We start from the raw sequence: 57,671 nt of genomic DNA, 5'->3' as shown, positions 1-57,671 counted from the left end.
GGAAGCGATCCGGACGGAAGGGGATGCGGCGCTGCTGCGATACACGGAGCAGCTGGACCGCGTCCAGCTTGATGCGTCGTCGCTGCGCGTGACGCAAGAGGAGATTCAGGCGGCGTATGATAGAGTCGACGCCGCGTTCCTCACGGCGATCCGAGAGGCAGCCGTGAACATTCGGGTATTCCACGAGAAGCAGATGCGTAACTCGTGGATGGATCTGCAGCCGGACGGTACGATGCTCGGGCAGATTCTCCGGCCGCTGAAGCGGGTCGGCGTCTACGTGCCCGGAGGCAAAGCGGCCTACCCGTCGTCCGTGCTGATGAACGTGATTCCGGCACAGGTTGCCGGCGTGCCGGAGATTGTCATGGTAACGCCGCCGTCGACAGGCGGCAAGGAAGGTATCGACCCGTATATTCTCGTCGCCGCTGCGGAAGCCGGCGTGAAGGAGATGTACCGGGTCGGAGGCGCGCAGGCGATTGCCGCGCTGGCCTACGGCACGGCAACGATTGCGCCGGTCGATAAGATCTGCGGACCGGGCAACATTTACGTTGCGCTGGCGAAGCGCTCCGTGTTTGGCGCGGTTGATATCGACAGCATTGCCGGACCAAGCGAAATCGTCGTTCTGGCGGATGAAGGCGCCAATGCTTCGTACATCGCGGCCGACCTGCTGTCGCAGGCGGAGCATGACGAGATGGCGTCCGCGATTCTCGTGACGCCGTCGGGGACGCTGGCAGCAGCGGTGGCTGCTGAAGTGGAGCGCCAGCTTGCTACATTGCCGCGGGAAGCGATCGCGCGTGCTTCCATCGACAGCTACGGGGCTATACTGCTCGTTGAGTCTATCGAAGCGGGTATCGCTGTCGTAAACAAGCTGGCACCTGAGCATCTTGAAGTATTGACGGCTGATCCGATGAGCCTGCTTGGCCTTATCGAGAATGCCGGAGCGATTTTCCTCGGACCATACAGCTCGGAGCCGGTTGGTGATTATTTTGCCGGACCTAACCATATTATCCCGACGAACGGGACCGCGCGCTTCTCCTCGCCGGTGAACGTGGACGACTTCCTGAAGAAGTCGAGCCTGATCTACTATAGCAAGGAAGCGCTGCTGAAGAACGGCAATAGCATTATGACGCTTGCCCGCCATGAAGGGCTGGAGGCGCATGCCCGCGCAATCCAGATCCGTCTGGAGCAGGAAGGCAAGCAATAGAGAACAGAACGAACTATTTATTATAGAAAGAAGGAATTATAAGTGGCTGATACACAACGGAAAGCTGAAATTGCACGCAAAACAAACGAAACGGATATTAAGCTTAGCTTTGCAGTAGACGGTACGGGCGAAGCAAAGCTCGAGACGGATGTTCCGTTCCTGAACCATATGCTTGACCTATTCACTAAGCATGGCCAATTCGACCTGACCGTTGAAGCGCGCGGCGACATCGACATTGACGATCACCACACCGTTGAGGATATCGGGATCTGCCTCGGTCAAACCTTGCGCGAAGCGCTTGGCGACAAACGCGGCATTAAGCGTTATGCGAGCGTATTTGTACCGATGGATGAAGCGCTGGCTCAAGTTATTATCGATGTCAGCAACCGCCCGCATTTCGAATACCGCGCGGAATATCCATCGGCGCAAGTCGGCAGCTTCTCGACGGAGCTGGTGCATGAATTCCTGTGGAAGCTTGCGCTGGAAGCGCGCATTACGCTTCATGTCATCGTACACTACGGCAAGAACACGCATCATATGATCGAAGCGGTGTTCAAAGCCCTGGGACGCGCGATCGACGAAGCGACAACCATCGATCCTCGTGTACAAGGAGTGCCTTCAACGAAAGGAGTGCTGTAGCATGATCGCGATCATCGATTACGGCATGGGCAATCTTCACAGCGTAAGCAAAGCGGTAGAACGCCTTGGTTACGAAGCGGCGGTAACGGCTGATCCGGCCGTTATTGCTGCGGCGGACGGAGCAATTCTGCCTGGCGTCGGCGCGTTTGGCGACGCAATGGAGAACCTTCGCGAAACAAAGCTGGATGAGGCGACAAAAGCTTATGCCGCTTCCGGCAAGCCGCTGATGGGCATTTGCCTGGGCATGCAGCTCTTGTTCAGCCAAAGCGAAGAGCATGGCATAAACGAAGGGCTTAATCTGCTTCCGGGCAAGGTCATCCGTTTCCAGGGCGATTACAAGGTGCCTCATATGGGCTGGAACAAGCTGAACTTCCTGAAATCGGACAGTCCGCTGTTCAAAGGCCTTGAGGAAGGGCACGTGTACTTCGTACACTCCTACCACGCAAAGCCTGAGGTAGCTAGCGATCTTCTGGCTACAACGGATTATCATCAGCAGGTGACGGCGATTGTTGGCAGAGATAACGTATACGGCATGCAGTTCCATCCGGAGAAAAGCAGTGAGCTTGGCATGAAGCTGCTGGGCAACTTCCTGGCACTGACGGGAAGCCCGGTTGTACAGCGATAAATAGATCAGATTATTAGCGTATGAACGAGAGGGGAGCGTGCACGAAATGCTGGCGAAACGTATTATTCCATGTCTGGACGTGAAGGACGGACGGGTTGTCAAAGGAGTCAACTTCGTGAACCTGCGCGATGCGGGGGACCCGGTTGAGCTTGCGTCCACTTACGATCAGGAGGGCGCCGACGAGCTGGTCTTCCTCGATATTTCGGCTTCGGTGGAAGGGCGTGCCACGATGATTGAAGTCGTGAAGCGTACCGCCGGAGAGATTACGATTCCGTTCACGGTTGGCGGCGGTATTTCCCATGTGGACGATATGAAGCGTCTGCTTCGCGCAGGAGCGGACAAAATCGCCATCAACACGGCGGCGGTTCTGAATCCGTCCCTTGTCAGCGACGGCGCCCGCAAATTCGGCTCGCAATGTATCGTTGTAGCCATTGATGCGAAGTACAACGAAGCTTGGGGCGAATGGGAAGTGTTTACCCATGGCGGCCGTAAAGAGACGGGCATTAAAGTACTGGAGTGGGCTCATGAAATCGAACGCCTAGGCGCGGGGGAGATTCTGCTCACGAGCATGGATGCCGACGGTACCAAGGACGGCTTCGATCTGAAGCTGACCCGTGCGGTATCGGATTCGGTCAGCATCCCGGTTATTGCTTCGGGCGGAGCGGGACGAATTGAGCATTTCTCGGATGTATTCGAGGAAGGGCATGCGGATGCGGGTCTTGCCGCGACGATTTTCCACTACAAGGAAATGACGATCCGCGAAGTAAAGGATGATCTGAGACAGAAAGGCGTGGAAGTGCGATGACGGAATTGGCAGAGCGCATCAAGTGGAGCGAGGACGGCCTTGTTCCGGCTATCGTACAGGACGCGCAGAGCAAAGAAGTATTGATGCTTGCTTATATGAACAAGGAGTCTCTGCAGCTGTCTGTGGAGTCTGGCGTGACCTGGTTCTGGAGCCGCTCCCGCAATGAGCTGTGGAACAAAGGGGCAACCAGCGGCCATACCCAGCAGATTCGATCTTTGTCGTATGACTGCGACGCGGATACGCTTCTGGTCCGCGTGGATCAGAAGGGTCCTGCCTGCCACACGGGCTCTTACTCCTGTTTCTTTAACGAGATCGAAGTAGCTGGCGCCGAGGCGGGCAATACGCCAACGTCAGATGACCGCTTCGCCATTCTCGGCGAGCTCGAGAGCGTCATCGCCAAGCGTTATGCAGAGCGTCCGGAAGGCGCTTATACGACGTATCTGTTCGAGAAGGGCCTCGATAAAATATTGAAAAAAGTCGGGGAAGAAGCGACCGAAGCCATTATCGCTGCCAAAAACAACGATAATGACGAGCTTCGCTCTGAAGCAAGCGATCTGCTGTTCCATTTGCTGGTGCTGCTGCGCGAGCGCGGCCTGCCGCTTGATGACGTGATGGCTGAGCTTCAAGGCCGCCATGGCAAACCCGCGACGAACAATGCGATGAGAAGAGAGCAGGCTGGCAAGTAAGCTCTCGCTCCTGCCATTTATTTTGATCAAAGAAAGGCCGGTATGCACATGTTTATCGATTATCATACCCATCATGCCCGCTGCGGACATGCTGTCGGCACGCTGGAGGAATACGTACAGAAGGGGATAGAGATCGGTCTTGAGCAGATCGGTCTTTCCGACCATATGCCGCTGCTTCATGTGGATCCCGCAACGTATTATCCCGAAATGGCGATGCCGATGGAGGAGCTCCCCCGGTACGTAGAAGAATGCCTCGCACTGAAAGAGAAATATAAAGGCCGGATCGACATCCGCGTTGGTCTTGAAGGCGATTATATCGAAGGCCAGGAAGAAAAAATTGAAACGATCATTGCTGCTTATCCGTTTGACTATGTGATAGGGTCGGTTCATTTTCTGGGGGAATGGGATATTACGGACTTCCGTCAGACCCATGGCTGGGAAGGCAAGGATAGAATGAAGGTGTATGAGCAGTATTACGATGCGGTGGCCAAGGCGGCAGCGACAGGCTTTTACGACTATATCGGCCATATTGATGTCATCAAACGATTCGGCTTCAAGGCTGAAGGCGATGTCACGCATCTGGAGAACGCTGCGCTTGAAGCGGTGAAGCGTCATGGCATGGCGATCGAGCTGAATGCATCCGGTCTTCGGATGCCGGTTGAAGAGATGTTTCCAAGCCGCAGAATGCTCGAATACGCCAAAGAATTGAACATTCCAATCACTATTGGTTCGGATGCGCATCAGCCAGAACGACTGGGACAATATTTAGATCAAGCGCGTGCGGTGTTGAAAGATGTCGGTTTTTCTCAGCTGGCGACGTTTGAACGGCGAAAATTGGTATTAGTCGATTTTTGAATTATAGTAAATTAGATGTATAATAGTATGGAACAAGCTTGACGCAGTATGTAAGCGTCGGGCAATTGACGAAGGCTTTGCCCCATGCAAAGCATGGACTTCATGTCAAATTATTGGTTTAAAACGCTCAGGAGGGTATCATGTTTAGCGACAAGTTGCGTATTTTTTCGGGTTCGTCCAATCCCGCGTTGGCTCAAAAGATCGCCGGTGATCTGGGATTGACACTCGGCGCCATCAAAATGTCCCGTTTCAAGAGCGGGGAGATCTACGTCCATTATGAAGAAACCATTCGTAACTGCGATGTGTTCCTCGTTCAATCGTTCTCGCATCCGATCAACGAGCATTTTGTCGAATTGCTCGTCATGATTGACGCAGCGAAGCGGGCATCCGCGAAAACGATCAACATCATCATGCCGTATTACGGCTATGCGCGCCAAGAGCGCAAGGCAGCTCCGCGGGAGCCGATCTCCGCGAAAATGGTGGCAGACGTTCTCACTACGGTTGGCGCAAACCGTGTCATCACGATTGACCTTCATGCGCCGGCTATTCAAGGCTTCTTCAATATTCCGGTAGACCATATGACAGCGCTGGATCTGATCAGTGACTATCTGAAGTCGAAGAACATCCAGAATCCGGTAGTCGTATCTCCGGACGCTGGCCGTGCATCCACAGCAGAAAAGCTTGCAAACAACCTGGACACATCGTTTGCTATTATGATCAAGAAGCGCCCTGCGCACAACGAATCCTCGATTACCCATGTAATCGGCGATGTAGAGGGTCAAACCGCGATTATCATCGAGGACTTGATCGATACGGGCAGCACGATTGTCAACGTTGTTGAAAGCTTGAAGGAGCGCGGAGCGGCAGACGTCTACGTATGCGCAACTCACCCGCTGTTCTCGGGCAATGCCATTGAGCGTTTGAATCATCCTCATATCAAAGAAATTATCGTGACGGACTCGATCTCTCTGCCAGAGGATCATCCGGAGAAGTTCACCGTATTGTCGGTAGCTCCGCTGCTTGCGGAAGCAACCCGCATTATCATTGAAGGCGGGTCGATCAGCACCCTCTTCAAAACAAACGGCGGCGTTTAATCGAATATGGCAATGACAGAAAATCGCGGGCGTATTTTCCTTACGTTCGCGATTTTCCCACATATTCTTTCGTGTTAGGATAGGCATTGCTATGGTATAATCGTAGAAAATCAAGTTCCGGGAGGTGCCTTGCCAGGTGAAAGAGAAGAAACGTGAAGCCATAGGACAGACAGCCAAGATCATACCGATACAATGGGACGCCACGTTCTTTTTCGAGCGGGCAGTTCGCTCGTTGGATCGTTACCACTATGACAAGGCACTGAAGTATTTCCGGCGTGCCGTGGAGTATGAACCGGAAAATCCGGTTAATCATTGCAATATGGCAGGCATCATGTCGGAGATGGGCAATTATGAAGAATCTAATCGGATTTTGAAATGGATTGTCGATGAGCTGGATCCGACGATGACGGAATGCCATTTCTACATGGCCAATAATTATGCCAACATGGAGATGTACGAAGCGGCCGAAGGCGCGCTGGTTCATTACCTGGAGGAAGATGCGGACGGCCAATACCTCGATGAAGCCGAGGAAATGATGGAGCTCCTCCATTATGAGCTGGATCGTCCAGCACCGCTGACGAATATCAAAGCGCGCGAAGGAATGGTCGAGCATGACCAGGCGCGCAAGCTTCTGGAAGAAGGCAAGTTTACGGAAGCGGTCCGTATCTTGGAGAAGATTATTCAGGAACAGCCGGAGTTTCTTGCTGCCCGCAACAACCTGGCGCTGGCCTACTACTATATGGGCATGTTCGACAAAGCGATGGAAACGATCCGGGAGGCGCTGGAGCTAGAGCCGGGTAATTTGCATGCCCTTTGCAATCTGGGGATTTTCTATCAGCATGCGGGGGATACGGCTAGTCTTACTCCATTGCTTGATCTGCTGCGCAAAACAGCACCGTTCCATCAGGAGCATGTGTTCAAGCTGGCTACTACAATGGGCATTCTGGGCGAGCATGAATCGGCGTACCGCCATTTCACCCGCCTTCTGAAGGACGTGGAGCTTAACCTTGATCCTTGCCTCTATCACTACGCGGCTGTAGCTGCCTGCCATATCGGCCGTTACGTCGAGGCTGAGCGCCTCTGGAAGCAGGCGGCGAAGCTGGATCCGGATTCGGATATCCCGCGTTATTACATGGAGCAGCTGGCATTAATCAAAACCGGCGATCAGAACGCATCGGTAAGCTATCATTATCATTTGCCTTTCGAGGAGCAGTTCAAGCTGTGGGAAAATTCCTCGGACGGACTTCCCGAGCATTTGAAGCGAGATCCTCTGGTTCGCTCATCGTTCTTCTGGGCACTCCGCCATGGCGACCAGAACACGAAGCTGCAGGTGATTCAGGCGCTTGGCATGATTGCCGATAACGAAGTGAAGGATGTTCTTCGCGCCTTCCTCGTTGAAGCGGACGAAGATGATTACTTGAAGCGGATTGCCGTATTTGTGCTTCGTACGATCGGCGTACAGGAGCCGCTTCATGCTGTACTGGAAGGCAAGGCTACGGTGATCGAGCCGAACCGCGTTCCGTCACGTCTGCCCGTGTGGGAAGACAAGTGGCAGGAAGTCGTGGAAGCTGCGATGTCCCGGGTGAACAAACGCTTCGACCTAGTCCAGCAGTATGACCTAATGACCCTGTGGGTGGAATTCCTCTCGAGGCTGTACCCGGAAGTGCCTAAGCTGACTAAGCCCGAGGGCTGGGCTGCGGCGCTTGAATATTTGACGGCTAAGATGCACCGCCGGACGACATCGTATCCCGAAATATCGGAGCGGTATGGTGTTTCCATTGCGACGGTCAGCAAGAACGCCAAAAAAATCGACGAGGTCTGCGGGATTAAGGAAAAGATGAAATCGATCAGCTCGGTTTTCTCCTTGGACCATCTCGAATAGAGCATCTCGCCCATGATCAAAACGTACTTAGGATATGGTTCCCTAAGTGCGTTTTGTTTTTCCCGGGCAAACTTATATATAATAAGAATATATTGTAGGGCTCTTATCTTTCCCCTTCCAACCGTCAGTTGGTTGGACGACTTAAAATTCCTGCGATGTTGTTCGTGCAGCGACATCAGTGCGACTCAAAAAAATGCGCCACTTTTAGGAGGACAACCATGTACAAATCCATTATTATCGGAACCGGCCCAGCCGGTCTCACAGCAGCGATCTATATGGCACGCGCGAACATGAAGCCTCTCATTATTGAAGGACCGGAGCCGGGCGGCCAGCTTACAACCACAACGGAGGTCGAGAACTTCCCGGGCTTCCCTGACGGGATTATGGGCCCTGAGCTGATGGCTAATATGCGCAAGCAGGCAGAGCGCTTTGGCGCGGAATTCATTACAGGCTGGGTTAACAGCGTGGATATGTCCGAGCGTCCGTTCAAGCTTCAAGTCGAAGGAAAAGGCGAATTCGTGGGCGAGACCATCATCATCTCGACTGGCGCATCGGCTAGATGGCTCGGCATCCCCGGGGAGAAAGACAATGTTGGACGCGGCGTAAGCACCTGCGCAACCTGCGACGGCTTCTTCTTCCGCAACAAGAAGATTGTGGTTATTGGCGGCGGCGACTCCGCGATGGAAGAGGCGAACTTCCTTACTCGTTTTGCAACGAATGTTGAGCTTGTGAACCGCCGTGATGAGCTTCGTGCTTCGAAGATCATGCAGGACCGCGCGCGCGATAACGAGAAAATCAGCTGGAGTTTGAACAAAACACCGGTTGAGGTCGTGGCGAGCGGCATGGGCGTAACGGGACTGAAAGTCCGCAACAACGCTACGGGCGAAGAAGAAACGATCCAAACGGACGGCGTCTTTATCGCCATTGGCCATACGCCTAACACGAAGTTTCTGAACGGCCAGATCGACACCGATGAGCATGGCTACATTAAGGTAAAGCCAGGCAGCTCCGAGACGAACGTACCGGGCGTATTCGCATGCGGCGACGTACAGGACAACAAGTACCGCCAAGCGATTACGGCAGCGGGAAGCGGCTGTATGGCGGCGCTTGACTGCGAACGATTCCTCGAAAGCAGCGGCTCGCATTAACACAACGGTTTGAGTCAGCCCTTTCCCTCTCTGGAGAGGGCTTTTTATTGCCAAATGCCGATGACCAGAGGGAAACACTGGGACGGCGATTATCTTGACCGGAATAGGGCATTCGCTTATAGTTGGTAAAAGAGCAGATAACATATTAATGAGGTGGACTAGTAATGTCTGAGAAGATTTACGTTGGAGTCGATGTCGGCGGCACCGCTATTAAAGTTGGGATTTGTAATGTGGATGGAGATTTGCTCCATACTTACGAGGGGCCGACGGAAACAAGTAAAGGTACGGACACCATCCTTCATAATATTGCGCAGTACGCGCGGAACATTGTTGCCGAATCATCGTTTGCGTGGGAGCAAGTTGAAGGCGTTGGCGTAGGGATCGCCGGCTTCCTTGACATCCCGAACGGTATTGTGAAATTTTCGGGCAACTTGAAAATTGAGAATGTGCACTTGAAGGAATTCCTCGAGAAGGAACTTCAGGTTAAAGTGCTCGTAAATAATGATGCGAACGTTGCTGCGCTTGGTGAAGCATGGGCGGGTGCGGGCAAAGGCATCGATAACTGCGTCTGCTATACACTTGGTACTGGTGTTGGCGGCGGCATTATCATCGGCGGCAAAATCGTGGAAGGCTTCGCGGGCATGGCCGGCGAGCTGGGACATATTGCGATCGTGCCTGATCTGGAAGCGATCCAATGCGGCTGCGGCAAAATGGGCTGCCTCGAATCGGTATCCTCGGCTACGGGCATTATCCGCATGGCGAAGGACGCTGTTGAGCGCGGTGACCGTACAACCCTGTCGACCGTAGAAGATATTATGGCGAAAGATGTTATCGACGCTGCGAAAGCGGGCGATGAGGTTGCTTCGCGTATCGTTAGCCGTGCAGCTTATTACCTCGGCAAATCGATGGCACTGATGGCTGTCGTGCTGAATCCGGAATGCTTTATCATCGGCGGCGGCGTGTCGAAAGCAGGCGATTTCCTGTTCGACCAGATTCGCGAGGTATTCGCGAAGTATACGCAGAAAGAGGCGCAGGAAGGCGTGAAGATCGTTGCGGCTACGCTTGGCAATAATGCCGGCGTTGTAGGCGCAGCGGGTCTTATCTTACGGTCCTAGTGACTATGAACAGCGTTACGATGGGGAAAGAGGGTGCAGCAATGGAAACGGGAGCGATGTCAAAGCTTGTTATCATTACAGGGATGTCCGGCGCGGGCAAAACGATTGCCGTACAGAGCCTTGAGGATCTTGGCTTTTTCTGCGTTGATAATTTACCGCCGGTGCTTATCCCTAAATTTGCGGAGCTGATTGAGCAGTCGAACGGCAAGATCGGCAAAGTAGCCCTTGTTATTGATCTTAGGGGCCGCGAATTTTTTACAGCCTTATCGGAATCATTAAACTTTATCAAAGATCATTTCACGATCAGCTGCGAAATTCTGTTCCTGGATGCAACGGACGAAGTGCTTGTCCAGCGTTACAAGGAAAGTCGCCGCCGGCATCCGCTTGCTCCGGAGGGCATGCCGCTTGAGGGTATCCGTCTTGAGAGAAGAATGCTGGAGGATTTGAAAGGCTCGGCTTCGCAGGTTATCGATACGAGCACGATTAAGCCGACACAGCTGAAGGAACGCATTATTTCGCGGTTCACGAATTTAGAGAACAACAGCCTTTCCGTGAACGTGACTTCGTTTGGCTTCAAGTACGGTATTCCGATTGACGCCGATCTGATTTACGATGTTCGTTTTTTACCGAATCCTCATTATGTGGATCATCTGCGTCCGAATACCGGGCAGAATCCGGAAGTGTATGACTATGTCATGAAATGGCCGGAGACGCAAGCCTTTCTGACCAAGCTGCTCGATATGCTTCAGTTCTTACTCCCTCTTTATCATAAAGAAGGCAAGAGCCAAGTCGTTATCGGCATCGGGTGTACGGGCGGCAAGCACCGCTCGGTTGCGATTGCGGAATATTTGGGTCGCATGCTCGGCAGCAGTGATACGGAACGGGTACGCGTCAGCCACCGCGATGCTGACCGCGATAAGCATTGACGGGGTGATTGGATGCAGAGTAGGCAAAAAATAATAAGGCGTCCCAAGATCGTTGTGGTAGGCGGCGGTACCGGCCTGTCGGTTATGCTGCGCGGGCTTAAGGAGAAGCCGCTGGATATTACAGCGATTGTAACTGTCGCCGATGACGGCGGCAGCTCGGGGATTCTGCGCAATGAGCTGCAGATACCTCCGCCGGGCGATATCCGGAACGTCATTATGGCTCTTGCGGACGCGGAGCCGTTATTGACCGAAGTACTGCAGTACCGGTTCTCCAGTGGAACCGGACTCGCCGGACATAGCCTGGGCAATCTGATGCTGGCTGCGATGACGGATATTGCGGGCGATTTCGTAACGGGTATCCGCGAGCTCAGCAAGGTGCTGGCCGTGCGCGGCCGCGTGTTGCCTGCAGCAGGCCGTGCGATTGTGCTGAAGGCAGAGATGACCGACGGAACGATTATAGTCGGGGAATCGATGATTCCGAAGGCAGGCAAGAAGATTAAGCGGGTATTCGTTGAGCCCGATAATGTGGAGCCACTTCCGGAGGCTATCGAAGCGATTGAACAGGCCGATGCGATCCTGATCGGTCCCGGCAGCTTATACACGAGCATCATACCTAATCTGCTCGTGCCTAGGCTGGCGCAAGCGATCGTGGATTCAACAGCGGTTAAGCTGTTTGTCTGCAACGTGATGACACAGCCCGGAGAGACTGACGGATATTCGGTCAGTGACCATCTGAGAGCGGTGCAAGATCATATCGGCCACAGCCTGTTTGATTATGTGCTCGTGAATGATGGTGAAATTCCGCCTGAAGTGTCCGATAAGTACGCGGAGATGGGGTCAACTCAGGTAACGCTGGACGTTGACGAAGTAACCCGGATGGGTCATGAGGTCATTGCCGACCGTCTTGTGCTGTACCGTACCTTCCTGAGGCATGACGCGGAGCGGCTGAGTCATCATATCTATAAGTTAGTGGAAAACTGGATGTTAAGAAAGAGGTGAACAAGCGATGTCATTTGCGGCGCAAACGAAGAAGGAGCTGACAATGATTGAGGCGGACACCTGCTGTGAGCGGGCTGAATTGTCCGCGCTCATTCGGATGAACGGCTCTGTAAGTGTATCCAGCCGCAAAGTCGTCCTCGACATCTCAACCGAAAACGCAGCAATTGCCCGTCGGATTTACTCGCTCGTGAAGAAGCATTTCGCAGTACATACGGAGCTCTTGGTCCGTAAAAAAATGCGGCTTAAAAAAAATAATGTATATATCGTCAGAATTCCGACGAAGGTACAGGAAATACTAAGTGAGCTTCGAATTGTATCTGAGGGCTTTGTGTTTAATTTGGGTATTGATAAGGAAATCATTAAGAAGTCATGCTGCAAACGATCTTATCTGCGGGGAGCATTCCTTGCCGGCGGTTCCGTTAACAACCCGGAAGGTTCTTCTTATCATCTTGAGATATCGTCGATGTATGAGGAGCATTGCGAGGCTTTGGTTGAACTGGCGAACAAGTTCGATTTGAACGCAAGATGTATCGAGCGGAAAAAAGGCTTCGTGTTCTACATCAAAGAGGGCGAGAAAATTATCGAGTTGCTGAACATTATCGGTGCCCATCAGGCTTTGTTCAAGTTCGAGGATGTCCGGATTATGCGCGATATGCGCAATTCGGTTAACCGGATCGTGAATTGCGAAACAGCTAATTTGAATAAAACAATTGGTGCGGCCGTCCGTCAGATCGATAACATTAGGCTGCTGCAAAAGGAAATAGGGCTAAACAACCTGCCGGATAAGCTGAGAGAGGTTGCGGAGATCAGACTGCAGCATCCCGATATGAACCTGAAGGAAGTTGGCGAGATGCTGAAAGGCACCGTCAGCAAATCAGGCGTCAACCATAGGCTGCGGAAGATTGATGAACTTGCTGAAAAAATCCGCAACGGCTAAACTTTTAACCTAGTGCATCAGATGGTATAATGATATAATATGAACAAAAAGTCTTATGCAAGGCGAAACGGCTTCGCCGACCTTGGTGGCGTGGCGCGTTTCATTTCGAAGAATACTTATATTTTTAAAGGTATTAGTTCTGTCAGGCTTAGCATGAAGCGAATGGCCAGACTTATTATAGTATAGGGGGTATGGTTTCCATGACAAGGCTACCGGTTGTCGTTCGTCTTAAAACAGGTCTGCACGCAAGACCTGCCGCATTATTCGTTCAAGAAGCGAACAAATTTTCCTCCGAAGTATTTGTTGAGAAAGACGACAAGAAAGTAAATGCGAAATCCATTATGGGTATCATGAGCCTTGCGATCAGCTCGGGCACAGAGATTCACATTAGCGCAGAGGGCTCGGATGCAGAGCAGGCTGTAAACGCTTTAGTCGCACTCGTCAGCAAGGAAGAGCTGGAGAACCAATAAGATTCATTTTACTGTCTAAAAAAGGGTTGTCCTAAGTCATTACAGATGACAGTAGGATAGTCCTTTTTTCATTGGAATGGAAAAGCGAAACAACAAAGCGGCTATGCCGGGTTTCTACCCGGCATAGCCGCTTTTGTTGTTTCGTTTATTAGATGCGCTCGATTACTTTATCAACCAAGCCGTATTCTCTCGCTTCTTCCGCGCTCATGAAGTAGTCGCGGTCGGTATCCTTCTCAATACGCTCCAATGGTTGTCCGGAACGCTCAGCCAGGATGCCGTTCAGCTTGTCGCGCATCTTGATAATGCGGCGGGCGCGAATTTCGATATCGCTAGCTTGGCCTTCGGCGCCGCCAAGCGGCTGATGGATCATGACTTCACTGTTCGGAAGCGCATATCGTTTGCCTTTGGCACCGGCTGTGAGCAGGAAAGCGCCCATCGAAGCAGCCATGCCTACGCAGATTGTCGAAACATCCGGTTTGATGTATTGCATCGTATCATAGATAGCCATGCCCGCCGTAATGGAACCGCCAGGGCTGTTAATGTAGAGAGAAATATCTTTCTCTGGATCTTCTGCTGCCAGGAACAGCATTTGAGCAATAATGGAGTTGGCCACTACGTCGTTTACGCCTGACCCGAGGAAGATGATGCGATCCTTCAGAAGACGGGAGTAAATGTCATAAGCGCGCTCTCCGCGATTGCTCTGTTCAATAACCATAGGAACGAAATTCATATCCAACCAAGTCCCCTCCTCAAAATAGCAAAGATGGTATTGCAATAATCTCATCATAGCGGATTGCCAAACAAAAGTCAAAGAAAGTCAAACTTACTATCGCAAACTTATAATTAAAAAAAGAAAACAAAAAAACCGCCCTCATCGAGGACGGTTTAGCGTTTATGTATAGGCGAAAAGGTAAGTTGAATGGCGCGCCCGCTAGGAATCGAACCTAGATCTCAGGCTCCGGAGGCCTACGTCATATCCATTGGACCACGGGCGCAAAACACAATGTAAAGCAACAGCAAAACTTAGTATACGCGAATCGCTTGTAGAAAGCAAGATAGATGAGAAAAATAAATTTGAGCAAATCGTGAATACAAGCGCTTACAACCACAATTGCTTACTTGCCATGTGAATTGTTTTTAGCTAAAATAGAGGTGGGACTTAAAGTGAGTATGCGGGACGTTTAACGTCCATCCCCTGAAAGCCCATTACGCCTATTGACGGGTGGAGTGAAAAGTAGAGGATGCGTCACATTATTGAGCTGCAGCAGCAGCTTCTCCCAGATTTGCTTGACGTAATGAAGAAGCGTTACTCGATATTGCGCCAAGTTATGTTATCCGATCTGATCGGCCGGCGGACACTCGCGAATTCCTTAGGGATGACGGAACGGGTACTGAGGGCAGAGACGGATTTTCTGAAATCGCAAGGACTGCTTGAGATTCATACGTCGGGAATGCGGATCAGCGAATCAGGAAAACAACTGCTTGAACAATTGGAGCCCTTCTATAAGACGTTATTCGGCTTGTCCGATCTGGAAGAGAAGATCAGGAGGCACTTCGGATTATCGCAGGTTGTTGTTGTAGCAGGCGATTCCGAGGAGTCAGAGCAATCCAAGCGGGAGCTCGGAAGAGCGGCCTGCCAAGTGCTTCAGAAAGTCATGGAGCCAAGCGATGTCGTGGCGGTTACCGGCGGTACTACAATCGCTCAGGTAGCCAATCAGTTAACCTCGCAAGCGCCTTTGAAGAACAATTGGTTCGTTCCGGCGAGAGGAGGGCTAGGTGAAAGTCTCGATTATCAAGCCAATACCATTGCATCAACCATGGCAAAGCGGACAGGCGCCAATTACCGGATGCTTCACGTGCCGGATCATCTTGGTGACGAAGCCTACGCCTCCATGATGCAAGAACCGAATATCCGCGATATTGTCGAGGTTGTCCGAAGTGCTCGAATCGTCGTACACGGGATCGGGGACGCTATGGTGATGGCCCGGCGCAGAAAGCTGAATCCTGAACTGGTGAATGCGATGGCGGCAGACGGGGCGCTGGCAGAAGCTTTTGGTTTTTATTTCGACCGTAACGGCGAAGTTGTTCACAAAATGCAGACCGTAGGATTACGACTCGAAGATATTGTGAAGACTGAAGTTGTTATTGGTGTCGCGGGCGGCAATAGCAAAGGCGAAGCTATAGCGGCCATCATGAAATTCGGGCATGATGATGTACTGATTACGGATGAAGCGGCTGCCCTTGAAATATCCGCGATCATCGACGAACAGCAGCAATTGTTATCTTAACGATTTGCGGCAGGCTCTGCTGCAGAACGTTTTGAAATATATACCATAGTCATTTAAAAAGCTTAGGAGGAATTTAAAATGGTTAAAATTGGTATTAACGGATTTGGTCGTATCGGCCGTAACGTGTTCCGCGCAGCGCTGAACAACCCTAATGTAGAAGTAGTAGCGGTGAATGACCTGACTGACACTAAGACTTTGGCTCACCTGCTGAAATATGACACAACTCATGGCACTCTGGATGCTACGGTTGAAGCACAAGAAGGCGCAATTCTCGTTAACGGCAAAGAAATCAAAGTATTTGCTGAGCGTAACCCTGAGAACCTGGCATGGGGCTCCGTAGGCGCTGAGATCGTTGTTGAATCCACTGGTATCTTCACAGCGAAAGAAAAAGCCGAGCTTCACCTTAAAGGCGGCGCTAAAAAAGTTATCATCTCCGCTCCTGCAACTAACGAAGACATCACAATCGTTATGGGCGTTAACGAAGACAAGTACGATGCTGCATCGCACACTGTTATCTCCAACGCTTCTTGCACAACAAACTGTCTGGCGCCATTCGCAAAAGTATTGAACGACAAATTCGGCATCGTTAAAGGTATGATGACTACTATTCACTCGTACACAAACGACCAAGCCGTACTGGACGTTCCTCACAAAGACCTGCGCCGCGCTCGCGCAGCTGCTGAGAACATCATTCCTTCGTCGACTGGCGCTGCAAAAGCGGTATCCCTGGTTCTGCCGGAACTGAAAGGCAAACTGAACGGCATGGCTATGCGCGTTCCTACGCCTAACGTTTCCGTAACTGACCTGGTTGCTGAACTGAAAGTTAACGTTACGGTTGAAGAAGTTAACGCAGCTCTGAAAGAAGCTTCCGAAGGCGCTCTTAAAGGCATTCTGAACTACAACGAACTGCCGCTGGTATCGAGCGACTACAACAGCGACCCAGCTTCCTCCACAATCGACGCTCTGTCGACTATGGTAGTAGAAGGCAACATGGTTAAAGTTATCTCCTGGTACGACAACGAGTGGGGCTACTCGAACCGCGTAGTTGACCTCGCAGCTTTCGTTGCATCCAAAGGTCTGTAAGATAATCTAGCATTCCCCACAATGGCATGGAGGTCCCGGGGTTAATGCCCCGGGATACGCTTAGTCTGCGGCTCCACTTGGGTGGAATTTAAGGCGAAGGCGTTCCTTCCTGCGAGAAGGGGCGTCTTTTTTTGTATGCTTTCAATGCTTTCAACTTCATAATCTGGGAGGCAACACCAATGAATAAGAAAAGTGTTCGTGACGTAGAAGTAGCTGGCAAACGCGTATTTGTGCGCGTCGATTTCAACGTACCACTCGAAGATGGCAAGATTACGGATGACAAACGGATCCGCGAAACGCTTCCTACGATCAACTTCTTGATCGAAAAAGGCGCTAAAGTAATCCTCGCGAGCCACCTTGGCCGTCCAAACGGTGAAGTAGTTGAAGAACTGCGCCATACGGCTTCCGCTGTACGTCTGTCCGAGCTTCTGGGCAAACCGGTTGTGAAAGCTAACGACTCCGTTGGCGAAGAAGTGAAAGCACAAGTAAACGCGCTGAACAACGGCGACGTGCTCCTGCTTGAGAACGTTCGTTTCCACGCTGGCGAAGAGAAGAACGATCCGGAACTGGCTAAGCAATTCGCTGAGCTGGCTGATCTGTTCGTAAACGATGCATTTGGCGCAGCACACCGTGCGCATGCTTCGACAGAAGGCATCGCTCACTACCTGCCTGCGGTATCCGGTCTCTTGATGGAACGCGAGCTTGAGGTTCTTGGCAAAGCGCTGAACAACCCTGAGCGTCCTTTCACGGCGATTGTTGGCGGTTCGAAGGTTAAGGACAAAATCGACGTTATCAACAAAATGATCGAAATCGCGGATAACATCATCATCGGCGGCGGCCTTTCCTACACCTTCTTCAAAGCACAAGGCCATGAAATCGGCCAATCGCTCGTTGACAACTCCAAGCTGGATCTGGCTCTTGAGTTCATCGAGAAAGCAAAATCGCTCGGCAAAAACTTCCTGATTCCGGTTGATATCGTTGTTACCGACGAGTTCAGCAAAGATGCGAACACCAAAATCGTTGACATCGACGGCATTCCTGCTGACTGGGAAGGCATCGACATTGGTCCTAAGACGCGTGAAATTTACGCTGACGTGATCAAGAACTCGAAGCTCGTTGTTTGGAACGGTCCTATGGGCGTATTCGAAATCGAACCATTCTCCCACGGTACTCGTGCAGTCGCTAACGCATGTGCAGAAACTGCCGGCTATACAGTTATCGGCGGCGGCGACTCCGCTGCGGCAGCCGAGAAATTCGGCGTGGCAGACAAAATGGATCATATCTCCACTGGCGGCGGCGCTTCCCTGGAGTTCATGGAAGGCAAAGCGCTTCCGGGCGTTGTAGCTCTTAACGACAAATAAGATAGTCTAAACATAGAAAAGAGGGATTACGATGAGCAGAACACCTATCATTGCAGGTAACTGGAAAATGTTTAAAACCGTTTCCGAAGCTGTATCGTTCTTCTCCGAAGTAAAAGGCAAAGCGGAAGTTGCCGGCGTAGAGAGCGTTATCTGTGCTCCTTACACAACGCTTCCTGCTCTTGTTGAAGCGGCAAAAGGCACGTCGATCGCTATCGGCGCGCAAAACCTGCACTTCGAAGACAACGGTGCGTTCACGGGCGAGATCAGCGGCGTTATGCTGAAGGACCTTGGCGTGAAATACGCGATTATCGGACATTCCGAGCGTCGCGCTTACTTCGCGGAAACAGACGAGATCGTTAACAAAAAAATGCACGCAGCTTTCAAAAACGGCATTACGCCAATCGTTTGCGTAGGCGAAAAGCTCGAAGAGCGCGAAGCGAACCAAACGAAGGACGTTTGCAAAGTGCAAACAGAAGCAGCATTCCAAGGCCTGTCTGCTGCGCAAGCTGCCGAAGTGGTTATCGCTTATGAGCCAATCTGGGCGATCGGTACCGGCAAATCCTCGACTTCCGAAGACGCGCAAGACGTTATCGGTTACATCCGCAGCGTAGTTGCTGATCTGTACGATGCAGCAACAGCCGATGCGGTTCGTATCCAATACGGCGGCAGCGTAAAACCTAACAATGTAGCAGAATACCTGGGTCAAGCAGACATCGACGGCGCTCTCGTCGGCGGTGCATCGCTCGAACCGGCTTCCTATATCGCACTCGTTGAGGGGGCCAAGTAAGATGGCTCCGAAACCTGTTGCGCTGATTATTCTTGACGGCTTCGGCCTTCGCGATGACGTAACGGGCAATGCCGTTGCCCAAGCGAAAAAGCCGAACTACGACCGTTACTGGTCGACATATCCGCACACAACCCTGACTGCTTCCGGTGAAGCAGTAGGCTTGCCGGATGGCCAAATGGGCAACTCCGAAGTAGGACACCTGAACATCGGCGCAGGCCGTATCGTGTATCAGGATCTGACACGGATTTCGAAGTCGATCCGCGACGGCGAGTTCTACGACAATGAGACGCTTCTTGGGGCAGTTCGCCATGCGAAATCGAACGGCAAGAAGCTTCACCTGTACGGACTTTTGTCCGATGGCGGCGTACACAGCCACATCGCTCACCTTTTTGCCCTGCTGGAACTGGCTAAGAAAGAAGAGCTGAACGAAGTATTTATTCATGCTTTCCTTGACGGCCGCGACGTTGCTCCGGACAGCGCGAAGGGTTACCTGGAACAGCTTCAGGCGAAAATAGAAGAAGTAGGAGTAGGCCAGATCGCTACGGTTCAAGGCCGCTACTACGCAATGGACCGCGACAAACGCTGGGAGCGTACGGAAAAGTCTTACCGCGCGATGGTATATGGCGATGGCCCTAAATATACGGATCCGATCAAGGCTGTAGTTGAATCCTACGAAAAATCCGTTTATGATGAATTCGTTATGCCAACGGTTATCGTGGGCGAGAATGAAGAGCCGGTAGGTCTGGTTGAATCGGAAGATTCGATCGTCTTCTTCAACTTCCGTCCCGACCGTGCGATTCAGCTTGGACAAGTATTCACGAACGAAGATTTCCGTGGTTTCGACCGCGGCGAGAAATGCCCTAAGAATCTGCATTTTGTCTGTCTGACGCTGTTCAGCGAGACAATCGGCGGTTATGTGGCTTACTCCCCTAAGAACCTGGATAATACGCTTGGTGAAGTGCTTGTTCAGAACAACAAGAAGCAATTGCGCATCGCGGAGACGGAGAAATATCCGCATGTCACGTTCTTCTTCAGCGGCGGCCGCGATGTTGAGCTTCCGGGCGAGACGCGCGTTCTGATCAATTCGCCAAAAGTGGCAACTTACGACCTGCAGCCAGAGATGAGCGCATACGAAGTTGCGGCGGCAGCGGTGAGAGAGATCGAAGCCGACAAGCATGACGCGATTATCCTTAACTTTGCGAATCCCGACATGGTTGGCCACTCCGGCATGCTGGAGCCGACAATCAAAGCGGTAGAAGCTACTGACGAATGTCTGGGCCAAGTGGTAGAGGCTGTCCTTGCAAAAGGCGGCGTGGCCATCATTACGGCTGACCACGGCAACGCGGACATGGTATTCGACGAAAATGGGCGTCCTTTCACTGCGCATACAACGAACCCGGTTCCTTGTATCGTTACAGTCGCTGGCGGAGAGCTTCGCGAAGGCGGCATTCTGGCGGATCTGGCTCCAACGGTACTTGATCTGCTGCAACTGGCTAAGCCAGAGCAAATGACAGGTACAACGTTGATTCAGAAGTAAGTTTCAAGGTAGAATCAAAACAGCTTGTTTTCCATGCTTCAACCCTATAAATAAACTTAAATATTAAGGAGTGTTACTCAAATGTCTATTATCGTTGACGTTTACGCACGCGAAGTGCTGGATTCCCGCGGGAATCCAACTGTAGAAGTAGAAGTATCCCTGGAGTCCGGCGGCAAAGGCCGCGCTATCGTACCATCCGGCGCATCCACTGGCGCTTACGAGGCTGTTGAGCTTCGTGACGGCGACAAAGGCCGTTACCTGGGCAAAGGCGTAGAAAAAGCGGTTGAGAACGTTAACGCGATTATCGCGCCTGAAATTATCGGTCTGGACGCTCTTGATCAAGTAGCTATCGACCGCAAAATGATCGAGCTTGACGGTACTCCTAACAAAGCAAAGCTTGGCGCTAACGCAATCCTGGCTGTATCGATGGCTGTTGCACGCGCTGCAGCTGACGCGCTGGACGTGCCTTTGTACACTTACCTGGGCGGCTTCAACGCAAAAACGCTTCCGGTTCCAATGATGAACATCATCAACGGCGGCGAGCATGCTGACAACAACGTTGACGTTCAAGAGTTCATGGTTCTGCCGGTTGGCGCTCCAACCTTCAAAGAAGCTCTTCGCATCGGCGCTGAAATCTTCCACAACCTGAAATCGGTTCTGAAAGACAAAGGCCTGAACACGGCAGTAGGCGACGAAGGCGGCTTTGCTCCTAACCTTGGTTCCAACGAAGAAGCAATCACAACAATCATCTCCGCAATCGAGCGTGCCGGCTACAAACCGGGCGTTGACGTATTCCTCGGCATGGACGTAGCTTCCACTGAGTTCTACAAGGACGGCAAATACCACCTCGAAGGCGAAGGCAAATCCTTCACTTCCGCTGAATTCGTTGACCTGCTTGCTTCGTGGGTTGAGAAGTATCCTATCATCACAATCGAAGACGGCTGCTCCGAAGACGACTGGGAAGGTTGGAAATTGCTCACTGACAAACTCGGCGGCAAAGTTCAACTCGTTGGTGACGACCTGTTCGTTACAAACACAGAGCGTCTGTCCGACGGTATCGAAAAAGGCGTGGGCAACTCCATCCTCGTTAAAGTTAACCAAATCGGTTCGCTTACTGAAACATTCGACGCAATCGAAATGGCGAAACGCGCTGGTTACACAGCTGTTATCTCCCACCGTTCGGGCGAGAGCGAAGACAGCACAATCGCTGACATCGCAGTTGCTACAAACGCTGGCCAAATCAAAACAGGCGCTCCGTCCCGTACGGACCGCGTAGCGAAATACAACCAATTGCTTCGCATCGAAGACCAACTGGGCTCGGTTGCTCAATATGCTGGCAAATCCGCGTTCTACAACCTGAAAAACTTCAAATAAGTTTTTTGCTTGTAATCGCGATAAGGAAAGGCATCCCGGTGAGGGGATGCCTTTTTTGCTGCTGTCGAAATGCCCCGAGGTTTTGTCATATAGAGGAAGCGGCGGGGGAATTTGAAACTATTGAATTACTTGTCCTACTATGATAAAATCAAATTATGTGTTTTACGGAGCTCCTATGCTGGAGGTGGATCAAATGGAAATCTTTTGGAAGATTTTGCTCGTTATTTTCGCAGTTGGCTTGATCTCGGTTGTATTGCTTCAAAAAGGGAAAAGCGCTGGTTTGTCCGGTGCGATAACTGGCGGTGCTGAGCATTTGTTCGGCAAGCAGAAAGCTCGCGGTCTGGACTTGTTCCTACAGCGTCTAACAGTAGGCTTGGCAAGCGGCTTCTTCATCTTGTCTCTTGTTGTAGCATACGTTGTTAAAGTTTAAATGATTACGATTCGTACTCGAAAACGGAGGGAGACCTCCGTTTTTTGTTTTTTCAGGGCATTTTACGGATGCTGAACAATAAATTCGTGTATACTAAACGGTATATGATAATCTATCAACCGGTAGCTGGATGGCGGTAAGGAAAGCCTCCGGTGTATGAGGTGACGAGGTAAACTATGATGCAAGAGCAGGAACTGCTTGATTTTATGCGGGAAACGGCTTACAAGCCAATGACTTATCAAGAGCTGGAGCAGCATTACGGCATTAGCGATGCGGCGGAATTCAAGGAATTCCTGAAGCTGCTTAATCAGTTAGAGGACGAGGGCAAAGTCATTCGTACGCGTAACGAGCGCTATGGCGTTCCGGAGCGGATGAACCTGCTGAGAGGAAAGATACAGGCACATGCGAAGGGCTTCGCTTTTCTGCTGCCTGATGAGAAGGATCATCCTGATGTTTACATACATGCAAACGATCAGAAGAGCGCGATGAACGGTGATATCGCGCTGGTGCGCATTACTTCGCAAAGCGAAGGCGGCGGCCGGATGGAAGGCGAGGTTGTACGCATTGTGCAGCGTGCGGTCACGCAGGTGGTCGGCACGTTCGAAAGCCATGAGGCTTTTGGCTTCGTTGTTCCGGATGATAAACGGATTAACCGGGATATTTTTATTCCGAAAGGTGAATTCCAGGGAGCGGTAACCGGACAGAAGGTTGTCGTAAAGATCATTTCCTACCCGGAAGGACGTTCGGCTGCACAGGGTGAAATTAACGAAATTCTTGGTCACCGCAATGATCCGGGTATCGACATTTTGTCGATTATCCGCAAGCATCAATTGCCTGAAGGTTTCTCGGATGAAGTGATGGCCGAAGCCGAGGCGGCTCCGGACTCCATTACCGAAGAAGAGATTATTGAACAGGGGCGTCGCGATCTCCGTGGAGAAGTCATCGTGACGATTGACGGCGAGGACGCGAAGGACCTCGATGACGCCGTTCATGTGAAACGGCTTGAGAACGGGAATTACCTGCTTGGCGTTCATATCGCCGATGTCGGGTATTACGTGAAGGAGCGCTCGGCATTGGATCAGGAAGCTTTCCGCCGCGGCTGCAGCGTGTACCTGGTAGACCGGGTTATCCCGATGCTGCCGCATCGCCTGTCGAACGGGATTTGCTCGCTGAATCCGCAGGTAGACCGGTTGACGCTCTCCTGCGAGATGGAGTTTGATCCAAAGCTGAAGCGTGTGCGTCATGATGTGTTTACGAGCGTTATCCGGACGAAGGAACGAATGACCTATACGAACGTTCGCAAGATCTTGACGGCTTCCGAAGAAGAGCCGGAGACCGAGCTGAAGGAACGGTATGCCGATCTGCTCGATATGTTCACGCTAATGGAAGAGCTTGCGATGAAGCTTCGGAAGAAACGGATGAAGCGCGGCGCGATTGATTTCGACTTCCAGGAGTCGAAGGTTATTGTGGACGAGCAGGGCAAGGCCGTTGATATCGTGAAGCGGGAACGTTCCGTTGCCGAGCAGATCATTGAAGAGTTCATGCTGGCGGCGAACGAAACGGTGGCCGAGCATTTCCACTGGCTCCGCGTGCCGTTCCTGTACCGGATTCATGAAGACCCGGATCAAGAGAAGCTGCTGCATTTCATGCAGTTTGCGTCGAACTTCGGCTATGTCGTGAAGGGCAAGGGCAATTCGGTCCATCCACGCGCCCTGCAGACGCTTCTGGAGGAGATTCACGGCACGAAGGAAGAGACCGTTATCTCGACCGTTATGCTTCGTTCGATGAAGCAGGCGAAATACGATGCGGAGAGCCTGGGGCACTTTGGTCTCGCGGCGGAATTCTACTCCCACTTTACTTCGCCGATCCGGCGTTACCCCGATCTAGTTATTCACCGGGTTATCCGCGAAGTGCTCGAAAACGGCGGGGCATTGCCGGAAATGCGCAACGAGGCGCTCGCGGCGCGCATGCCGGATATCGCCCAGCATTCCTCCGAACGCGAACGCGTGGCTGTTGATGCGGAGCGGGATACGGATAAGCTCAAAAAATGCGAATTCATGCTGGATAAGGTCGGCGAGGAATTCGACGGCATTATTAGCAGCGTGACAAGCTTCGGCATGTTTGTCGAGCTGGACAATACGGTGGAAGGCCTTATTCGTCTGAGCGGTCTGACGGATGACTACTATCATTTCCATGAGCTTCATATGGTGCTGATCGGCGAACGTACCTCGAAGGTATACCGCATTGGCGATGAAGTGAAGATTCGCGTGTCGCAGGTCAACATGGATGACTATACGATTGATTTCGAGATGGTTGATATGAAGCCGCGCAGCGACTTCAAAGGCGTCGCGGACGCGGGCTTTGGAGCCAGCCGCGGCGGCGGACGCAAGCGCAGCGGCTTTGGCCGCGGCGGGGACACGGGCGCGGTAGTTGGCCGCGGCGGCGGAAAACCTGGCGGACGAGGCAAGGATGGCCGCGGCGGAGACGCGCGCGGAGAGAGAAACGGCGCGCAAGCGGGCGGCCGCGGAGGCAAAGGCGGACGCGGCAAGGCCGGCGAAGCCGGCAGCGCGAAGCGGAAGCCGGATGGCGCTGACCGCAGAGCGGCGCAAGGCGCGGCCCGCCCGGCCGAAGGCGCGGCCCGCCCGGCCGAAGGCGCGGCGGAGCGCTCGCCTTGGCAAGAGCAGGCGAAGCCGCTCGAGCCGGCGCGGCAAGTGCGCGGGGCAAGGGCGCGCACGGATATGTGGGGGCTGCCGATTAGCGGCAGCCGGGGCAGAGACGCCGATACGGGCGAAGATCCGGATCAAGGCTCCTCCTTCGAAGGCGGCCGCGGTGGACGCGGCGGCCGTGGCAACCGCGGCAACCGAAGCGGAGGCGGCGGAGGCCAGCGCACTGAAAATTCTTCCCGCGGGGCGAATAATTCCGGCGAAGAAGGGAAGAACAAGAAAAGGAAAAGAAAAGGCGGAGACGGCGGCAACGGGAATGGCGGAGGCAATTCCACCGCAGCGTTTGTCCGCAAGAAACGTAAATAAATATTTAACATAAAGACGTACTATAACTTGAAATAACGGCGCTGCTTTGACGGAGCGCAGGCTGCGGGGAAGCAGCGCCGTTTTCCTTGGATAAGCTGGGAAAATATATTTAAGCTTGTCGCTTGATTTTTGATTTTGGGTATAGTACACTCAAAACAATTGATGATATGAACCTGAATTCACATATTGAAAAGGGTGTCATTTAAGTCATGGACCTTTTTCAATGTGTGAATTTTTTGTTTCGATACGAAATAGGCGCATATTAATACATTTTTGGAGGTAATACACATGCAACAAGGTACAGTTAAATGGTTCAACGCTGAGAAAGGTTTCGGCTTCATCGAAGTTGAAGGCGGCAATGACGTATTCGTACACTTCTCCGCAATCGTTGGCGAAGGCTTCAAAACTCTTGAAGAAGGCCAACGCGTTGAGTTCAACGTTGTTCAAGGCAACCGCGGACCACAAGCTGAGAACGTTGTTAAGCTGTAATAGCTTAATTTAACGAACGAAGACCGCCCTTAACGGGGCGGTTTTTTGTTTTATGTAAGCGATGTATTTGCGAGCCTTGCTTTAGATTTATAAAGTTGTTACAATGAATTCTTAATAACGCTTTTTGCGTAAACGAAGATGAGGTGAATCGCTGTGGGTGCTAAGAGGAATGACGGCAAACAGCTCGCTCAAAACAAAAAAGCTTCCCATGATTACTTCATTGAAGATACGTATGAAGCGGGAATCGTGCTGATGGGCACGGAGATTAAAGCGCTCCGCATGGGGAAAGCGAATATTAGCGACGCGTTTGCGACCATCCGGAATGGCGAGATGTTTATTCATAATATGCACATCAGTCCTTTTGAACAGGGCAACCGCCATAACCCTACTGATCCAACGCGTGCTAGGAAGCTGCTGCTCCATAAACAGCAAATTCATAAGCTGCTTGGCCAGTCCAAGCAGGAAGGCTATTCCATTGTGCCGCTTAAGATTTATGTGAAGAACGGTTACGCGAAGCTGCTGATCGGCCTTGGTAAAGGCAAGAAGCAGTATGATAAGCGCGATACGGCCGCGAAGCGGGATGCACAGCGCGATATTCAGCGTGCGCTGCGGGAGAAGCAGAAGGTCGCAAGATAGTTGGCATTTGCTTCAGCCGCTGGTTCAGGTTCCAGCTTTCCGCCATCATTGGCAGCAAGAATCTGAGCAATTGTTAGGACGTTCGTGTTATACTAAAGAAGCGCCAAGGAATACAAGGCGCGGCTGCAACAAATCAGTGAAGGCAGTACTTGCTTGTAATGAACAGCGCGTAAGAAGCGCTTAACCTCATTCCGAGCGTTCTTAAGGCTAATCGGTCCATGTACCGTTTATGCTGAATTGGGGGCGTTTATGGATTCGACGGGGATAGTACGAGCACGGGTTGCGGGTAGCAGGGAGTCGTCTGCTTCATCAACGCTAAAGCCTATTAAATGGCAAACAACAACAAACTTACGCTTTCGCAGCTTAATAACCTGTGAGCGTGCTCCTACCTAGCATCGCCCATGTGACTAGACTAGGGGCTAACAAGTAGTGGGATACGCCGCTTCGGTCTCCGCCTGGGGTCGACGGAAGAAGATAATCAGGCTGACCCAACGCGTAGTCGGTTACGGGACGACGCTCGGGTGACATCAATACTGTGACTACACCCGTAGAAGCCTGTGTGGCGTTGTCTTCGGACAGGGGTTCAAATCCCCTCGCCTCCACCATCATGAACCACATCCGCATGAGGATGTGGTTTTTGCTTTTATCGGCTTCGCTGCTAATAGGCTGTTTCGCTGAGGTTTCAAACACAAGAAAAAGCTCCATCCCTAGTGGGACGGAGCTTTTTCTTGTGTTTGGTTACACGCATGTGAACGATTGAATGGACTGCAGGCTCACGCCAGTGTACATCCAAAACCTTCCGTTCCACTGAAAGCCCGCAACCGATGTGCGCCCTAAGAAAACGGGGAAAAACCAGAATTGATTTCCATTCCTTAACCAAATGTACGTATTCCTGAACATGCAGCGAGATATCGCTCCCGGGTCAACGGCAAAAGGGGAGACTGACGGTTGTTGAGGGATGAATCCCGGCGGAGGTGAGCTGGGCGCCATCGGCTGCCCTGGCTGCCCCGGCTGTCCGGGAGAGCCTGGTGACCCCGGTGGTCCCGGGAATCCTGGTGGTCCAAAAGGCGGGAAAAATGACATGTTTTTCGCACTCCTTATTTGATGGGCTAAAACATTGTATGTAGGAGCGGAGACAGGGGAATGGGCGAATCCACTATTCTTTCGCCGTCGACCATTTGTATTTCACTTATTATGGCGCAGAGACGCTGTAGTGCCTTCTAAAGCGGCGAATATGATTCGATAGTGTGTAAGAGGCTGAGCCTATGTTCGTAGCCGTAGAGGGCGTTTATAGTGGTTAAATTAAGTGCGCTACCCGAGTGGTTGTTGAAGGAGGCGGGGGCTATGGCAATCAGCAATCGAGCCGCAATAAAAAAGAGGATGATCCGGCGATTGCCAATTCATCCTCTTTCTCATTCCTTCTCATTCCGTTAAATCCCATTCACAAGTGCCGGACGGCATCATTTCGCTGCCGCGATGCCTACCGTATAGATCTCGCAAGGCCCAAGCTCCGCCGCGAACGAACCGTTCGCGCCTTCACTGGATGGCTGCAGGCGTTCGCCCGCTTGTTCGAGCACATCGCTCGCGTAAGCCGCTGCGGCCGTGCCGATGCTCGGCTGCGCCTGCAGCTTAGCTGCTTCCGGCCGCATGTTGAACCAGCGCAGCATAAGGTCGCCCGTCGCTTCGGCGATTTTGGCCGAGGAGAACGCAATACCTTCCCCTTCCCATGCCAGGAACGAGTGCACCGGCGACAGTGTTCCGGCGTGTACGCTGGTCTGCGCGCTTGTCCACGGCGCTTGGAACTGATACGCGCCAGCATATGCGCCAGTAGCCGCGCCATCTCCGCTATGCGGAAGGATCAACAGCTCGGTCGTATGCTCGCCGAGGCATTGCGCTTCCGGCGTCGGGAAGACGCCCCAGTCGCCAAGCTCGGAGACGGAGCGAAGCAGCGTGACGGCAATCGTATTGCGGCCGTCGCGAAGCACTTCGTATTCGTTTAAGCCAAAGTTCGCGATCGTGAGGCCCTGCTTGTCGTCGCTGACATCGGCAAAGGCTTGCTGATGCTGCGCGTTGCTCGGGTTCTCCCATTCGGCAGCCGGCTCGTTGTCGCGAACTGCCACTTCGAAGATCGCATCGGCCCGATGGACGGACGCGGTCAGATCGGTTGGGAACAATGCGCGCACGCGATGGTCCTTCGCTTGGTTATTAAACGTCGTACGGATGCCTACGCCGCGTCCGGAGCGTTCCAGGCTGACGACGGTGCGAATCGTGAACGGCACGAATGTTGTCGAACGGCCGGCTTTGCGCTCGGGATAATAGACGGCTTCCTGCTTCTCCTGCTCGAACAGCTCATCGGCGGATGCCGGGATGGACCAATGATGCACGATCTCGACCGCGGCGCGGTACGCGCTGTCTTCGATGACGCGGATTTCAGCCGCGAGACCCTTGGTCGTGAGAACCGGCTCGCCGTCCGGCTGCTTGAACATGTACTCGTTGCCGATATCTCCGACATTTTCATAGATGAGCAGATCGCGGTACGTGCGTCCGCTGGCGATATCCGTTACTGCCAAGGTTCCGTCCTCGGCGATTTCGATGCTCAGGCTATCGTTCGCAAGCGTACGGGGACCGGTCACCATGGAAGGCGAAGAAGCGGCGCCTGCAGCTCCAAGCACCCAAGCGTAAGTTTTCAAGCCAAGCGCCGGCACGGCGGTCGCTTCGAACGTCAGCTTCACGCGGCGCGTCCAATAGGGTTGACGGAATTTGTCATCCGGCAGGTCGTAGCCGAATTGCAAGCCCAAATCCTCCACCGTATGCGCGACGGCATTGCCATCCGCATCCACGAGCGTGCGGCCCTCGACGGACATTTCCTTCATCATGCGAATCATGTCATTCGGGGCGATGCCTTCGCGGAAATACACGCGCGCAACGTCCAGCTCGACTTCCAAGACGCCGCTGCGCGTCCATCCCGTCGTATTGAACGCGACGAGCGGCAGCGGATCCTGTCCGTAGCCCGCGAATACGCTTGTATCGACCGTGCCTGCGATCGCGTGTTTGCTGTCGTCGACGATCGTCTCCGCCACATGGCGGCTCTTATCAAAGCGGGTGACCATCTCGCGGTGCACCTCGTCGACGCTGCAGCCGCAGATGCTGTCGTGCGGATGGTTCTGCATGAGCGTTTTCCAAGCGTACTTCAATAGATGATGCGGGTACTTGGCCTGGCCCGTCACATGCGCAAACGCGGCAAGCGGCTCGGCGACCTTCTCTAGGATCGTCTGGCCGGCTTGGTTCATCTGTTTCAGGTAGACGCGGGCGGATGCCGTATTCACGAGTGTCGACCAGCCGTCCGTCCGCTGGCTGCGCAGCTCGCCGCGCACGACCGACAACTGCTTGTCTTCGAGCGACGACTTCAGCGACGCCAGGTAATCCGGGAAATTGGAGTGGACGAAATCCGTATCCGGGTAAAGCTTGCGCGCGACGCGGATCGCTTCGGCCAGATCCGTCTGGATTGGCTGGTGATCGCACCCGTTCATGAACAGCAGCTGTCCCGTCGATGCGTATTTGCCGGCATCGGCCAGCTTGCGGTCCCAGTACTCCTTGGCTTCCGCTTCATCTACGGGCACCTCATTGCCATTGCTGTACCAGTTGGCGAACAGAATGCCGAGCACCTGCGAGCCGTCGGGTCCTTCCCATACGAGCTCCGAGAAGGACGACTCATAAGCGGAGTCCGAGACCATGTTGTTGAAGCCCGTCGGCTTGACGCCGCGGCCGAACACCGCGTTGTCGATGCCCGCCTGCTTCATGAGCTGCGGCGCTTGGCCGATGTTGCCGAAGGTGTCGGGGAAATATCCGACCTTCGCGATCGTGCCGTAATGCGAGGCATCTTGATGCCCGATCTGCAGATTGCGGACATTCGCTTCGCTGCTTGTCAGGAACGCATCCTGCAGGACGTACCATGGGCCGATATGAATGCGTCCCTCGCGAATCCATTTCTCCAGGCGCTCCCGTTGGTCCGGGCGTACCTGCAGGTAGTCTTCGATGATGATGGTCTGTCCATCCAGATAGAAGCTGCGGTATTCCGTATCGTTCTCCAGCGTGTCCAGCAGCGTATCCATAAGTGCGATAAGCCGCACGTGGTGTTTCTCGTAAGGCAGATACCATTCGCGGTCCCAATGCGTGTGCGAGATGATATGCGCCGTTTTTCTATGATTAGCGTTCGCCATGGCGATCGTCTCCTTTCGATTTCAAGCCTTATTCGGCCGGCAGCGCCAGCACTTCTACTTCATCCGGGCGATAGACCGCCGTCACGCGGCCGGCCTTGTCGACGGCAAATAACACCGCGCGCTCCCGTTCCAGCACGAACGAATAGGTTGTTTCCGTCTCGGCGGACTTCACTTCGATCTTCGCGTCATGCGCGTATTCGGATACGAACACGAAGAGCTCGCCGTCCTTGAAACGAAGACTCCGCCCGTATACGCCGGCCAGGTCGCCGCCCTTAATCCATTGCAATTCGCGGCGCGCGCCGGAAATCTCCAGCGCGTGCGCGTAGAGCGCCGCGACCGGCTCGGCGCGTTCGTTCAGCTCCACGGGCAGCGGGCACCAGATCAGGCGTCCTTGCCCGTAAGCTGCCTCCATGACCTGGTCTGCTCCCGCAGGGGCGCCGTAGCCGGCTTCCTTGAACACTTCCGCGATCCTCCGGTGACCGTACGATACCGGATACGCCTTGTCCCCGATCGCAAGCCGTTCTTCCCGGACGACGTTGGCCGTCTTCCGCGGGCCGAACGTATCCGCGAGGCGGTCCGCTTCACGCCAGTAGGCATCGAGGCCGAGCGGGCCAGTGAACAAGAGCGTCGCGGCCGTCCGATCCACGATGTCCAGCAGACGCGAGAATGCTTCGTCGGCGAAATTATGCGCGGATGGCACGATGATCAGCTTGGCCGGCGCCGCCTCCAGCGCGTCCAGATGATACTCCGACACGCCGCGGAACGGCGTATTCAGCTCGTAGCCGAGCACGCGCGTCAAGCGCGTCGTCGCGTCAAACGCCAGCTTGCGGTTGGAGAAGTCGTTGGAGTAAGGGAATACGGCGGCGACATCTTCGAGCTCGCGGTCCCGGAACAGATCGCGGATCTGCTCCATGAAGCTGCCGAACCGGTAGGAGACGTCCGCCTCCGGCTTCTCGGTTCCGTCCGCCCGCAGCGCGCCGATATGGGATTCGTTCGCATTGTCCATGTAGAAGTTGGTGTTCCAGATCCACTGCACGGCTCCGGCTCCGCCTGCCGCGAAGGCATAAGCGTATTTGCGCTCCAGCATCGCCCGCAGCTCTTCCTCGGAGCGCTTCGCGAATCCGGCCGGCGTTTCCACGTACATAATGCCCGTCTCCTGCACGACGTTTGGCTTGTCAGCCGTCTTCGCGAAGATGCCGTCCCACAGCAGATGGTCGTTCAGCCACCAGGAATGCACGGTCGTGTAATCGACCTCTTCTCCGTAAAAGAACGGCGACGGCCGCTGCGCGCCGAGCGCTTCGTCCTGGCCGACCGTCACAAGCTGCGACGGATTGCTTTCCTTGATCGCATCGACGAGCTGCTTCGCCCAGCGGTTGTGCATGTCCATGGAGAACAGCGCGTAATCGAGCCAACGCGTGCCCCGTTTGCCTTGATGCATGTCTTGCACGTCGAAGTTGATGTCCTCCGGCTCCGGAATGACAGCGGACGCGAAATCCGGCAGCTCGCCCGGGGTCATGCCCCAGCGTTCGCGCAGCTTCCCGATGGCGCCGTGGCGCTCCGCCAGCCATTCCGCGTACGCCGCCTTTTCGAACCGGTCGCGGCTCGAGCGCGGACCGTCGGAGAAGATCCGCGGCGGATCGAACATCGACGGCTCGTTGATCAGGTCCCAATCGACGTTCGTCGTCTCGCGGTGTCGGCTGACGATGGAGCGGATGAACCGCTTCTGCGCTTCCACGCTGCGCGGATCGAGATACGGGTTCGTGCCTTCCCATGTCTCAGGAGTAAAGGAGAAGAACGTAAACGTTACCTGCAGGCCGTGCCGCTTCGCGGTCATGAAGAACGCGTCGATCGAGCGCAGCACTTCCTCCGACGCATGCCCGTCCACCTGCATGATGTTGCGGTACGCCGTCCAGATGCCCGTGCGGATCCAGTTGATGCCCGCCTTGCGCATTTGCGCCATATCGCGGTCCCACACCGATACGTTCGGCAGGAACAGGAATTTGCGCGCTACGTCCGATGTCATGTAAGTCATGCCGACAACCGGCATCGGACGCCCGTCCTTCTCGAAATAATCCCGTCCGCGCGACAGCAGCCCGCCGGTGTTCAGCAAGCCGGCGTCCAAGCCCCAGAAGCCTTGGCGAAACAGGCGCGTCTCGCCGTCCGAGGACTTGGCGACGCAATCCACAAGATAATAACCCGCGTGGATGTCGACGGTCAGCGGAATGCGCTTCAGCTCGAGCTCGGGACCGATTTCCGCCTCGTGGCGGTAGATGAACACGTCCGTGCCTTCGCCATGGCGGACTTTGATATCGAACGTCCAGTTCGTCGTGCCAGCCGCGCCGCGACCCAGCTTCTGCGCCTGCAGCGTCAGCATCGGCCGCTCATGCAGCTCGTAGGAAGCATAGCTTGGCTTCAACCACAGCTCGGTCACGCCTGCAGCGCAGAACGCCGCCCACGCTTGCAGCGCCTCGGCTCCGCCGCGCGCGAAGAAATCCGCGCCAAGCGTCTGGTTGACGAACAGCCAGCGTCCGCCGGCGAAATCACCCTTCGTGTTCTCCCACAGCACGGCTGGTGCAGCCACTTCCCGTCCTTCGGCGGAGATGCCCTTCAGCACGGGGTAAATATGAGCGTCCATCGGACCGGCCGAGCCCATCTGCAGCGGCAGGTCGCTCGATTTGGTCACATGCGGCACGAGGTTCCACGTATCCGCAACGTCAAGCAGCGCCTCCCGGCCCTGGAATAGCGGGATTTCCTCGGCAGCGGCCAGCTTCGCGATTGGCGCAGCCTTCACTGGCAGCATCTCGTGAATACGCAGCTGCCGGTGATACGCCGTTTGCTCCGGCTCTGCGAGCCATTCGCCGGCTTCTTTGCGGACCGGCACTCGGAAGGGCGCGCCGCCCAGGCTGATCAAGCCGCCGCCGCGTTTCAAGAACCCGAGCAGCGCTTCCCAAGCCGCCGCGGGAAAATAAGGCGCATGCAGCGACACGAATACGCCGCCGTCCGCATCTTCCAGCTTTGCTGCCAGCGCCTCGGCGCCGCATACATCGCCCACGCCACGCAGCTGTTCCAATTCCGTTCCGCCAATGGCAGAGGCGCCCGGGAAGGCGCCATCATAGAAAATAATCGTTGAATTAAGCATCAAGTAATCCTGCTTTCATCGCTTTATAGACAAGCTGCGAGAACAAGCTGTTGGACCAGGCGAACCATTTGCGCGTGAATACGGATGGATCGTCCGAATGGAACCCTTCGTGCATGAAGCCGGTGTCGGCGTCCGTCGCTTCCAAGACCGCGATCATGGCGAGTTTCTCCTCGTCCGTCTTGGCCGTCAGCCCTTGCATGGACAAGGCCATATGCCAGATATACCCCGGCGGCGTATGCGGGCTGCCGATGCCTTTTGCGGCCTTTCCTTCGTAATAGAACGGGTTTTCCTTGCTCAGCGCGAAACGGCGGGTGTTCTGGTAGATCGGATCGTCCCCGTCCACATAGCCGAGGTACGGAATCGAGATCAAGCCCGGCGTGCCCGCGTCGTCCATCAGGCAGTAATTGCCGAAGCCGTCGGTCTCGTAAGCGTAGATCGGCCCAAACTCCGGATGCCGGTAGATGCCGTACAGCTGGATGCCGTGGTTAATCTCACGCTCGAGCTTCGCCATTTCCTTCTCGAACGACAGGTCGCGGAAGACGAATTCGGCGATCTCGCGCATCTGGCGGAGCGTGACAACCGCGAACATGTTGTCCGGGATGTTGTAATGGAAATCGCAGGCGTCGTCGCTCGGACGGAAGCCGGACCAGACCATGCCCGTATAGTTGACCGGCATGCCGAGGCCGTCGTTCATGAGCGAATCGGTCATGATGCCGTTGTCCCGCTCGAAGCGGTACGGCGAACGCTCGAAATGGTGCTGCTCCCGTTTCCACAGGTCGACAGCGGCGCGCATGGCAACCTTGAAGTCCGCGTCAAAAATGTCGGCGCGGCCGGTTTCTTTCCAGTATGCGAATGCGAGGCGCATCGAGAAGCAGATGGAATCGAGCTCGAATTTGCGCTCCCATACCCAAGGGGACATGTCCGTCTTGTCGTCGGTATTCCAGTGCCAGTCGTTCGCCATCTCGTTGAACGCGTTCGCGTAAGGGTCAATGACGATGTTGCGCATGTGCAGCTTGATCAGGCCGCCGATAATCCGCTGCAGGTCGGCGTCGTCCTTAGCGAACGGTACGTAGTGCATAACCTGCTCGACGGAATCGCGCAGCCACATTGCCGGGATATCTCCCGTAATAACGAACGTCGTGCCGTCGTTCAGCAGTTTGGTTGTCGTTTCCAGCGTATTCGGAAAACAGTTCTTGAACAGCTGAAGCAGCTTCGGACGGTGCGCGAGGCGAGTCTCCGCCTCCGCCAGCACCGCTTGCACGGACTGCGGAAGAGGCAGGTGCGGCATGTCGATTTTCGGCAATCTGAATTGTTCCATGGTGGTTTTCCCCTTTGTCGTTACTATAATCGCTTCATTAATTTACGCGCATCGCAAACGGCCCGTGGGCGGTTGTCCGCGCCGCGGGCCGCTTGCGGTGTGAATGTTTGTGATAATGTGTAACTTTCGTTTAATTAGCCTTCGAGGCTAAAGAGCATTACTCTTTTACGGCGCCAACCGTCAAACCTTGTACGAAATAGCGCTGGAAGAACGGATAAGCGAGCACGATCGGCCCGGTTGCCAAGACGACCATCGCCATCCGCGACGTATCCTGCGGCATCGACTGCAGCACGGCCGTCCCCAGGGAGGCATTGTTGCTGTTGGCGAGAATGAACTGCATGCTGTTCTCGATCCGCATCAGCATCGATTGCAGCGGCACCAGGTCGGGATTCTCGATGTAGAGCAAGGCGTTGAACCAGTCATTCCAATAACCGAGCACGTTGAACAACGCGATTGTCGCAAGGCCCGGCAGCGCGAGCGGCACGATGAGCCGGAAGAAGATGCCGAACTCGCCGGCACCGTCGATCTTGCCGGATTCGATGATCGCGTCCGGAATCATGGTCGAGAAGAACGTGCGCATGATCATGATATAGAACGCATTGACCGCTAGCGGCAAAATGAGCGCCCACAGGGAATTCCCGAGGCCGAGCAGCTTTGTCGTCACGATGTAGGACGGCACGAGTCCGCCGTTGAAGAGCATCGTGAAGAAGGCGAGGAACGCGAAAAATTTACGGTATTTGAATCCTTTGCGGGAGATCGCGTACGCGAAGAGCGAGATGAAGATCAAGCTGATCGCCGTGCCGATCACCGTGACGAAGATCGTCACGCCGTAGGAGCGCAATAATTGGTCGCCCGCCTTGAACAGGTAGCTGTAGGCGTCGGTACTCCATTTGTTCGGAAATAACGAATACCCGTCCTGCGCCAGCGTCTTCTCGTCCGTGAACGAGATGACCATGACGAGCAGAAACGGAAACACGCAAGCCAGCGCGAACAGCCCGGCAATGACGTTGAAGATGACGTTCCAGGCCGGCGTCAGCCGGTGAAAGTCCTTGGTTTTCCTAAGGGATGCCATGATGATGCTCCTTTCTTCCTAATTGCTCTTGAAGCAAATGACTGCTGCATTCCCTGTCACCGACAGGGAATGCAGAACATTCTTTTTAGAATAGCGCGTTGTCTTTGTTGAAACGACGGACAATCCAGTTGGACGTGATAACGAGCACGAAGCCAACAAACGATTGATACAGGCCGGCTGCGGTGCTCATGCCGATCTCCCCGGTTGTTTTCAGGCCGCGGTAGACATAAGTATCGATAACGTTCGTGACGTTGTAGAGCGTTCCGGAATCGCGGGTAACTTGATAGAACAAGCCGAAATCCGCGTAGAAAATGCGGCCGATGGCCAGCAAGGTCAAAATGGTCATGAGCGGCGCAAGCATTGGCAGCGTGACGTTGCGGATCTGCTGCCATTTGTTCGCGCCGTCGATCATGGCCGCTTCGTACAGCGATTTGTCGATGCCCATGATTGCGGCAAGATAGACGACGCTGTTATAGCCGAGGGACTTCCATAGGAATACGATGACGATAATGAACGGCCAGTACTTCGGCTCCGAATACCATTGCTGCGGATCCATGCCGAACGCGAGGACGATTTTGTTCATCACGCCGCGATCGTAGCTGAGGAAGCTATATACGAAATAACCGACGATGACCCAAGAGAGGAAGTAAGGCAGGAACATCCCCGTTTGGTACCATTTCGCCAGCCGCTTATTTGCGATTTCTGAAAGGACAATGGCCATGGCCACTGCCAGAACGAGACCAATGATGATGAACACGATGTTGTAGAGCAAGGTATTTCGGGTAATGACATACGCGTCTTCCGTGCTGAACAGGAACTTGAAATTGTCTAAGCCGACCCAGCGGCTGTTAATGATGCTGGAGAGAAATCCGCCGTGCACGCGGTATTCCTTAAAGGAAATTACCGTGCCGAGCATTGGCAGGTACGAGAAGAAAATAAACCAGACGGTAGCCGGAAGCACCATCAGGAGCAGGGCTTTATTGCGGCTGATGTCTTTGAAGAAACGCCCTAAGGCCTTCATGGGTTTCACCCTTTCTAAGTGAAGTCGGTTCGCATGGCCAAGGGCCTGCGGCAATTTGTCCAATGGCGAAACGGCTTCACCGTCCTTAGGGCGGGGTGGCGCGTTTCATTCCTTAGAACGAGAAATAACGAGAAATAACGTACGGGATGTCCATCCCGTTCGTTTCTCCGTTTCTGAAAAAAAGGGCGAATGCCGAACATTCGCCCTTCGGTTCTATAAATGGTTTACTTGCCTTGCGTAGCTTTCCAAGCGTCGAGCTGCGTTTGCGCTTCGGTCAGGATTTTGCCAAGACCCGCGTCATTCAGCTTCTTGATCGCTTGCGGCAAGTATTTATCCGGATCGACTGTACCCGTCATGAGCGGTGCCCAGAAGGATTCCTTCGCGTTTTGCACGGCTGCGATCTCGCTCGATACTTTCGTCGGATCGAAGTTGAAGCCAAGCAGTGCCGCAGGTTTGCCGGCATCGTTGTATTTCTTGAACTGTTCCCATTTGTCTGCAGGATCGCCTGGGTTCAGGTGCGTGATCATAATGTTGCCAAGCGAGAATGTAGGCATGTCGTAGTTTTTGGACTCCGGCAGGTTCTCCATGTAGTCGCCGTCTGTTACCTTGTAGTGCGTGCCTTCGATGCCGGAGTCAACCATGTTGCGAAGAACCGGATCAGTGTTCAGCAGGTTCAGGAATTCCATTGCTTTTTCTTTATGCTTCGAGTTTGCGGAGATGGCTTGCATGGAACCCATAACCGATTGGTTGTAGATCAGCGCATCGCTCATCGGAGTCGAAACGATTGGGTAGCCATAGCTTGTCGACCATACGTTGTCCGCGAATGGCTGCGTAGTCGCTTTGTCGGCGAACCATTTGCCAGTTGCTTGTACGTCCGAGGACGATTCCAGCGTTGCGGCTTCCGTTGGGATGTAGCCGGCTTGGTAGTATTTGTGCATCGTTTCGAGCGCTTGCTTCATTTCAGGCGTTTCGAAAACGTTAACGATTTTGTAGCTGGAGTCGTCAAGCTTCACCGCGAGCGGGAATTTCTCGATCAAGTAGTCGTATGGAATGTACGGCGTGAAGGTCTTGTCCACTTGCAGCGGAGTCACGTCCGGGTTATTTTCTTTGACCGTTTTGAGCAGTGGCTCCAGGCTTTCCAGGGTACGCACGTCCGTGATGCTCAGCTTGTTCTCGTCAAGAAGGTTTTTGTTGAAGCGCCATACCTCGGATGTCGGAAGTTCTTTGTTCGCCGGTACGCCGTAGTTCTTGCCATCGACTTTGGAACCGTTCAGGAAGGCAGGGTTCAGCGTATCGGTAATGCCTTTGCCATATTGAGCCAGCAGATCGTCGATAGGAGCGAAAGCCCCTTTGCGAGCGTTTTGCACGTAATCGAACGCCCATGCCGCAGTGAACATGATGTCCATGTCCGCGCCGGAAGCCGTCAGTACTTGCATCTTCTGGTTGTAATCGCCCCAGTCGATCATCGTCATTTTAACCGTTGCACCAATCTTGTCTTTCGTGTAGGCGCTAACCGCTTCCATGACTTTATCGACGTCTTTTTGCGGCGTGCCGATTGTGTACCAGTTCAATTCAACCGGTTTGGCGCTGCTTCCGCCCGTATTGCCAGACGAAGACGTGTTGTTGTTTGCTGCAGTATTGCCGTTGTTGCCGCCGTTGCTTCCGCAGGCGCTCAGCAAGAGCATGACGGCCATCGCGGACGTCAGGCCGATCGCTGCCTTTTTACGGATTCCCATTTGTGTTGCCTCCCTTTTGTCTGTGTAGCATTCATCAGTCGCGACTTCTTGCTACTTCATCTTAGAAGATGAAAACATTTTCAAAAATAATAGAAAACAAAGAATAAGTGTACAAAATAAAGAAAGGAACCGCGAATGGCGCCTCGGCGTCACAGCAGCTCCTTAAAATCGCCCGGCACCATCCCGACATGCTTCTTGAATTGCTTGTAGAAGTAGCCGGTCTCCCAGTACCCGACCAGTCTTGCGATCTCATTAACCTTGAGCCGGCTGTCCGCCAGCAGTTCCTTGGCTTTGTCGATGCGAAATTTATTCAGGTAATCCGTAAACGTATCCCCTGTCTGCTTGTGAAAGAGCTGTCCGAGGTAATTGGGGTGAATATGGAATTGAAGTCCAAGCGACTTGAGCGTCAGCGCCTCCGCGTAGTGCTCGTGGATATAGCGCAGCGCCTGCTTGATGACGGGACTCATGTCTTCCCCGGAGAACGAATCGGCGGCGAAGAAGGCTGCCGTCCGCACGGCAATCTCCACGCCTTCGAGCGTTGCCGCGGTCACCGCCTGGTCGAGCGCGCCTTGGAACACCTCCGCGGCATCGGCCCGTCCGAGCTTGTCGACCTCGATCTTCATCAGAATCATGAGCTCGATGGCGGCGCTCTTCGCGCGGACGGGATGCAAGCTGTCCGCCATTCGTATAGCCGCGAAATCGCGGTTGATGACCTCCGCCAGCTCGTCCTTGTCTTTGGCAAGGATGGGTTTGGCATAAGCCTCCCATTCGAACAATCCAGAAGGTAATGCCGCCGTCTCCGCGGAAATATCCGCATAATCGAGCAAATGCCGGTCATGCCGCACAAGGAAAAACTGCTGCGTTTTACGCGCTTCTGCGTAGCTTGCGGCGGCATCGGCCGTTGCCACAATCCCGCCGAGCGCGATCCGCGGTCCGAGCTGCTTGCTCTCCCATTTATCCGCCACTCTTTCCAAGGCTGCCGTCACCTTAGATTGCTTCTGCTCGTCCCCGTTTATGCAGCAGGCCGCGACCAGCTCGCCCTCATCGTTGCGAAAGGGAATTAGCGACAAGCCGTCCGTCTCCTCGGCCAAGAGATCGGCGATGCAATTGTCCAGATCTTGACCGGCTGCATCAGGCCCCGGGTGAAAACAAAAGATTGCCAGCGCCACATACGGCTTCGAGAGATCGATGCCGAGGAGCCCGATTCGCTCCGTCAGCTCGGGCAACGCGATCCGCCCGTTTACCCACCTTGTCATGACATTGTCCCGCAGGATGTTTATCTCGTCTTCCCCCAGCGGCTGCGCCGGCTTGTCCGCCTCCAGCTTCCGTACCGTATCCGTCAGCGTTTCCTCCAGCTCCCCGAAGTTAATCGGCTTGAGCAGGTAGTTCTCGATGCCAAGGCGCATGCCTTCCTTGAGATAATTGAATTCGTTGAACCCGCTCAGGATGATCACCTTCAATTGCGGCTGCAGCTCCCGCGCTTTGCGGATCAGTTCAAGCCCGGTCATGATCGGCATCGAGATGTCTGTAATGAGCAGGTCGACCGGCAGCTCGCGCAGTCGCTCCAACGCTTCCTCGCCGTCTTCGGCGCTTCCGACGACCTCGAGGCCAAAGGCGGACCAATCGACGGCGTCGCTTAAGCCTTCCGTGATAAACGGCTCGTCGTCCACGAGCAATACTTTATACATCGCCAGCTTCCTCCTGTTGTTCAGCCGCGGGCCAGGTCACCGTAACCAATGTCCCTTTCCCGGGCGTGCTTTCTACGTTTAACCCATAGCCGGGTCCGTGTACCAGTTCAATCCGCTCGTGCACGCTGCGCAGCCCGAAGGACTCCTGTTCCTCGGTTTCCGGCATCTTCAGCCGGCGCATGATGCGCGCGAGCTGCTCCGCCTCGATGCCTTTGCCGTTATCGCGGATCCGGACATGGATCAGGCCGTGCTCTTGCTTGGCTTCGATAATCAGGCGGTTGTTCTTTCTCCGGGAATCCATCCCGTGCACGATATAGTTCTCCACGACCGGCTGCAGCAGCAGCTTTGCGATCGGAACCCTCAACAGCTCCTGGTCGCATTCGACCTCGTAGGTGAATTTGTCTTTGTAGCGGATACGGAACAGCTCCAGGTACAGCCTGCACATCTCGAGCTCTTCGCCCAGCGTGTTCTCCGCCTTCGCGCTGACCGAGTTGCGGAACAGCGCCGCGAGGCTGTAGATCATCTCGCCTACGTCGACAGCGCCCTGCGACATTGCCCGCATTCGGATGACCTCCAGCGTGTTGTAGAGAAAATGCGGGTTGACCCTGGCTTGCAGAGCGGCAAGCTCCGTCTGCTTATGCCGCAGCTCCGCCTTGTATTCCCGGTCGATATGACGGCCAAGCTCATCGAGCATCTCGTTGAAGCTCTGAGAGATCTGCCCAAGCTCGTCCTCGCGGGCGTCCTGCAGGCGGGCAGTGAGATTGCCGCCCTCCACCTTCCGCATGAAGTGCACGATCCGGTTCGTCCGCCGCGCGATATTGACGATCACGATGGACGGAATGATCACCGCGACGACGATGCAGATCGAACTGATCAGAATGATCGTCCGCTTGAGGCCCGCGTAAGCCTCGGCCATCACCCTCTTGGGCGTAATGCCGACGACGAAATAGCCGGCTTTGTTCTGTGTCAGCGTAGAGATGTACGACGGCTCGTCGAGCAGCTCGGTTTCCTTCAGGGAGCCGATTTGCTTCATGTACGGGAAGATCTGTCCGTAATAACGGTTCGCGGAATCGGACAGCACCTGCCCGTCCGGCGACAGCACCAGAATCTCGCCCTTGAGCGGAGTCCGCTGCTGGTCGAGCGACCGGTTCACCATGCCGGAATCGAAATATACGAGCAGCTGTCCGATGTTCTTCAGCGTGTTCTTATCATTCACCTGGACGCGCATGGAATATAGCTGCGAATTCCATTGGCCGATCAACCCGCGGATCCAGATGTTCGGCGTCGCCGCCACGGGCCCTTCCGCTGCCATGATCTCGGGAATGTACGAGCGGATGGGATTGGTCTTGTACAGCCGTCGCGGGCCGTTCACGTTGAAGGCGTACAATTGCTGCATGTCCGTACTGTACAACAGGATATTCTGGATGTCGGGGTCGCTATCCATCCGGTCTGACAGATAGCTCAGGATATCGACCGCGCTCTCGTTGCCTCCCGCGTAGTTCTGGTCGAGCATGTACTGCGCGTAATCGCTGTAGGAATGCCGGAGAAAGTAGGAAGCGTTACTGGCGAGCTGGCTGTTGCGGTAGATGTCCTGCACCGTGTTTTGCACCCAGTCGTACTTCTGCTCGATATAGCGGTTGACTCGTTCCATCGCTTGCTTCTGGTTGTTCAGCTCGCTGTTAACAATGGAATCGGATATGAGACCGAAGAGCAGGTAAGAGAGCGTGATAATCGTCACATGCACGATGAGCGCAAAGACGAGAATGACTTTGACGAACAGGTTGTTCTGTATATAGTTTCGGTAGATATTCCGGAATCTCAAGCGCCTTGCCTTCTCTCGTCGATAGTTAGGATTTGCCGCCATTATAACATTAAGATCGGAACCGCGCCTATTCGGCTCCTGCCGGCGGAGCACGCCGCTACTGCCAATTGCGGATTTTGCCCGGCGCGATGCCGTAGGCGTCTTTGAACAGGTGATAGAAGTGGCTCAAATTATCGAAGCCGGCCTCGAAGGCGATGTCTACAATGGGAAGCTGCGTTGTGAGCAGCAAGTTCTTGGCATAACCAAGCTTAAGATGGTTCAAGTAAGCGGTTGGCGTCATGCGAAGATACTGCTTGAAGATGCGATTGAGATGGCCGTCGCTTCGGTCCGTCAATTCGCGCAAGCGAGGCAGACCGGCGCTAAAGTTCTCTTTTTTCTGAAGCTGCCCTAGCAGATGATTGAACCATGGCGGCATGGTCTTCGTGCTGTCATTTCGGAAGTGGAGGAAGAAAGAGGTCAGCGCGTCGTTTAAGAAGCTGCGGGCCATCGTTCTCGCTTTTTGTTTATCCGTTGAGGTATACAACTGAATTTGTTCGCTTTTCCTCATCAGTGCCTCCATGTCTGTTCCGGACAGCATGGTAACAGGAGGAAGAGGGGGAGTCCGAAGTGCCTGGGCGAACGCCGCATGACCGATGTAATCGAAGGCACTCTCCACGACCTCCTTATAGAAATTAACGTTCAGGAATTGGCAGTCTTCTCCTTCCAACAAATCATAGCTATGCGTATCGTCGGGACGAATGAATACCATAGACCCCTCTTTCAAAAATTGGGCTTCTCCGTTAACCGAATGCGTGCATTGGCCGGATATGACGATGAAGATCTCGTAGAAGTCGTGTCCGTGCAGCGGATACGCATGTTTCACCGAATGCACGATATGGAAGTTGGATTGCACCAGCGGATCAATCAGAGTAGCCGCATACAGCATGGAAACGGTCATTGAGGTTGCCTCCGTCTCGTTAATAGATTCTTCATTATCGATGTTAATATAGCACAAAAAAAGTAGATGCATAACAAGACCATGACCGGCCTCGAGTGCTAAGATAGGCCCGAATCAAGCATTTTCCACACCATAAGGTTGGAAGAAATGCATCATTCCAGCACAATTTTAACTTTTGAAAGCAGGTTGATAAGCATGCGCTCAGTAACGCTGAACGGCAATTGGACGATGAAAAGAACGGATGAAGCGGAATGGAATAAAGCTACCGTTCCGGGCTCCGTATTCCATGATCTGTTGTCTGCCGGAAAGATGGAAGATCCGTACTTCCGAGACAACGAATACGATATTTTGGAGCTGACCAAGTTCGACTACGAATACCGCCGCAGCTTCCTCGTCGACGAGGACTTGCTACTGCTGGACCGCGTATTGCTCCGCTGCGAGGGATTGGATACGCTGTGCGAGGTCTACGTGAACGGACAAGCCGTATTAAATACGAACAATATGCATCGCACCTACGAAGCCGATGTAAAGGATCTGTTGTCCGCCGGCAGCAATGAAATTCACGTCATCATCCACTCGGCTACGAACTACGTGCTCGCGAAGGACAAGGAGCTGTTCTTGACGAGCTGCGCCGATGCCGTACCGGGCATCTCGCATTTGCGCAAGGCGCATAGCATGTTTGGCTGGGACTGGGGTCCGCAGCTTCCCGATATGGGGATCTGGCGGGATATGTCGCTATGCGGCTTTAACAATGCCCGAATCGATGATGTTGTCATCACGCAGAAGCACGGTGACAACAACGTTACGGTGGAGATTGCCGCCGCTTTGGAAAGGTGGTCCTCCGAAATTCCGCTTACGCTTCTCGTTTCCATGGAGACGCCCGATGGGCGGACGCTGGATGCGTTGGTCAGCCAGGTAGGGGATACCGCTAAGCTCGAAATCAATATTGCGAGTCCCGAGCTATGGTGGCCGAACAATCTCGGAAGCCAGCCTTTGTACGGAGTGCGGATTCAACTGCTCGGCGAGGAGCGGGTTCTTGACGAGCGCTCGCTGAACATCGGCCTTCGGACGCTTCGCGTTGTCCGCCAGCCGGATGAGTGGGGGGAATCGTTTGCGTTTGAAGTGAACGGACACGAAATCTTCGCCATGGGCGCCAATTTCATTCCGGAAGACAACATATTCGGCCGTCGCAGCAACGAGCGGACGGAACAGCTGATCCAAAGCTGCGTGGAAGCCAACTACAACTGTATCCGCGTATGGGGCGGCGGGTACTACGCCGACGATTACTTCTACGACCTATGCGACCGGCATGGCCTGATCGTGTGGCAGGATCACTTATACGCTTGCGGAGCTTACGATTTTAATGACGAGTTCAAGGAAAATATCCGCCTCGAGACGATCGACAATATGAAGCGGCTTCGTCACCACGCCTCGCTTGGCCTCTGGAGCGGGAACAACGAGCTGGAATACGCCTGGGCGTATTGGGGCTGGACGGAACGCTACGGCGAGAAGCAACGCGATGATTATCTGAAGCAGTTCGAAGAGTTCCTGCCCGTGCTGTCGCAGTCGCTCGATCCGAACACGTCCTATTTGGTGTCGTCGCCATCCTCCAAGGGCGGCATCGACGACCCGAATAACGAGCATATCGGCGACATGCATTATTGGGATGTCTGGCATGGACGGAAGCCAATCACGGAATACCGGACGCTTCATCCGCGTTTTATGTCCGAGTTCGGCCTGCAGTCATTCCCGTCCATCAAGACGGTTGAGACCTTTACGCTGCCCGAAGACCGGAATATCTTCTCGCACGTGATGGAAGCTCATCAAAAGAACGGTACCGGCAACGAGAAAATCATGTATTACATCAGCGAATATTTTAAGTATCCTAGAAATTTCGATAAGCTTCTCTATGTCTCCCAACTCATTCAGGCCGAAGGCATGCGGGTTGGCGTGGAGCATTGGAGACGCAATCGCGGCAGATGCATGGGCGCGGTATATTGGCAGCTTAATGACATCTGGCCGGGAGCATCCTGGTCCAGCCTGGATTACTTCGGCCGCTGGAAAGCAACCCATCATGCCGCCAAGCGTTTCTTTGCGCCGGTGCTTGCTTCTGCCCATGAAGAGGGGACAACGGTAGCGCTGCACGTGACCAACGAATCGCTTCAGACCGTCCGCGGACAGCTGCGCTGGCGGCTGCTCGACCGCAAGTCGGATACGATTCGGTTCGGCGAAGCTGAAGTATCCCTGGATGCTCTTACCTCGGCGGAAATTGTCTCTTTGGACTTCTCCGCCACGCTTATGACTAAGCAGCAGCTCAGCCAAAGCTATCTGGCCTTTGAATTTGTCATTGGCGAAGAGACAATCAGCTCGGGTACGGCACTGTTTGTTAAGCCAAAGCATTTCGAGCTGCTGAACCCGGAGATCCATGCGGCGGTGACCGAGGAAGACGACCGGTTTGTCGTTAGTCTGGAGAGCAGGGCATTCGCGCCATTTGTTCTTCTGGAGCTGAGCGGTGCCGATGCCAGATGGAGCGATAACGTATTTGCCCTTTCGGCCGACCGGCCGGCCATTGTGACGGTACCGAAGAACGGCTTGTCCGAAGCGCTTGACCTGGAGTCGTTCCGTGAGCAGCTTTCGGTTACGAGTTTATTCGATACTTTTGAATAATAACGGTTCTTGCTTCGGAGGGAGGACGGACGCTTGCGGCCATTGCCGCCGGCGTGTGTCCTTTCTTTCGCTCTTCCAAGCCCAATTAACAAACATTGCGATAGAAAACCAATCGTTGTTGCGTAGTTCGAAAGGCCATCGCCGCCGTACAATTAAGCTAGAAAGAGGTGATACGATGTCTGCCATACTTAAATACAAATGGCAATATCTCATGATCATGCCGGCCGTCGTGCTGCTTCTGCTGTTCAGCTACGTGCCGATGGCCGGCATACAGGTGGCGTTCAAGGACTTCCATATCGGCTACACCATCTGGAACAGCCCTTGGACCGGCTTCGAAAATTTTGCATTCCTTCACGACAGCCAATTCTGGCTTGTGGTAAGGAACACCGTGTACATCGCGTTGCTTAAATTTGTGTTTGGCTTTCCCGCACCAATCATTTTGGCATTGATGATTAACGAGGTAAGCCACGGGGGCTTCAAACGGTTCGTTCAATCGGTCAGCTATTTGCCCCATTTTTTCTCCTGGATTGTAGTCGCTTACATTCTGCAGTCGCTGCTCACTCTGGACAACGGTCTCATTAATCAGCTGATCGTGTCTCTCGGCGGTGATCCGGTATTCTTCCTGGGCTCGACCGAGTGGTTCCGCCCGATGATCGTAGCGAGCGGATTGTGGAAGGAAGTTGGCTGGAACACGATTCTGTATCTGGCCGCCATTACGTCCATCGACCCGCAGCTCTACGAAGCGGCCAAGGTGGAAGGAGCGGGTCGTCTGGCGCAAATTCGGCACATCACGTTCCCGGGCATCCTGCCGACGATTTCCATCGTTCTGATCCTCAGCATGCCAAGCCTCATTGCGGTCGGCATGGATCAAATCTATCCGCTGATGAACCCTGCCAACCAGCCGGTTGCGGACGTTCTGGATACGTATATTCTCCGAAGCGGTTTGCAGCAAGGCTATTTCGGCAGCGCGACGGCAGTAGGATTGTTGTCTTCGGTTATCAGTCTGCTGCTGGTTCTCAGCACGAACCAGATATCCAGAAGAATCAACGGAGAGGGGCTCTGGTAACCGAATGAAACGTTCAACTGGCGAAAAGATCGGGCAAACGGTTATTACCCTGCTCCTGCTGCTGCTCTGCCTGACGGTCCTCTATCCGTTCCTTTACATGCTGGCGATTTCTCTCAACACGGGAAGCGACGCCGCCAAGGGAGGCGTATACTTGTGGCCGAGGGAGTTCACGTTGTCCAACTTCCATATCGTGCTTGGCAACAAGGTCATTCAGCACTCCTACCTAATTACGATTCTGCGAACGATTATCGGCACAATCAGCGGTCTTCTGGTAACCCTTCTTGCCGCGTTCGCCTTGTCCTACAGGCAGATGCCGGCGAGAAAGACGCTGCTGACGATCGTTCTGATCACGATGCTGTTTAGCGGCGGCCTGATTCCGTTTTACATCCAGCTGTTTAATCTGTCTTTGATCAACACGTTCTGGGTATACATTCTGCCAAGCGCCTTTTCGGCCTGGAACATGTTCGTCATGCTGAAGTTTATCCAAGGTATTCCGGAGGCGTTGATCGAATCGGCGGAGATGGATGGCGCCAAGCCCCCGAGAGTCCTGTTCTCCATTATAATTCCGCTTTCCAAGCCGATGCTCGCGGCTCTTGGTCTCTTCACGGGCGTTATGCACTGGAACGATTGGTTCGCCGGCGCCTTTTTCGTCTCGGATCAGAATCTGATTCCGGTTCAAACGTTCCTGCAGCAGCTTTTGTCCGCCCAGGATATCTCGGTGGTGATGGGTTCCAATAATAGCGTGGAGGCGCTCGCGCGGGGCAGCAGAAACTTGTCCCAAGTGACGCTAATGTCCGTCAAGATGGCAACCGTTATGGTAAGTGCCATTCCAATTTTGTGCGTGTATCCGTTTCTTCAGCGATTTTTTGTCAAAGGCGTACTCATTGGTTCGGTCAAAGGTTAAGGTTTTCCGATCTTGCAAGTTATCGCAGGGTATTAGGATTTACCACATATACCAAAATAGTAGCTAGACAGAGAGGGGAAAGAATATGAAAAGTCGCGCATTTTATGCAAAGTCGGCCACGGCCGGCGCGCTTGCCGCGCTTATGCTGGCATTAACCGCCTGCTCGGGCGGGGGCGGCAGCTCGACGAACTCGCCATCGCAAGATCCGGAACAGACCGGACAGACGGCTGAGGGAGGCAAGCAAGGAGGAAAGTTTGATCTGTGGCTCGGATGGACGACCACCGTCAACAACGACAGCATGGTTCAAAAATATTGGAGAGAGAACGAACCGTTTGTCGACGTGCAGGTCGAATCTACGCAGGGAGACGCCGCCACCGCGCTTAACCTGAAGCTGAATACCGGCGGCTTCGAGGATGCGGCCCTCTTCGGACGGAACGATGTTATCAATACGTCCATGATTCGTTCCGGCACCATTCAACCGCTCGAGCAGTACTTCGACATGCCGGACAAATATCCGGGACTCGCTTCGATCCCGAAGCAATATCTGGATGCAATGAAGGACAAGGACGGTCATATCTGGTCCATTCCGACGTGGTTTGACCAGAATCCGGAGGATCCATGGCCGGGCTGGGCATCGCTTGGCTGGTTCGTACGCGAGGACGTTCTGGAGAAAGCGGGCATGAAGAAGGAAGATTTGGCTACGATTGAAGGCGTGGAACAATATTTGAAGGCCGCAAGCCAGCAGACCGACGCCTCCGGCAATAAGCTCATTCCGCTCGGCTTCCTGTCGGATGCCAACGACGAGAACGTCATCCTGAACACGTTTGGCGTATCGACCAGCGGCGGGGGCGTTGTTCCGGTAGAGAAGAAGGGCGATGACTACGAGTTCATCTATGATAATCCGCAATACAAAGAAGCTTACAAGTGGATGAACAAAATGTACAACGAAGGACTAATCGACAAAGAAGCGATTACGGACAAAAAAGAGCGCTATAAGGAAAAAAATCAGTCCGGTCGCATGGCGATGAACGTTGGCGGATTCTTCAACATGGATGCTCATCTGTGGGAAGTCCTGAACGGACCAACCGCGCCGGCTTGGTATTATCAGACTGTTCCGTATCCTAAAGTGGCTGGCGTAGACAAAGTCGGCATCAACACCATCATCAATCCGAATCCTGGCGATGACGTGTATATCAGCAAAAATACGAAAAATCTCGACGCCATTCTCAAATTCTTTGATTACGCGCTTTCGCCTAAGCCGGAAATGCAGCAGGAAATCAATGAAGGACCTGCGGGAACCTTCTGGGATTGGGTCGATAAGCCGCTGGGCAAATGGCATTATATCGACGAGAACTACACCGCTCTTCATGATTCCGGCGATGCGGCGAAGAAAGCAAGCACGACGCCTGAGCTTTACGCAGCATCCTCGTACAGCAACGAGTGGTATCCATGGTGGAACTACGAGGCTACCGACACGGTAGCGGGACGCCAGAAGACGATCGACTTCACCAACGCGATCAGCAAGATGGGAGCCATTCGCGTCGCGGAGCCATATGACTTGGTTAAGTCCGAACCGGGCAGCCTGTGGGAGAAATATTCTCCCGAGCTGGAGAACGTAAGGAAAGAATACAAGGCCAAACTGATGATGGCCAAGGACGACAAGGCTTTTGAAGCGGCTTGGAGCGAATTCCAGTCGGCGCTTGAGAAGCGCGCGCATTGGAGCGAGCTGAAGGATGAGTGGCATGCGCTGCTGTCCAAGCAATACCCAGGAGCGTAAACCATATATGCGGCGCTGTTGAGCCGTGAGAGAAGGGAAGCCGGGATGCCGGCTTCCCTTCCGTCGGCTGCGGCTGGGCATTTTTCAAGAAAGGAGCGGGTCTCTTGCGTTTCCCTCTCTCTCGATGGATCATCCGATTTACCCGCGGCATGAGTCTCCGCGGCAAGATTTTGTCCCTCTATGTGCTCATTCTGCTGCTGCCTACGCTGCTTTTGGGAAGCGGATCCGTGTATATGGTCGCTCGGGGCTTCCACAACAGCTACTTGTCCGCCGTGGATGAGACGGTCCTGCAGACGGCGCAGATCGCTGATTTCAGCAAACGAAACTACGATCTATTGGCCGTCCGAACGGCGACCGACGGCGAACTGATATCCCGTCTCTCCAGGCAGTACGACGATATGACCGAAGTGGTGGATACCGTTAATTACGTGGACCGCACCTTCCTGCTCACGGGCAAATATTTGCCCGGCATCCTGGATTTTCGCATTTATCATACGAACGACACGCTCGTGCAGGACGGTCAGCTGTTATGGCGCCCGGAATCGAGATTCATTGCGGGTCAAAAGGAAAGCGCCTGGTATCGGGAAAACATGGCGGCCTCGGAGCCTCTTGAATGGAGCGGCGTGCCGGGCAGCCCCGACCGCGTCGTCATTACGCACAAGATTATTGACAGGACAGGTACTCCGCTGGGGCTTGTTTATATATTGCTGGACTATGACTCTGTGTTTGGGGAACTGGTCGACCGTCCGTTTAATGACAAGGGAACCCTGTTCATCGTGGATAACGACAGGAGCATCCTGGCCTCGACAGACCGGGAGCAGATCGGGAAGAGGCTTGCGCTAAATGATTGGCAAGAAGATTTCGCGGAGGAGAATATCGCCAATACCGCCCATTGGCTGGATCTCACGCACAGCAAAGAGCTGCTCATCGTCAAGCCTCTGTCTTCCGGGTGGAACGTCGTATCGTCGACGGCCATGAAGCAGTTCAGCGTCCAGGACCGCAAAATCCTGCTGTTGATCGTTGGCATTACCGTCTTTTTCCTGCTGCTGTCCGTTTCGCTGTTAATGACCGTCGTGCAAAACATCGTTCGGCGCATTCATAAGCTGGGTAACCGAATGAGCGGTCTGTCGCGCGGCGAGTTCGAAGCGGCGATCCGGTATAACGAACAAGACGAGCTCGGCGAGCTGGAAAACATGTTTAATCTGATGTCTGCGCGGCTGGGCAAGCTTGTGGAGGACATTACGCAAGCCGGACTGCAGGAGAAGGAGCAGGCTTTCTGGGCACTGCAGGCGCAGATCAATCCTCATTTCATTTATAATTCGCTCGGATTGCTTCGCTGGCGCGCGATGCACGCCCGGGATCAGGAGCAAATACAAATTATCGATTCGCTGACAACCTTCTACAGGCTTACGCTGAATAATCAAATCAGCGTTATTCGGATCCGGGAAGAGATACAGCACGCGAAGGCTTACCTGGATATCTGTCAATTTCGATACCCGGGCAAGGTCCGGATTGAATGGGACATCGACGAATCCGCGCTGGACCTGTATACGATCAAGACGGTTCTGCAGCCCATCGTGGAGAATTGCTACCAGCACGGGGCAATTGTCCGCAAGCGGAACGCCCTCATCCGTATCGTCATTGCCAGGCTGGAGGACGGGGTCATGATGTCGGTGTACGACAATGGGAACGGAATCCCCGAGAAGATAAGCAGGCAGCTGGCCGAAGGCGTCCATGCGGGCAAAGGCAACGGCTTTGGCTCTACCAATATAAAAGAGCGGCTGGCGCTGTATTTCGGCGCTGATGCCGGTTACAACATTGAAAGCCAATTAGGGGCATGGACGCAGGTCACTATCCATTTTCCTGCCTGCCAGGCTCCGCCATCCATTAGGAAGGGACGATAGTGATGCTGAACGTACTTATTGTGGACGATGAAATATCGCATGCGCAGGGTCTCGTCCATTTTATCGAATGGGAGGAGCTTGGCTTCGCGCCTCCGTGGACGGCGGAATCAGGGGAAGAGGCTGTTGATATTCTGCAGGATTTGGAAGTTGACGTCCTTATTTCGGACGTGTCCATGCCCGGCATGACCGGGATAGAGCTTGCGGCAGAGGCTAGGCGGATTCATCCCCATATCCAGATCCTGATGATCAGCGGTTACAACGAATTCGAATTCGTCCAGGATGCGATTCATGTCGGCGCTCAAGCCTACGTGCTGAAGCCGCTGAAGACGGAAGAGGTCACGGCCCGGCTGCAGAGCTTCCGTACTGTGATTGAGATGCGGCGGGAAGTTGTCGAGCAGACCCGTGAGCTCGAGAAAAAAGTATCCGGCAGCGAAAAGCTCCTCAAGGAAAGATTCGTTGGCGATCTGATTGCCGATTCCATTCCCATAGGAGAGCTTCTTGCTTCGTGGGAGGGCTTGTTGAGGCTGCCCGAGCCGGACCTCGGATATCAGCTTATCGTCCTCGGCCTGGATCGTAATCTCATTTCCGGCATGGAAGCGAAACAACGCATGCTGCTGGGCAGCGGATTCAAGAAAACGGCAGAGATAGGCTTCTCTCAGGACGATTCGATATGGCTTGCGCAGACATCCCCGGATGAATTCGTCGCGCTCCAAGCTCATCCGTCGCCCGCGGCGCGCGCCAAAGTGGAGAAGCAATTCCAGTTCATCCAATCGATAATGAGAGAGCAATACAAGGCCACCGTCACGATTGGCTGCAGCCGCGAGGGCGTTGCGTGGGAAGATGCTCCATTAATGTATAGGGAAATCCGGTTCAGCATGGCCAAGGCGAGACTCATCGCGGACGGACAGATCGTGCGATATAACGATGCGGAATCCGGCGACTTTACGGCATACCGGGTGCACGATGAATTTGTCCCGGAATTGATTAAGCGATTGGAAGCGGGCGATTTGGACCAAGTCGCCGAATATATGAACCGGGTCAAGGAAGCGCTGCTCGTAACCGAAAATGCTTCTTTCTCTAGCGCGCAAGCTTTGGGGATGAGCTTCCTTGGTGAGCTGATTCGCCATTGGAAGTGGAGGAATGAGCTGGATGGAGAGACCCACATTCTGATGTGGCGGCGAATGCTGGATTGCGGCAACGCATCGCAGATGGCAGATCTGCTTGTCGACTACGTGCAGCGGCATATGGCGACCGAGCAGAAGGCGCATATGAATCAGCAGCACAATCTGATGCGGAGAGTTGCTCTATTCATCGAGGAACGGCTTCACGAACACTGGACGGTCAAGCAATTGGCGGACAAATTTAACTTGAACGTCAGCTACCTCAGTGTATTGTTCAAGAGGGAGATGGGCCGGACGATCTCCGAATTCGTTCAGGACACCCGAATCGGGCGCGCCAAGAAGCTGCTTCAGGACCCCAATATTAAAGTTTACGAGGTTGCCGATCAGGTAGGCATTCAGACAACCGCGTATTTTACTTATTTGTTTAAAAAGCTGGTAGGCGTCACTCCGCAAGAGTACCGGGATTACGGCTATTCGCTGGACGACGCCTGAACGTTCGGCTCAGTTCAAGCCAAGACGTTCATATTGTTCGGCCGGCGCATCGCTGGCTTTCATAAGAGATACGAGCAGTCGCTTCATTCGCTCCTCGGCAGCTTCGTCCTCCAGCGGCTGCGTTTGACCCGGGTCTACGGCCAAGTCGTAAAGCAGCGTGCCCATCCGGTGGGCGGGGACGAAGCTGTCCGCCTTGATCCGAAGCGTGCGCACGCCTTTCGTGAACGGAAAGGGCTCGGCGAGCTCTATGCCGCGCAGCTCATCTACGGTGAACAGCGAAGCCATATGCGTGGGCATCAGGGTATAGTTGTACAGAGGCGAGTTATCCGGATGCTCTGGGGCGCGCATATAGACATATTGTCCGTCGGTGCAGTTGACATGGGCGCCGTGAATGCCGAACAGCACGGCCTCGCGGTTTCGTTGTCCTTCGGCTTCTGCCTTTAACGCCTTCGTCAGCGGAATGCCGGTCATATCGGGCATGATCGGGGCGCCGAACAACTCCAGTAAAGTTGGAGCAAGGTCAATCATTTGCGTTAATTGCCCGCATCGCAATCCTCGACTGCCAGAGCGGGGATCCCATACAAACAGCGGTGTGCGAGCGATCTCGTTATAAAAGGGCATCATGCTTTTGCCCCACCAATCATGCTCGCCGAGGAGCAGACCATGATCAGTGGTGACGATCAGCATGGTGTCCTTCCATAGATCGTATTCATCCATCGCGTCCATCACCTTGCCGAGCGAAGCGTCGCACATGCTGAGAAGCGCCGAATACTCGTAGCGGCAATGCTCCGCTTCTTTTCTCGTTTCTTGCACCTTCGCATAGTTGGGCCAGTCGAAGGGTTTGCCATCGTAGTCGTGAGGGTAGAGGTCCCGATAGGCTTGCGGCGCGAAAAAAGGCTCATGCGGATCAAAGGCTTCGATCTGAAGCAGCCATTGGTCTTCGTGTCGGTTGGTATGTATAAACTCCAGTCCCCTTTTGAAAGTCAGCGACTGCGAATGGCTGTCCTCTGTGTTCATGTATTGCCGGTTAATCCAGTCCTGGCGGAAGAGCCAACCGCGATAGCCTTCATAGCGATGAACATGCTCCGGTATGTTCGGCTCAGCAACAACGCCTTTCCAGGGATCGCCCTCTTGTCCGCGCACGTTGTCCCAAGTCGTATATTGACCGTGATACGTCGCGCCGCCTGCCTCCCAGTAATGATAGTGATCGCTGACCAAGTGGGAGTAGACTCCTTGCTTCCGCAGCAGCGCAGGCAAGGAGTCGTCAAAAGGTTCCAGAGGGCCCCAGCTTCGGTGCAGGAAGTTATGGCGGCCGGTGAGCAGATCCCGCCTTGCGGGCATGCAGGGCATGCTGCCTACCCAGTTGTTATCGAAGGTTACGCTTCGCTTGGCGAGTCTGCTGAAGTTAGGCGCGTGAACTTCATTTCCTCCGTAGGGAGGAAGCATATGGCGATTCAGCGAGTCGAACATGACTATTATGGCTTTCATGCGGATTCTCCTTTTGGCGCTATATATAGTATAAAGAGATCAAAATCGTTGTAAGTCTTCTATAATAATCTATTATACCGCCTTAAGGAGCGGGAGCCATTGGCACGGCGATTGGATTTTTATCGTTTTTATTGCCTAATATGGCGAATCCTTATTTCGTCCATCATAATCCGCATATCGTCAATGGCCTCGAGCTTCGTTTTTCCGTACGATAAGCCCATCAATGACATGAGGTGATTCTCTTGAATATACAATTTGATTCCGTTTTGCAGCTGTTTTCGATCTCGACGCGGAGAAGTTCTTATGTGTTTGGCTTGAACGACAAGGGCATCTTGCAGCATTTGTACTGGGGAGCGCCCGTCCAAGCGGCGGATTGCGCGCCTCTCATGGGTTCCCGTTCGCACAGTTCGTTTGACGCAGCCCTCGACCGCGAAGCTGAAGAATACGCCTTTTGGGGCGGATTATCCTATATGGAGCCGTCGCTGAAGGTTCGCTTGCACGATGGCGTGCGCGACCTGCGCCTTGTGTACGACGGATATCGGATAGATGGCGCAGAAGGCAAAGAGATGCTGACGATCACGCTGAAAGACGAGACGTATCCGATCGAAGCGCGTCTGACCTACACGGTCGTGCCCGACCTGGACCTGATCGAACGGTCCGTCGTCATTGCCAATACCGGCGGCCATGATATCGTGCTGGAGAGCGCTCAATCGGCTGCTTGGACAATGCCCGTGCTTGAGGACTACCGCCTGACGCATGTAACGGGCAAGTGGGCTGGTGAATTCCAGCTGAGGGAGACAGTGCTGTCGGAAGGCAAGAAAGTGCTCGAGTCCCGGCGCGGCTTCACCGATGGACACGCAAACCCTTGGTTTGCGATTGATGACGGAAGGGCGACGGAGGAATCCGGACAAGTATGGTTCGGCGCGCTTGCGTGGAGCGGCAACTGGAAGATCGTTGCGGAGAAGACGGCTTTCGACCTTGTCCGGGTTACGGGCGGCATTAACGACTTCGACAGCGAATGGACGCTTGCTCCGGGAGAAACCTTCGAGACGCCGACGTTTATCGGGGGATATACCTCTGGCGGATTTGGCTCGATGAGTCGCCAGCTTCACCAATATCAATATGACGTAGTGGCGCCAGACCGGGGACTTCGGAAGGTGCTGTACAATTCATGGGAAGCGACTTACTTCGACGTTAATGTTCAGGATCAGACGGCCCTTGCCGAGCGCGCGGCCAAGCTTGGGGTGGAGCTGTTCGTCATCGATGACGGCTGGTTCGGACAGCGCAACCATGATCGTGCGGGCCTCGGGGATTGGACCGTCAATCCGGAGAAGTTCCCGAACGGGCTTGGCGAGTTGATCGATAAAGTGCGCGGGCTTGGCATGGAGTTCGGCATCTGGGTCGAGCCGGAAGCCGTTAATCCGGACAGCGACCTGTACCGGCAGCATCCCGATTGGGTCTACCATTTCCCGACCCGCTCGCGGACGGAGCTGCGCAATCAGCTTGTTCTCAATATTTCCATGCCCGAAGTGAAGAGCTATATCATTGATTTTATGTCGAAGCTGCTAGACCGTCATAACATCTCCTTTGTCAAATGGGATATGAACCGGACGATTACCGAACCGGGCATGCAGAACCATCCGCTGAACCGGCAGAAGGAATTGTGGGTCCGCCATGTGCGAAGCTTGTACGAGATCTGGTCAGAGCTTCGCGAGAAATTCCCGCATGTCGCGTTCGAGACTTGCGCAGGCGGCGGTTCGCGCATCGATTTCGGGATGCTGCGTTACGCAGACCAAGCATGGCCAAGCGACAACACCGACGCTTTCGACCGGCTAAGCATTCAGGAAGGATTCTCGTATGTCTACGCGCCTAAGCTGATGACCTGTTGGGTGACGGAAGAAATAAGCGGGATGAATAAACGCGTTACTTCTATTCCTTATCGCTTCCACAGCGCCATGACTGGCACGCTTGGCATCGGAGCCAACCTGAACCATTGGAGCGAGGAGCAGCTTGCGGAAGCGGCCTCTTTGGTTTCGCAGTACAAGGCTGTGCGTCCGCTGGTGCAAGCGGGCCGGCAGTATCGATTGAGCATGCTGAAGCATAAAGGCGTGGAGGCGGTGCAGTACGTCGGGGTAGGCGTGAGCGGCGAGGAAGAGAGCGTGCTATTCGCATTCCTGCATTCCCAGAAGCTTGGTGACCGTTCCCCACGGTTACTCCTGCAAGGCTTAAATCCGGATAAACAATATAGTATTGAAGGTATCGACGGTGAGCATAGCGGGCGGGCGCTCATGCGGATCGGCGTAGAGCTGCCGCTGAAGGGCGATTTCGACAGCCTTATGTACCATATCCGTGAAGTCCAATAATTCATAACCCAGTTTAAGGGGGAGGTTAACCTTGATGTGTGCTTTGGTGCGCATAAGGAGGGACCTCCCCTTTTACGTCTTGCCGCTAGCTATTGAAGAAGAGCTTTCAGCATTTCTTAATAAGAGACTGTGTAATAGGGTCATAGAACGTTTATGATCGAATAATAAGAGATTTTTCAAAAAAAGACTTGCAATCGTATTTACGCCTATGGTATATTCTAATTCCGGCCGAGAGAGACACGCGGTTGGGACAGAAAAGCTTACAATCATCGAGAAATTTGATGAAAAATAAAGCTTGACACTGAATTCGATAACGTGATAAGATATGCAGCGTTGTTGAAAAAATTGTTCTTTGAAAACTGAACAACGAGCAAAACTGCCCCGTTAGAAATAACGGAAAAAGCGATAAAACAAAGTTTGAGCAAGTCAAACAACCAAGGGGTTTTCGTCGATCGGTTTCGGTCGAACGATGAAAACACCATTTCATGGAGAGTTTGATCCTGGCTCAGGACGAACGCTGGCGGCGTGCCTAATACATGC

Annotated in this window: 44 protein-coding genes, 1 tRNA gene and 1 other RNA gene (1 of these 46 running past the window's edge); 32 read left to right on the top strand and 14 right to left on the bottom strand. The window is 53.8% G+C overall.

Annotated elements, in window-relative coordinates:
• The 14 genes from hisD to M3194_RS29265 form a co-directional block, all read left to right on the top strand.
• Positions 1 to 1,201, top strand: partial view of a histidinol dehydrogenase gene (hisD, locus tag M3194_RS29330; protein ID WP_251657694.1) — the 3' portion only. It extends 89 nt beyond the left edge of the window; 1,201 of the gene's 1,290 nt are visible here — the last part of the coding sequence; its start codon lies beyond the left edge, outside the window; its stop codon occupies positions 1,199 to 1,201.
• A 42-nt stretch (positions 1,202 to 1,243) separates the two neighbouring features.
• Positions 1,244 to 1,840, top strand: a complete 597-nt coding sequence (gene hisB / locus M3194_RS29325; protein WP_251657693.1) for an imidazoleglycerol-phosphate dehydratase HisB — start codon at positions 1,244 to 1,246, stop codon at positions 1,838 to 1,840.
• Position 1,841: 1 nt separating this feature from the next.
• Positions 1,842 to 2,465: an imidazole glycerol phosphate synthase subunit HisH gene (hisH, locus tag M3194_RS29320; RefSeq protein ID WP_251657692.1), complete on the top strand. Its 624-nt coding sequence runs from the start codon at positions 1,842 to 1,844 to the stop codon at positions 2,463 to 2,465.
• A 46-nt stretch (positions 2,466 to 2,511) separates the two neighbouring features.
• Positions 2,512 to 3,270, top strand: a complete 759-nt coding sequence (gene hisF / locus M3194_RS29315) for an imidazole glycerol phosphate synthase subunit HisF (protein WP_251657691.1) — start codon at positions 2,512 to 2,514, stop codon at positions 3,268 to 3,270.
• Complete coding sequence (hisIE, locus tag M3194_RS29310; RefSeq protein ID WP_251657690.1) at positions 3,267 to 3,956, top strand: bifunctional phosphoribosyl-AMP cyclohydrolase/phosphoribosyl-ATP diphosphatase HisIE; 690 nt, start codon at positions 3,267 to 3,269, stop codon at positions 3,954 to 3,956. Before hisF ends, hisIE begins: the two co-directional genes overlap by 4 nt.
• Positions 3,957 to 4,004: 48 nt before the next feature.
• The gene (gene hisJ, locus M3194_RS29305; protein ID WP_251657689.1) at positions 4,005 to 4,811 is read left to right on the top strand and encodes a histidinol-phosphatase HisJ; all 807 of its coding nucleotides are present in this window, start codon (positions 4,005 to 4,007) and stop codon (positions 4,809 to 4,811) included.
• Positions 4,812 to 4,951: 140 nt separating this feature from the next.
• Complete coding sequence (locus M3194_RS29300) at positions 4,952 to 5,905, top strand: ribose-phosphate diphosphokinase (protein ID WP_251657688.1); 954 nt, start codon at positions 4,952 to 4,954, stop codon at positions 5,903 to 5,905.
• 136 nt (positions 5,906 to 6,041) lie between these two features.
• A complete protein-coding gene (locus tag M3194_RS29295; RefSeq protein WP_251657687.1) occupies positions 6,042 to 7,787 on the top strand; it encodes a tetratricopeptide repeat protein in 1,746 nt (581 codons plus the stop codon).
• Between the two features lie 218 nt (positions 7,788 to 8,005).
• Entirely contained in the window at positions 8,006 to 8,935 is a 930-nt protein-coding gene (gene trxB / locus M3194_RS29290; protein WP_251657686.1) for a thioredoxin-disulfide reductase, read from the top strand.
• 164 nt (positions 8,936 to 9,099) lie between these two features.
• On the top strand, positions 9,100 to 10,050 hold the full coding sequence (locus tag M3194_RS29285; RefSeq protein WP_251657685.1) for an ROK family glucokinase: 951 nt from the start codon (positions 9,100 to 9,102) through the stop codon (positions 10,048 to 10,050).
• A 41-nt stretch (positions 10,051 to 10,091) separates the two neighbouring features.
• Positions 10,092 to 10,976 (top strand): RNase adapter RapZ, encoded by an 885-nt coding sequence (gene rapZ, locus M3194_RS29280; protein WP_251657684.1) that lies wholly within the window; start codon positions 10,092 to 10,094, stop codon positions 10,974 to 10,976.
• A gap of 12 nt (positions 10,977 to 10,988) precedes the next feature.
• Positions 10,989 to 11,975 (top strand): gluconeogenesis factor YvcK family protein, encoded by a 987-nt coding sequence (locus tag M3194_RS29275; RefSeq protein WP_285889638.1) that lies wholly within the window; start codon positions 10,989 to 10,991, stop codon positions 11,973 to 11,975.
• A 7-nt stretch (positions 11,976 to 11,982) separates the two neighbouring features.
• Positions 11,983 to 12,912, top strand: coding sequence for a DNA-binding protein WhiA (gene whiA / locus M3194_RS29270; protein ID WP_251657683.1), 930 nt, complete (start codon positions 11,983 to 11,985; stop codon positions 12,910 to 12,912).
• A 200-nt stretch (positions 12,913 to 13,112) separates the two neighbouring features.
• The gene (locus M3194_RS29265) at positions 13,113 to 13,382 is read left to right on the top strand and encodes an HPr family phosphocarrier protein (protein ID WP_012772176.1); all 270 of its coding nucleotides are present in this window, start codon (positions 13,113 to 13,115) and stop codon (positions 13,380 to 13,382) included.
• A gap of 148 nt (positions 13,383 to 13,530) precedes the next feature.
• Here the strand turns inward: M3194_RS29265 and clpP are convergent, their stop codons facing one another.
• Both clpP and M3194_RS29255 read right to left on the bottom strand, forming a co-directional pair.
• Positions 13,531 to 14,112 carry an ATP-dependent Clp endopeptidase proteolytic subunit ClpP gene (clpP, locus tag M3194_RS29260; protein WP_251657706.1) on the bottom strand — a complete coding sequence of 194 codons (582 nt, stop codon included), beginning with the start codon at positions 14,110 to 14,112 and terminating at the stop codon, positions 13,531 to 13,533.
• A gap of 190 nt (positions 14,113 to 14,302) precedes the next feature.
• A tRNA-Arg gene (locus M3194_RS29255) sits at positions 14,303 to 14,377 on the bottom strand.
• Positions 14,378 to 14,623: 246 nt separating this feature from the next.
• On the opposite strand from M3194_RS29255, the gene M3194_RS29250 reads away from it, so the two are divergent.
• From M3194_RS29250 to ssrA, 11 genes are all read left to right on the top strand, one after another.
• Complete coding sequence (locus M3194_RS29250) at positions 14,624 to 15,670, top strand: sugar-binding transcriptional regulator (protein WP_251657682.1); 1,047 nt, start codon at positions 14,624 to 14,626, stop codon at positions 15,668 to 15,670.
• A gap of 78 nt (positions 15,671 to 15,748) precedes the next feature.
• Positions 15,749 to 16,753, top strand: coding sequence for a type I glyceraldehyde-3-phosphate dehydrogenase (gene gap, locus M3194_RS29245; protein ID WP_251657681.1), 1,005 nt, complete (start codon positions 15,749 to 15,751; stop codon positions 16,751 to 16,753).
• A gap of 179 nt (positions 16,754 to 16,932) precedes the next feature.
• Positions 16,933 to 18,114, top strand: a complete 1,182-nt coding sequence (locus M3194_RS29240) for a phosphoglycerate kinase (protein WP_251657680.1) — start codon at positions 16,933 to 16,935, stop codon at positions 18,112 to 18,114.
• 31 nt (positions 18,115 to 18,145) lie between these two features.
• Positions 18,146 to 18,901 (top strand): triose-phosphate isomerase, encoded by a 756-nt coding sequence (gene tpiA, locus M3194_RS29235; protein WP_251657679.1) that lies wholly within the window; start codon positions 18,146 to 18,148, stop codon positions 18,899 to 18,901.
• Between the two features lies 1 nt (position 18,902).
• Complete coding sequence (gene gpmI / locus M3194_RS29230) at positions 18,903 to 20,438, top strand: 2,3-bisphosphoglycerate-independent phosphoglycerate mutase (protein WP_251657678.1); 1,536 nt, start codon at positions 18,903 to 18,905, stop codon at positions 20,436 to 20,438.
• A gap of 81 nt (positions 20,439 to 20,519) precedes the next feature.
• Positions 20,520 to 21,812 (top strand): phosphopyruvate hydratase, encoded by a 1,293-nt coding sequence (eno, locus tag M3194_RS29225; RefSeq protein WP_251657677.1) that lies wholly within the window; start codon positions 20,520 to 20,522, stop codon positions 21,810 to 21,812.
• 193 nt (positions 21,813 to 22,005) lie between these two features.
• A complete protein-coding gene (gene secG, locus M3194_RS29220) occupies positions 22,006 to 22,242 on the top strand; it encodes a preprotein translocase subunit SecG (protein WP_251657676.1) in 237 nt (78 codons plus the stop codon).
• 176 nt (positions 22,243 to 22,418) lie between these two features.
• The gene (gene rnr, locus M3194_RS29215) at positions 22,419 to 25,271 is read left to right on the top strand and encodes a ribonuclease R (RefSeq protein WP_251657675.1); all 2,853 of its coding nucleotides are present in this window, start codon (positions 22,419 to 22,421) and stop codon (positions 25,269 to 25,271) included.
• A gap of 288 nt (positions 25,272 to 25,559) precedes the next feature.
• Positions 25,560 to 25,760, top strand: a complete 201-nt coding sequence (locus M3194_RS29210; protein ID WP_012772186.1) for a cold-shock protein — start codon at positions 25,560 to 25,562, stop codon at positions 25,758 to 25,760.
• Positions 25,761 to 25,913: 153 nt separating this feature from the next.
• Entirely contained in the window at positions 25,914 to 26,396 is a 483-nt protein-coding gene (gene smpB, locus M3194_RS29205; protein ID WP_251657674.1) for an SsrA-binding protein SmpB, read from the top strand.
• A gap of 239 nt (positions 26,397 to 26,635) precedes the next feature.
• Positions 26,636 to 27,001: a transfer-messenger RNA gene (gene ssrA / locus M3194_RS29200) on the top strand.
• 133 nt (positions 27,002 to 27,134) lie between these two features.
• Here ssrA and M3194_RS29195 read toward each other — a convergent pair.
• From M3194_RS29195 to M3194_RS29150, 10 genes are all read right to left on the bottom strand, one after another.
• The gene (locus tag M3194_RS29195; RefSeq protein WP_251657673.1) at positions 27,135 to 27,479 is read right to left on the bottom strand and encodes a collagen-like protein; all 345 of its coding nucleotides are present in this window, start codon (positions 27,477 to 27,479) and stop codon (positions 27,135 to 27,137) included.
• A gap of 377 nt (positions 27,480 to 27,856) precedes the next feature.
• Positions 27,857 to 30,616 carry an alpha-mannosidase gene (locus M3194_RS29190; protein WP_251657672.1) on the bottom strand — a complete coding sequence of 920 codons (2,760 nt, stop codon included), beginning with the start codon at positions 30,614 to 30,616 and terminating at the stop codon, positions 27,857 to 27,859.
• 28 nt (positions 30,617 to 30,644) lie between these two features.
• Positions 30,645 to 33,755, bottom strand: coding sequence for a beta-galactosidase (locus M3194_RS29185; RefSeq protein WP_251657671.1), 3,111 nt, complete (start codon positions 33,753 to 33,755; stop codon positions 30,645 to 30,647).
• Positions 33,748 to 35,073 (bottom strand): glycoside hydrolase family 125 protein, encoded by a 1,326-nt coding sequence (locus tag M3194_RS29180; RefSeq protein ID WP_251657670.1) that lies wholly within the window; start codon positions 35,071 to 35,073, stop codon positions 33,748 to 33,750. Before M3194_RS29180 ends, M3194_RS29185 begins: the two co-directional genes overlap by 8 nt.
• A gap of 157 nt (positions 35,074 to 35,230) precedes the next feature.
• On the bottom strand, positions 35,231 to 36,145 hold the full coding sequence (locus tag M3194_RS29175) for a carbohydrate ABC transporter permease (protein WP_251657669.1): 915 nt from the start codon (positions 36,143 to 36,145) through the stop codon (positions 35,231 to 35,233).
• 85 nt (positions 36,146 to 36,230) lie between these two features.
• Entirely contained in the window at positions 36,231 to 37,166 is a 936-nt protein-coding gene (locus M3194_RS29170) for an ABC transporter permease (RefSeq protein ID WP_251657668.1), read from the bottom strand.
• A gap of 224 nt (positions 37,167 to 37,390) precedes the next feature.
• Positions 37,391 to 38,902, bottom strand: coding sequence for an ABC transporter substrate-binding protein (locus M3194_RS29165; RefSeq protein ID WP_251657667.1), 1,512 nt, complete (start codon positions 38,900 to 38,902; stop codon positions 37,391 to 37,393).
• Positions 38,903 to 39,051: 149 nt separating this feature from the next.
• On the bottom strand, positions 39,052 to 40,590 hold the full coding sequence (locus tag M3194_RS29160) for a response regulator transcription factor (protein WP_251657666.1): 1,539 nt from the start codon (positions 40,588 to 40,590) through the stop codon (positions 39,052 to 39,054).
• Positions 40,583 to 42,412 (bottom strand): cache domain-containing sensor histidine kinase, encoded by a 1,830-nt coding sequence (locus tag M3194_RS29155; protein WP_251657665.1) that lies wholly within the window; start codon positions 42,410 to 42,412, stop codon positions 40,583 to 40,585. Before M3194_RS29155 ends, M3194_RS29160 begins: the two co-directional genes overlap by 8 nt.
• Positions 42,413 to 42,509: 97 nt before the next feature.
• Positions 42,510 to 43,349, bottom strand: a complete 840-nt coding sequence (locus M3194_RS29150; protein WP_251657664.1) for an AraC family transcriptional regulator — start codon at positions 43,347 to 43,349, stop codon at positions 42,510 to 42,512.
• A 195-nt stretch (positions 43,350 to 43,544) separates the two neighbouring features.
• Between M3194_RS29150 and M3194_RS29145 the strand changes: the two genes are divergently transcribed.
• The 6 genes from M3194_RS29145 (at position 43,545) to M3194_RS29120 (ending at position 53,280) form a co-directional block, all read left to right on the top strand.
• Positions 43,545 to 46,016 carry a beta-mannosidase gene (locus tag M3194_RS29145; protein WP_251657663.1) on the top strand — a complete coding sequence of 824 codons (2,472 nt, stop codon included), beginning with the start codon at positions 43,545 to 43,547 and terminating at the stop codon, positions 46,014 to 46,016.
• 175 nt (positions 46,017 to 46,191) lie between these two features.
• Positions 46,192 to 47,082, top strand: a complete 891-nt coding sequence (locus tag M3194_RS29140; protein ID WP_251657662.1) for an ABC transporter permease — start codon at positions 46,192 to 46,194, stop codon at positions 47,080 to 47,082.
• 4 nt (positions 47,083 to 47,086) lie between these two features.
• On the top strand, positions 47,087 to 47,986 hold the full coding sequence (locus tag M3194_RS29135) for a carbohydrate ABC transporter permease (RefSeq protein ID WP_251657661.1): 900 nt from the start codon (positions 47,087 to 47,089) through the stop codon (positions 47,984 to 47,986).
• Between the two features lie 85 nt (positions 47,987 to 48,071).
• Complete coding sequence (locus M3194_RS29130) at positions 48,072 to 49,763, top strand: type 2 periplasmic-binding domain-containing protein (protein WP_251657660.1); 1,692 nt, start codon at positions 48,072 to 48,074, stop codon at positions 49,761 to 49,763.
• Between the two features lie 104 nt (positions 49,764 to 49,867).
• Complete coding sequence (locus M3194_RS29125; RefSeq protein ID WP_251657659.1) at positions 49,868 to 51,667, top strand: cache domain-containing sensor histidine kinase; 1,800 nt, start codon at positions 49,868 to 49,870, stop codon at positions 51,665 to 51,667.
• A gap of 2 nt (positions 51,668 to 51,669) precedes the next feature.
• Entirely contained in the window at positions 51,670 to 53,280 is a 1,611-nt protein-coding gene (locus M3194_RS29120; RefSeq protein WP_251657705.1) for a response regulator, read from the top strand.
• Between the two features lie 9 nt (positions 53,281 to 53,289).
• On the opposite strand, the gene M3194_RS29115 is transcribed toward M3194_RS29120, so the two are convergent.
• Positions 53,290 to 54,768: a sulfatase gene (locus M3194_RS29115; protein ID WP_251657658.1), complete on the bottom strand. Its 1,479-nt coding sequence runs from the start codon at positions 54,766 to 54,768 to the stop codon at positions 53,290 to 53,292.
• 242 nt (positions 54,769 to 55,010) lie between these two features.
• Between M3194_RS29115 and M3194_RS29110 the strand changes: the two genes are divergently transcribed.
• Positions 55,011 to 57,131: an alpha-galactosidase gene (locus M3194_RS29110; protein ID WP_251657657.1), complete on the top strand. Its 2,121-nt coding sequence runs from the start codon at positions 55,011 to 55,013 to the stop codon at positions 57,129 to 57,131.
• A gap of 266 nt (positions 57,132 to 57,397) precedes the next feature.
• Here the strand turns inward: M3194_RS29110 and M3194_RS29105 are convergent.
• The coding region (locus tag M3194_RS29105; protein WP_251657656.1) for a hypothetical protein at positions 57,398 to 57,671 on the bottom strand (274 nt) is incomplete at its 5' end.

Origin of the sequence: Paenibacillus glycanilyticus (genome assembly GCF_023715145.1) — a bacterium.
In the GTDB taxonomy this organism is placed as follows: Bacteria; Bacillota; Bacilli; order Paenibacillales; family Paenibacillaceae; genus Pristimantibacillus; species Pristimantibacillus glycanilyticus_A.
The sequence above is the reverse complement of the archived record's forward strand: the minus strand, read 5'-3'. Positions and strand labels throughout refer to the sequence as shown.

What these genes read in the sequence shown, in the direction of transcription:
- hisH (WP_251657692.1), top strand. Translation starts at nt 1,842, where the DNA reads ATGATCGCGATCATCGATTACGGCATGGGCAATCTTCACAGCGTAAGC.
- hisF (WP_251657691.1), top strand. Translation starts at nt 2,512, where the DNA reads ATGCTGGCGAAACGTATTATTCCATGTCTGGACGTGAAGGACGGACGG.
- hisIE (WP_251657690.1), top strand. Translation starts at nt 3,267, where the DNA reads ATGACGGAATTGGCAGAGCGCATCAAGTGGAGCGAGGACGGCCTTGTT.
- hisJ (WP_251657689.1), top strand. Translation starts at nt 4,005, where the DNA reads ATGTTTATCGATTATCATACCCATCATGCCCGCTGCGGACATGCTGTC.
- M3194_RS29300 (WP_251657688.1), top strand. Translation starts at nt 4,952, where the DNA reads ATGTTTAGCGACAAGTTGCGTATTTTTTCGGGTTCGTCCAATCCCGCG.
- trxB (WP_251657686.1), top strand. Translation starts at nt 8,006, where the DNA reads ATGTACAAATCCATTATTATCGGAACCGGCCCAGCCGGTCTCACAGCA.
- M3194_RS29285 (WP_251657685.1), top strand. Translation starts at nt 9,100, where the DNA reads ATGTCTGAGAAGATTTACGTTGGAGTCGATGTCGGCGGCACCGCTATT.
- rapZ (WP_251657684.1), top strand. Translation starts at nt 10,092, where the DNA reads ATGGAAACGGGAGCGATGTCAAAGCTTGTTATCATTACAGGGATGTCC.
- M3194_RS29275 (WP_285889638.1), top strand. Translation starts at nt 10,989, where the DNA reads ATGCAGAGTAGGCAAAAAATAATAAGGCGTCCCAAGATCGTTGTGGTA.
- whiA (WP_251657683.1), top strand. Translation starts at nt 11,983, where the DNA reads ATGTCATTTGCGGCGCAAACGAAGAAGGAGCTGACAATGATTGAGGCG.
- M3194_RS29265 (WP_012772176.1), top strand. Translation starts at nt 13,113, where the DNA reads ATGACAAGGCTACCGGTTGTCGTTCGTCTTAAAACAGGTCTGCACGCA.
- clpP (WP_251657706.1), bottom strand. Translation starts at nt 14,112, where the DNA reads ATGAATTTCGTTCCTATGGTTATTGAACAGAGCAATCGCGGAGAGCGC.
- M3194_RS29250 (WP_251657682.1), top strand. Translation starts at nt 14,624, where the DNA reads ATGCGTCACATTATTGAGCTGCAGCAGCAGCTTCTCCCAGATTTGCTT.
- gap (WP_251657681.1), top strand. Translation starts at nt 15,749, where the DNA reads ATGGTTAAAATTGGTATTAACGGATTTGGTCGTATCGGCCGTAACGTG.
- M3194_RS29240 (WP_251657680.1), top strand. Translation starts at nt 16,933, where the DNA reads ATGAATAAGAAAAGTGTTCGTGACGTAGAAGTAGCTGGCAAACGCGTA.
- tpiA (WP_251657679.1), top strand. Translation starts at nt 18,146, where the DNA reads ATGAGCAGAACACCTATCATTGCAGGTAACTGGAAAATGTTTAAAACC.
- gpmI (WP_251657678.1), top strand. Translation starts at nt 18,903, where the DNA reads ATGGCTCCGAAACCTGTTGCGCTGATTATTCTTGACGGCTTCGGCCTT.
- eno (WP_251657677.1), top strand. Translation starts at nt 20,520, where the DNA reads ATGTCTATTATCGTTGACGTTTACGCACGCGAAGTGCTGGATTCCCGC.
- secG (WP_251657676.1), top strand. Translation starts at nt 22,006, where the DNA reads ATGGAAATCTTTTGGAAGATTTTGCTCGTTATTTTCGCAGTTGGCTTG.
- rnr (WP_251657675.1), top strand. Translation starts at nt 22,419, where the DNA reads ATGATGCAAGAGCAGGAACTGCTTGATTTTATGCGGGAAACGGCTTAC.
- M3194_RS29210 (WP_012772186.1), top strand. Translation starts at nt 25,560, where the DNA reads ATGCAACAAGGTACAGTTAAATGGTTCAACGCTGAGAAAGGTTTCGGC.
- M3194_RS29195 (WP_251657673.1), bottom strand. Translation starts at nt 27,479, where the DNA reads ATGTCATTTTTCCCGCCTTTTGGACCACCAGGATTCCCGGGACCACCG.
- M3194_RS29190 (WP_251657672.1), bottom strand. Translation starts at nt 30,616, where the DNA reads ATGGCGAACGCTAATCATAGAAAAACGGCGCATATCATCTCGCACACG.
- M3194_RS29185 (WP_251657671.1), bottom strand. Translation starts at nt 33,755, where the DNA reads ATGCTTAATTCAACGATTATTTTCTATGATGGCGCCTTCCCGGGCGCC.
- M3194_RS29180 (WP_251657670.1), bottom strand. Translation starts at nt 35,073, where the DNA reads ATGGAACAATTCAGATTGCCGAAAATCGACATGCCGCACCTGCCTCTT.
- M3194_RS29175 (WP_251657669.1), bottom strand. Translation starts at nt 36,145, where the DNA reads ATGGCATCCCTTAGGAAAACCAAGGACTTTCACCGGCTGACGCCGGCC.
- M3194_RS29170 (WP_251657668.1), bottom strand. Translation starts at nt 37,166, where the DNA reads ATGAAGGCCTTAGGGCGTTTCTTCAAAGACATCAGCCGCAATAAAGCC.
- M3194_RS29165 (WP_251657667.1), bottom strand. Translation starts at nt 38,902, where the DNA reads ATGGGAATCCGTAAAAAGGCAGCGATCGGCCTGACGTCCGCGATGGCC.
- M3194_RS29160 (WP_251657666.1), bottom strand. Translation starts at nt 40,590, where the DNA reads ATGTATAAAGTATTGCTCGTGGACGACGAGCCGTTTATCACGGAAGGC.
- M3194_RS29150 (WP_251657664.1), bottom strand. Translation starts at nt 43,349, where the DNA reads ATGACCGTTTCCATGCTGTATGCGGCTACTCTGATTGATCCGCTGGTG.
- M3194_RS29145 (WP_251657663.1), top strand. Translation starts at nt 43,545, where the DNA reads ATGCGCTCAGTAACGCTGAACGGCAATTGGACGATGAAAAGAACGGAT.
- M3194_RS29140 (WP_251657662.1), top strand. Translation starts at nt 46,192, where the DNA reads ATGTCTGCCATACTTAAATACAAATGGCAATATCTCATGATCATGCCG.
- M3194_RS29135 (WP_251657661.1), top strand. Translation starts at nt 47,087, where the DNA reads ATGAAACGTTCAACTGGCGAAAAGATCGGGCAAACGGTTATTACCCTG.
- M3194_RS29130 (WP_251657660.1), top strand. Translation starts at nt 48,072, where the DNA reads ATGAAAAGTCGCGCATTTTATGCAAAGTCGGCCACGGCCGGCGCGCTT.
- M3194_RS29120 (WP_251657705.1), top strand. Translation starts at nt 51,670, where the DNA reads ATGCTGAACGTACTTATTGTGGACGATGAAATATCGCATGCGCAGGGT.
- M3194_RS29115 (WP_251657658.1), bottom strand. Translation starts at nt 54,768, where the DNA reads ATGAAAGCCATAATAGTCATGTTCGACTCGCTGAATCGCCATATGCTT.